Origin of the sequence: Mariniphaga sp. (assembly GCF_041687215.1) — a bacterium.
Classification (GTDB): Bacteria; Bacteroidota; Bacteroidia; order Bacteroidales; family Prolixibacteraceae; genus Mariniphaga.
Genome location: NZ_JAWLCI010000034.1, coordinates 1 through 51,979 on the forward strand (window position 1 = coordinate 1; position 51,979 = coordinate 51,979).

Genomic DNA, 51,979 nt, shown 5'->3' on the forward strand with positions numbered 1-51,979 from the left:
TTTGTTATTTTATGCATCTAATATACTATTATTCAATGGTTTTAACAAAATAAATACACATTAAAATTGAAGATTTTTAATCTGTCAAAGTAGAATTAGGCGTTTATTGATTTTATGAGTTGACTTTGGTTTCCATTTGTAAAGCTTTTTTTATTTTTAACGGAAACTTAAAAAAACAGCAGAATATGTCCGGACACAGTAAATGGTCAACAATAAAACGGAAAAAAGGAGCGCTGGATTCCCGGCGGTCTAAAATATTTTCGAAGCTTTCGAAAGAGATTACTGTTGCTGCAAAAATGGGAGGAGCTGATATTGAGGCCAATCCGCGACTGCGCCTGGCGGTGCAAAACGCCAAAGGGCAGAATATGTCAAAAGATGTGATTGAACGGGCCATCAATAAAGCAGAAAAAGATACCTCCAATTTTGAGGAAATGACTTTCGAAGGTTACGGCCCGGGTGGGGTTGCCATTTTTGTGGAGTGTCTTTCAGATAATAATAACCGCACGGTGGGGAGTGTACGTTCAGCTTTCACCAAACACAACGGGCACCTCGCCACAAATGGTTCAGTGGCTTTTCTTTTCGATACGAAAGGAATTTTTGTGGTGCCTGCGAACGATAAAACTGAAGCCGAAGAATTTGAATTGGAGATGATTGATGCCGGTGCCGAAGAAATGGAAGAAAATGAAGGATTTATTGAAATAACATCGGCCCTGGAAGATTTTGGCAGCATATCAAAAAAGCTTGAGGAACTTGACGTAGAGCCCGAAAGTCAGGGTTTGCAGAGGATTCCAAATACCACAACTGTTTTGGAAATTGAAGATGCGAAAAAAGTGCTCCGGTTGTTGGATCGCCTTGAGGACGATGATGATGTGCAGAATGTTTACCACAACCTTGAAATAACTCCGGAACTGGAGGAAGCAATGGCTTCAGAATGATTTTAGGGTTTCGCAGGAAAATTCAAAGTTGAATGCCGGGCAATGGGAATGGAATTTAATCGTTAAACAATCAATGGATTTTTGAATTATATTTGCAACCTCAATTAATGAGAAACATGAGGGCACTGTTTTTAATTTTATCGGGATTGTTTTTGAGCCACTTATTGGCGGCGCAGGTCACATTTCCTGCTGTGCCCGAAAATCAGCCGGTTGATTCTTTACAAACTGACTCCATTTCGCTTGAAATTCTTGAGGAATTAAATATCAATCAGGATTCAAGGTTGGAAAATATGCTGAAATGGCATCTTCAAAATAACCGGAAACGCGACGGAATGGAAGGTTTTCGCGTGGAAATATTTTTTAGTTCAGCGTTAAATGCCAAAGAACAAGCATTAAAAAGGAAAAAGGAATTTCTATCGAAATATCCTGAATATAACGTACATGTAAAATTCACTGCCCCCAATTTCAGGGTGCGGGTTGGCGATTTCAGAACAAAAAATGAAGCTTTAAAATTGCATAAAAAAATTCAGGCAGATTATCCCGGTGCTTTTATTATTCCGGATATTATTGATTTTCCTTTGTTGAATTCAGAAAATTATGAGCGACCAGATTAAGCACGAATGTGGAATTGCATTAATTCGCTTACTTAAGCCTTTATCGTATTATAAAAAAAAATACGGCACGTGGAGATACGGCCTGAACAAGCTGTATCTGCTCATGGAAAAACAACACAACCGCGGACAGGATGGTGCCGGTATGGTTTGTGTTAAAGACCATCTTTCGCCCGGCAGTACATATATGAACCGGTACAGATCAATCGATCAGAATCCTATTCTGGATGTTTTCGACAAAGTAAATAAACCCCTGAAAAAAGCGCAGCGCAAAGGAATTGATGTGGAAAACTGCGACTGGGCTTATGAAAATTATCCATTTGCAGGCGAACTTTATTTGGGTCATTTGCGCTACGGAACATTCGGAAAAAACAGTATTGATTTTGTGCACCCGGTTATGCGTCAAAACAACTGGAAATCGAGAAACCTGGTGCTGGCCGGAAATTTTAACCTCACCAATACAGACGAACTTTTTAAAGTACTCATCGAATTGGGACAACATCCCAAAGCATACACCGATACCGTAACCGCATTGGAAAAAGTAGGACATTTTCTCGATGAAGAAAATCAATTGCTGTTCAGAAAATATAAAAACGAAGGATACCGGAACAACGAAATTTCGCCGCTAATAGAAAAAAACCTTGATATCCAAAATATTTTGGAAAGGGCTACCAAAGACTGGGACGGCGGTTATGCCATGGCCGGATTAATTGGCCACGGCGATGCCTTTGTAGTGCGCGATCCGTGGGGAATTCGCCCCGCACATTATTATCAGGATGATGAAATTGTGGTGGTGGCTTCTGAAAGGCCGGTCATTCAAACCGTTATGAATGTAAGCTGGGAAAAAGTGCATGAAATTACACCCGGCGAGGCACTCATCATTAAAAAGAAAGGGAATGTCAGTCGCCAGATGATTCGGGTGCCGCATAAAAAAAGTTCCTGCTCTTTTGAACGGATTTATTTCTCAAGAGGCAGCGATCGGAATATTTACCGCGAACGGAAAGAACTCGGACGTTTGCTGAGTCCGGCCATTTTGGAAACGATTAATTACGATTTTGAAAATACCGTTTTTTCATACATTCCAAACACTTCTGAAACAGCATTTTATGGAATGATTGAAGGAATTCGCGAATACCTGACCGACTGGAAGATTGAACGCCTGAAAGAAGGAAATGGAAAGCTGACCAACGATGAAATAAAAAAAATTATTTCGTTTGAACCGCGTGTGGAAAAGATTGCCATAAAAGATGTGAAACTGCGCACCTTTATTGCTGATGATGCTCACCGTGACGACCTGGTGGCTCATGTTTATGATGTAACTTATGGTGTTGTGAAAAACAAGGTAGATACTTTGGTGGTAATTGACGATTCCATTGTTCGCGGAACAACTCTTAAAAACAGCATCCTGAGAATACTCGACAGGTTGCATCCCAAAAAAATAATTGTGGTTTCATCAGCTCCGCAAATCAGGTATCCCGATTGTTACGGAATTGACATGGCCCAACTTGATAAGTTTATTGCGTTTAATGCAACCATCGAATTATTAAAAGACCAGGGTAAAGAGCATATTATTGAAGAGGTTTACCGCAAATGTAAAGACCAGGAAAACCTTCCCAAAGAAGAAATGGTGAACTATGTTCGTGAAATTTACCGCTCGTTCACACCCGAGCAAATTTCAGCAAAAATTGCCGAAGTTTTAAAACCCGAAGATTGTGAAGCAGAAGTGGAAATCGTTTATCAGTCAATAGAAAACCTGCATAAAGCTTGTCCGAACGACACCGGCGACTGGTATTTCACCGGAAATTATCCAACCCCGGGAGGTAACAGAGTGGTAAATGCCTCCTTTATTAATTACATGGAAGGGAAGAACGAGCGCGCCTATTGAATTTTGTTAATAAAAATTAAAACATTTTCAGGCATAACGTGTTTTAGTTAGTGCCTCTGAAAATGGAAGAACAATTTGTCATGGCGTATTATTAATCTTTCCCTCGGGGAAAAAATTATCTTCCTTTTTTCAGGGGCTTTTTTAGTTTGAATTCTAGGTTAAATCCTTGGTACTTAAAAGGTTTTAATTTTTCTTTTAGGGGTTGACAATTAGCGGGTTATAGCTTTTTTGTTTTAAGGTCTGATTTTTAATATTTTAGCCTCCCACATAAACTTCCTATCTTTGCAAAGCAAAAATCAACTAACGTAATGTATTGTAAAATTGAAGGGAAAGATTTATACGATATTGAAACGACCAATATTGTTCAGCAATCTTCGTTTTGGGGAAAAATAAAAAACAGGCAGGGATTTAAACCGGTTGCATTCGAATACCATGTTTCTGACGATTTGTTATTACCGACTTCATCGGGGAAACAGTTGATTCAGGATGATTTGCTGGTGCTTCTCCGTTATGTTGACAGTAAACATTGCATTGCTTATATACCTTATGGTCCTGAAGAAGAACCGGCTGATGAAAATCAGGGTGTATTTCTGGAGGAACTTTCAGAAGTGTTGCGTCCTCACCTTCCCAAAAACTGCATTTTAATACGATACGATTTGCCCTGGGAAAACCAGTGGGCTCACGAAGACGATTATTTCGACAGCAACGGAAACTGGCTCGGGCCACCGTCGCACAAAAACCAGGAATTTAGAGTAAATTTTAATACACAGAATTGGAACCTGCATAAAAGTCCGAGCGACAATCTTCCATCCAATACCATTTTTTTGGATTTGGCAAGTGGAGAAGAAGCATTGTTGCAAAAAATGAAACCAAAAACACGCTACAACATCCGGTTGTCAGCGCGAAAAGGTGTTCAGGTAAAAAGTTACGGAACTAACATGCTGGAAACATGGTACGATTTGTACAAAGAAACTTCAGCCCGGAACAGGATTACTCTCCATCCGAAAGAAAATTTCTACACTTTTATGGAAATGCAGAAAAACGAAGATGTAGATACCCGGCTGTTAATGGCTGATCACGAAGGTGAATTTCTTGCTGCTATGTTTTTGGTACTTTCCAAAAAGCGGGGAACTTACATGTACGGAGCTTCTTCAGGAAATAAGCGGAATTTGATGGCTGCCTATGCAGTTCAGTGGGAGGGAATCCGGCTGGCACAGCAGGCAGGTTGCGAAGAATATGATATGTTTGGGGCAGCGCCAAATCCAAACAGTTCACATCCCATGTACGGTTTGTACCGGTTTAAAAGTGGTTTTGGCGGCCAAATGGTTCACCGTATGGGCTGTTGGGATTATCCGCTTGATGAAGAACAGTATCGGGCTTTCAGGGCACAGGAGGTAAATTTTCAGGGGTATCATAATTAATACCTGACTCCAGCCAGGTAAAATCCAAAATTCAGAAAAATATAGGCTAAAATGGTTAGCGCCAGACCGTAAACGTTTAGTGTAACAAGTAAAACAACAGCAATTGCCAGGAAAATATACCGATACCAATTCTCATTCCATTTCAGGTTTTTAACCTTTAATGAGAACATAGGTAGTGTTATTACCATCATTCCTGAGGTGAACAAGCCGAGTATCAACAAAATGCGGGTGGAAAAGATATGTTGGAAAAGCTCCGGATATTTGGACACTTCCAGCATTAAACCCATGGAGGCCCAAAATATTCCGTTGGCCGGAATGGGTAGCCCCCTGAAAAAAGGTTCGTCAGACTGAACAGCATTGAACCGGGCCAGCCGAACAGCACCAAATACAGGCATGAGTAGGGCCGAAAATAGAATTAACCACTGGTCCCAACGGGCTGCAATCTGGTAAATGGGCTGGTTTATTTCGAACAATGAAAACTCAAGCAGAGTGAACAAAATGGCTGCCGGCGCCAGACCGAATGAAACCAGGTCGGCCAGCGAATCGAGCTGTTTTCCCAACTCAGAATAAGCTTTAAAAATGCGGGCTGCAAAACCGTCGAGAAAATCGAAAACGGCTGCGAGGCAAATAAAAATTCCGGCCCAGATGAGGTGGCCGTCAATGGCAAAAATAACTGCCAGCGAACCTGCTGCCAAATTCAGCGAAGTGATAAAATTGGGTATTTGCTTTATCACCGGGTTCATTCTCATTTATTTTAAGGTGGCAATTACTGTTTTTCCACCCACCGATTTATGGTGCAACTGAACTTGAACTTCTGCATTGGCAGGCAAAAAAAGATCGACCCGCGAACCAAAACGAATAAAACCATATTCTTCGCCTTGTTCTGCCTTGTGTCCTGATTTTTTATAGGTAACTATCCGCTGGGCCACTGTGCCTGCAATCTGGCGGGATAAGATTTCTGTGCCGTCTTTCATTTTAAAAACGGTAGAACAACGCTCGTTCAATTCTGAAGATTTTTTTACAAATGCAGGATAATATGCGCCACGTATATGGTTTTGGTAAATTATTTCTCCGCTAACCGGAGAACGGTTTTGATGTACATTAAAAACCGACATGAAAATACTTACCTGCAGGCGTTCATCTTTAAAATATTCCTTTTCATAAACTTTTATTATCTCCACAATTTTCCCGTCGGCAGGTGCCAGTATATGTTGGTTGTTTTTTTCAATATCGCGTTTTGGTACTCGAAAAAAGAAAACAATTAATGTGGCCAGAAAAAGCGAAACGGCCATCAGAACATAAAAAATGAGATAATCACGCAACAAAAAATAAATGATTACATCGAGCAGGGCCAGAACGAAAAAGGCCACCGGAATTATTTTTTTCCCTTCCTTATGAATTTGCATATCGTACTATAAATTTCCCGACAAAGTTAACCAAACATAAACAACTGGTATAACAAAAAGCAAACTATCGAAACGGTCGAGCAAACCTCCGTGCCCTGGTAAAATGGTACCCGAATCTTTTACTTTTAGCCGCCGCTTGATGGTAGATTCAAAAAGGTCGCCTAAAGTTCCAAAAACAATAACCAGAATCGAAATAAACATCCAGCTTACAGTTGAAATATCTTTGAATAAAAGTGAGTTGATTACTCCCATAATTAATGCGAAAATGGTACCTCCAATGCATCCTTCCCACGATTTATTGGGCGATATTTTTTTATGGATTTTATGTTTTCCGAATTTTGAACCAAACAAATAGGCCATGGAATCATAAATCCAAACAATAAACAGTACTCCAATTAATACGTTGGAATTAAAAACCGGAAAATTTGGATAGCCGGGATGAACCATAAAGTTTAGTAAACTGAAAGGGATAGCTACATAAACAAAACCGGTAAAGGTTACTGCACTGTTTTGTAATATACCCGAGCGCTCACTAAATGCTTCAAACAGAAAAATAAAAATTAGAGCTGGTATAAAAATCAGGTACGATTTTGTGGGCAGAATGTTGTTTACCATTCCGAAACAGATTAGGAAAAACAATACTCCCAGAGTTAGCCCGGTATTTTTTCTTGGCGAATTTCCTGCCTTTTCAACTAACTGGTAAAATTCCAGTTGCGTAAGAAATAAGAACGAGCCAAAAACAACTGCAAACAAAACCGGATGAATAGCAGCTCCGGCCAGCATCAACAAAATATATACAATCCCGGTTAAGGATCGCCTGCTTAAATCTTTCAACGCTTTAATTCTTTTAACAGTTCAAGCGCTTTTTGCTCTTCATTTTCTTCAACATAAACCACATAATCTCCAAACGACTGGTAAGCCGTATCATGTTGATTCATAATAACAACCTTAAGGCCGGCATTCTCAAGTATGTCTTTGGCAATGGTTGCTTTGTATTCATGTGCCGTTAAAAACACATCTTTCCATCCTTTTTCCATAATGAAATTTTATCGGTTTAAGCTGAAACTGTTTTACTTTCTGTGCTTTCATCTTTGCTCTCTGATTTTCCAGGAGCTTCTTCTTTTTTTACTTTACCCTGACCGTTGTCGTTCTCTATCAATTTCTTATCCCAGGGTCGTTTGCCAAAAATATGTTCAAGGTCTTCACTAAAAATTACCTCCCGCTCCAACAATTGTTCAGCCAGCTTTTCGTGCCCTTCGGAATGTTCTTTTAAAACCTTTTTAGCTCGTTGGTATTGACTATCAATTATTATTTTTACTTCCTCGTCAATAAGCTCAGCAGTTTTTTCGCTGTAAGGTTTGGTAAAGGAGTAATCCGATTGGCCTGAAGAGTCATAATAGCTCACATTTCCTACCTTTTCGCTCATTCCAAAATAGCTCACCATAGCATACGCCTGTTTGGTCACTTTTTCCAGGTCGTTTTGAGCGCCGGAAGAAACCCGTCCGAAAATAAGTTGTTCGGCAGCCCTGCCGCCCAGTGCCGAGCACATTTCATCAAGTAGTTGTTCTTTTGTTGTGATGGAGCGTTCTTCGGGTAAATACCATGCTGCGCCCAAAGCTTTTCCGCGGGGTACAATGGTAACTTTTACCAGGGGGTGAGCATGCTCGAGCAGCCAACTTATGGTTGCGTGGCCGGCTTCGTGGTAGGCGATTGTTTTCTTTTCGTCTTTCGAAATAATTTTATTCTTTTTTTCCAGGCCACCTATAATCCGGTCAACCGCATCGAGGAAGTCCTGTTTGGTAACAGCTTCCTTGTTTTTGCGGGCTGCAATAAGTGCGGCTTCGTTGCACACATTGGCGATGTCGGCGCCTGAGAATCCTGGCGTTTGTTTGGCCAAAAATTCCACCTTGGCATCATCACCCAGCTTAAGGGGGCGAAGATGAACTTTAAAAATTTCAGCACGTTCAACCAGGTCGGGAAGTTCCACATGAATCTGTCGGTCGAAACGGCCGGCGCGCATTAAAGCCCGGTCGAGAATATCGGCGCGGTTGGTAGCGGCAAGGATGATTACACCGCTGTTGGTATCGAAACCATCCATTTCTGTAAGTAACTGGTTGAGTGTGTTTTCCCTTTCGTCATTCGATCCGAAATTCGGATTTTTTCCCCGTGCCCGGCCAATGGCATCAATTTCGTCAATAAATATAATACACGGCGCTTTTTCCTTGGCTTGTTTAAACAAATCGCGCACACGAGAAGCTCCAACGCCTACAAACATTTCAACAAAATCGGATCCCGACATAGAAAAGAATGGAACACTGGCCTCGCCGGCCACAGCACGTGCAAGCAAAGTTTTTCCTGTTCCGGGAGGTCCTACCAAAAGGGCTCCTTTGGGAATTTTTCCACCTAACTTGGTAAATTTTGCAGGATTTCTCAGAAACTCTACAATTTCTTCAACTTCCTGTTTGGCTTCTGCCAGTCCGGCTACATCTTTAAACGAGGTAGTAACTTTCTGATCTTTATCGAATATTTTTGCCTGCGATTTACCCACGTTAAAAATTCCGCCTGCGCCTCCGCCTGCACCACGGCTCATCCTTCTGAAAATCCAGAGCCACAGCAGGATAATAAGTACGAATGGGCCAACCGTCCAGAGGAGTTCACCAGCCCAGTTACGTTCTTCCTTGTATTCAGGCAGAATTTCGTCAGCAGTACCTTCCTGTGCTTCCCTCAGGTTACGTTCAAAAGTTTCTACTGAACCAATGGTAAATGTAAAATGCGGACCTTCTTCTGCCGGCTTGGAGTAATTTTCATTAAATTGTGGTTCATATTTTTGAAGGCTGTTCTTTTTAATGTAAATGTTAGCCTTTTTTTCATTAACCACAACAATTCGTTCAATGTCGTTATTGACCAGCATGGTCGATTTAACATCGCTCCAGTTGGTTTCAACCGGACTGCTGCTGGTACTCAGGTAATACTGAACTCCGATAAAAACAACGGCAATAAGCCCGTAAACCCAGTAGGCATTAAATTTCGGGCCTTTGGGATTTTTCTTATCACTTTTTTTGCTGGTCCCCATAAACGGATTATTGGGAGGAGGGGGAGGTGTTTGTTTTTTATTTTTGTCTATCTCTGCCATATTTTGTTTCTAGTTTTCTGAATCTTCTTTTGTAATTTTTGCATCAGACCAAAGCCCTTCAAGGTTGTAAAAATCACGCGCCTGTTCATGAAAAACATGAACTACAATTTCGCCGTAATCAAGCAAAACCCAAATCGAGTTTTTGTAACCTTCAACATGCCATGCATTCTCTTTTGTTTCCAATTTCACAGTTTCTTCTACCGATTGTGCTATGGAACTTACCTGTGTGGTAGAAGTTCCGTGACAAATGATAAAGTAACCACACTCAGTATATTGTATCGTATTTAAATCAATAATGGTTATTTCTTTCCCTTTTACTTTTCTGATTCCTTCGAGGACTGCTTCTTTTATTTTTTCAGTAATTTTTGTGTTTTTATTCATAAATAACTTTTAACCCTGCAAAGATATATTTTTTGCCTTACTTCTAATTTGTATTTTCCATTTACGTTGTTGATTTGCAGTTTGCAATAAAAAAATTACAACTTTGTGCCATAATTAACCAAAACAATGAAGCAAAGTTTCAACATCAAATTAAAATGACAGAAGAAAATTTTAGTTTATTCATATTAAGTGATACCGATTCAACCAACAACTATGCCAACCGGCTTATAACAGAGGGCAAGGCGAAAAATGGCAGTGTTGTGCTGTCACATTATCAGACAAATGGCAGAGGACAGCGTGGAAATACATGGGAAAGTGCCCCGGGAAAAAACCTGCTGGCAAGTATTGTTTTATTTCCGAAGTTTCTTCCACCCGGAAAACAGTTTTATTTATCCAAAATTGCAAGCCTTGCGCTTTATGATTTACTTGTGAAACACACACAGGGAGTTACGGTTAAATGGCCCAACGATATTTATGTGGGGAACAAAAAAATTGCAGGAATTTTAATCGAGACTTCTATTTTGGGAAACCAGTTTCATTCGGCAGTGGTGGGTATTGGTTTGAACCTGAATCAGGAAATTTTTTCCGAGGAACTGCCCAATCCGGTTTCCCTGAAGTTATTGACTGGTAAAGATTACGATATAAAAGAAACGGCGCTTAATTTTAGGGGATTTTTTATGAAGTGGTACCAAAAACTGGAAACCTGGAATATTGCCGAAATTGATGCTGCTTATCATGAATATTTATTCAGAATAAAAGAGTGGTCTGTTTTCCAGAAGAATGACAAACGTTTTGAGGCAAGAATTTTAGGAACAGGCGAATATGGGCAACTGATTTTGGAAGATCGAACAGGAAATCAAACTTTTTACATGTTCAAAGAGATAGAATTTGTTACCTGAAGAGAATCCCTGAGAATTATTTGTAAGGCAGATTTTTCAGGGTTTCAGCCAACTGGTTAATTCCTTCCTGAAGTTTGTCGCCGGCCATCATTTTAATCATCATGTTCATATCGGCATGTAATGTTAAGCGCATTTTGGTTTGAAATGCCGAAACGGGCAACAACTGAATCCAGAAGGTAATGCTTAGAGGCAATCCTCCCGAGCTTTCCACTTTAATGGATTTGTGGGGTTCACGGTTTACTATCCTGATTTTTGCCAGGCCAAAACCGGTAATGTTAAACCGGCACGAATCGCGGTCAGATTCGAAGTCGCTGATTTTTACCTGCGGAATTTGTTTGGTAATTTTTTCAATCAATCCCGAGTTCAGGTATTCCGAAAGGTTTTCGAAATTGGAGAGGTAATCGAAAACAATTTGCTGATTGTGTTCGATGAGTTTAACGTCGCTAATGTATTTATGTACGCTCATGGTTTTATTTCTTTCCCCAGTTTGCCGGATCTTCGCGCCACTCCATTAAGGTTTCAATCTGGTCTTTTGAGATTTCGCCGGCTTCAAGTGCTGTGTCAATCAACACCTGGTAGCGGCTGAGCGGAGTCAGTTCGATGTTTGCTTTTTTGAATTTTTCTTTGGCCACATCGAAGTTGTAAGTAAAAATGGAGAGCATTCCAATTACTTCTCCACCAAAATTATTCACTGCTTCGGCTGCTTTCAGACTGCTTTCGCCGGTGGAAACCAAATCTTCAATAACCACCACTTTTTGTCCCGGTTTCAGGTCGCCTTCAATCAGGTTTTCCAGTCCGTGGCCTTTCGGTTTTGAGCGAATGTAAATAAAAGGCAAACCCAGTTTATCGGCTACCAAAACCCCGTGGGCAATAGCTCCGGTGGCTACTCCGGCAATTACTTCTGCCTGCGGGTATTTTTTTTGAATAATTTCCACAAATTTGTCGCGGATAAACGAACGGGTTTCGGGAAACGACAAAATTTTACGGTTGTCGCAATATATGGGCGATTTCCAGCCCGAGGCCCAAGTAAACGGACTTAAAGGCTGAACTTTGATGGTATCAATTTCGAGCAGTTTTTTTGTAACTTCAATTTGTGTTCGTTCCATAATTTTAGTGTATTTAAAACGATGTAAATTTTTACGATGAAACAAATGTATAAAGTTTTTCTGAATGACCGGTTGATTGAAATTGGCGACTCCGTGAATGACAAAAAAAATAACCTCGTGGTAAAATTTGATGAACAGACCAGTGCAGACGACATTCAAAGTTGGTTGGCTGATTTTATTACCCAAAATTCAGAGAAAGTTACACTGGGTCACCCAAATCCCGACCATTTTCTTCAGCTCTTACGTTCTGCTTTTCTTGAAGTTCCGGCTGCCGGTGGCATGGTAATATCGGAAGACCGCCTGTTGTTTATTTTCCGTAACGGAAAGTGGGATTTGCCCAAAGGAAAAATTGATAAAAACGAAACTTCAGCCGAAGCGGCATTGCGTGAAGTTTCTGAGGAATGTGGCATTTCAGGCCAAAGAATTGAAAAACAACTGCCGTCAACATTTCATATTTATCAATCGCCTTATGCAAAAACAAAAGGGCAATGGATTTTTAAAGAAACATTCTGGTTTGAAATGATTTACAACGGAACGGACGAAATTTCCCCGCAACAGGAAGAAGGAATTACGGAAGTTAGATGGTTTAGAAAAAATGAACTGGATGAAGTGCTGGCAAACACCTATGAAAACCTGAAACAGATTATTTTTCTCTACTGCGACTGATTACGCTGGCGTTCAAATAATTCCTGTCTGAGAAACAAGCCGAACTGCTGCTCAAATCCGTCGAGTGGCGCTTTGGCCTGCTGAAAAATAACTTCATGGTTTTCGTTCAGCAAAAAACAGGTAGGGAACGATTTTACCCTGTACTTTTCAATAAAATCATCATTTTCGTCTATCAAATGAATGCCCGGAATATTTTCTTTATCCAAAAACATTTTCATTTCAATGAGGTCGGTTTTTCGCAAAACAATAATTATTTCAAGGTATTTCTGAAATTGCTCCTGCGTCCGGGTGAGGTATTTCAGGTGCTCGCGGCAAACTATCATTTCAGTATCGGCAAAAATCAGGTATTTAAATTTTTCTTCTCCGGCAGAATCTTCGTTGGTACACACCCGGTGACCGTCGGTGTTTTTCAGGCAAATAACAGGCGCTTTGCTCCCTTTTCGAAGGAATTCCAGTTTTTCAAAAACATTTATAGAAGTTTCACGGATGAATAAATAAGTATGTTGCCGGAATGTGGATGAACTTAACATATTTAAAATATCTTTTTGCGAAAAATCGCCAGAATAAAAGGCATCGTGCAACATTTTTAACAGAGCGAGGTCGGCAACCGTACCTGAAATTTTATACTTTTCATTCAGGAAATTTCTGAAAAAAGCAATATTTTTTGCAGCAACTGCCTGCCTGATTTCCGTTCCGGTTGCAGAACGAACTTCGAAACTGAGTTTATTGGTAAAGGATTTTTCAAACAATTCAATAAATGCCGGATGATTCCAAAATTCATTTTTAGTTGTCGCCAATTCTTCTGTCACTTTTTCGGGTGATAATCTGAATGCATCGGCTTCCAATGCTTTTAATTTTAGTTTTTTATGCTGAATGAAAGTTGGATGGTTTTGTTTTTCAAAATGATTTTCCAGCATGTGGCTGACCGAATCGAATGCACTTTTCGACTGGTTAAAGTAAAGTTGGTCGAAAAACCGGTCTAAAAGTTCGTTTAAACGGGTGTCGAAATTAGAAATGTTATCGTTTAAACGATTTCCTTCTTTTGTTGCAAACCAAAACTCCACCGGTTTAAAATAGGGATTTTTACTGTCGGCAAAAGATTTTTCACGAAACGGTGGCAATAACAGTTCAACGGTTTTTTCGGGCTCCAGAAAAATCATGCCGCGGTAAATACCAAAGTCACTGAAGACAAATGTGGTTTGATTCACTTTTACATCGGCAGAAAAATTTCCCTCCCTGTCTGCCTCGAGCGAGAAAACATGAATTTTTTTCTGAGTTACCGGGTCTGAAAACCGAAAGAAATCAAGCTTTTTGCCGGCATATTCCTTGTTTTTGCCTTCAATTTTGGTGGCAACCGAAAACCCGGAAAAAATTAATATGAAAAAAGCCGAAAGAACCAGTTTTACCATGCAGAATTTATTCGTTTTATTCAGATTTAAATTCACTCATATCGAGTCCTTTGGGAAGGAACATGCTGGCGTCGCCACCGTGGAAAACAATATCGCGAATGATGGTAGCATTAATTGGGGTATGTTCCGGCAAAGTGAGCAGAAATACCGTTTCAATTTCCGGGTGCATTTTTTTATTCACTTGTGCAATGGCCCGCTCGTATTCAAAATCGGCCGAAGTACGCAATCCCCTTAAAATGTACCGGGCGCCAACTTCTTTGCAAAAATCCACAGTCAGACCTTCATGTACGCGAACCTCTACTTTTTCGTCATGCTTGAAAACCTGGTTGATCCATTTTAAACGTTTTTCAAGCGAGAAAAATGATTTTTTATTGGCATTGAACCCAATCATCACAATTATTTTATCGAACATGGGAATGGCGCGCCGAAGGATGGATTCGTGACCTATGGTAAACGGATCGAAAGACCCTGGAAATATGGCTATTTTCATGGTTGTAGATTATTTGGTTATATACGGAGTGCTTTTTTCATAAAGTATATCCGGATCAAAATCCGCTTCATTATCCCACTGAATGGTGTCAAAACTTTTTTTAACTGTATTAAATATTTTTTTATTCTTCAGTTCTCTGTATAATTCAAGTTCCAAATAAGGTTTCATATCAAGTTTTCGCGTTTCTCCATTATTGAATACCAATAAGAGAGTATATTCTGAGGAAGGTTTTACATCCCTTAATTCAATTTTCATAAACTACTATTTTAACGGTTCTATTTTAAAAGGTTTTTCACCATTTTGACAAAGTTGCCAGTCAGCAAAAAGTTCCTCTTTATGAATTTCTAACCATGCCTGAATCAGGCGGAGTTGTTTCGAAGGAAATATGCCATATAATATTTCTCCATTTTCAATATTAATTGACGCCTTTTCATCTTTATAATAAACATGAATATGTGGTGGATTATGTTCTTTTGGTGCATAATACATCCTGATGATAATACCATAAAACATAGAAATTGTTGGCATAACTCATTTTTTTATAGGAGCAAATTTAATGATTAATGCTTAAATCCCTTTATTTTGCCCTTTTAAAAGAAATAACGGTTGAATCGGATTTTATTATATACTTTTTGGACCATAGCATTTTTACTGGTCATCCTGGCCTGGATTTCCGGGTTGTTTATTGACTTAACCGGCGACTCGGGTTTGTATGCCGCCATCTCACGGCAAATGGTGGAGTCGGGCGACTGGCTGAACCTGAAAATCAACGGCGAACCCTACGACCAGAAACCGCACCTGTTTTTCTGGCTGGCGAGTTTGGGAATTCAATTGTTTGGAAACCAGAACTGGGCGTTCAAACTGTTCCCGTTTCTTTTTGGTATTAGCAGCATTTATTTTACTTACAGGCTGGCTCGGCTGATTTACAATGAACTTTCAGGAAAACTGGCCGCGCTGCTTGCCGGAACTTCACAAATGTTTTTTCTCTATTTTTTTGATTTTCATACCGACACGGTTTTACAGGCAGCAGTTACTTTAGCCATTTGGCAGTTAGCCGAATATTTGGAAAATAAGAATTGGTTAAGTTTTATTTTCGGCTTTACAGGAATTGGCCTGGCTATGTTAACCAAAGGCCCGGTTGGCGCGGTTTTGCCCTTCTTTTTTGTGCTCATTTTTTTGTTGTTGAAAAAGGATTTTCGCCAGCTTTTCCATCCCAAATGGATTTTGGGGATTTTGCTGGTTTTAATCATCATTTCACCAACGCTTTACCACTTGTGGCAAAGCTTTGGCGCCGAAGGGCTCCGTTTTTATTTTATCGATAACAATTTGGGACGGGTGACCGGCAAAGTAGCCGGCTCCAGCACCGATCCGTTTTTTTACCTGTATAACCTGCTTTGGGCGTTTTTGCCCTGGACCATCATTTTCCTTTCGGCACTTGGGGGTGAAATCATCAGTTGGTTTTATGCGCCAAAACCCAGCAAAATGGGTATTTCCATTTTTGGAAGTATGTTAATTTTATTTGTGGTTTACAGCATTGCCCGTGGTAAAGCGCCCAATTACCTGATGATGTTTGTTCCGTTGCTTTCGGTTGTAGCCGCAGGAAGAATGAAGTATTATTTGCTTTGGCCATCGTTTTTAACAAACCGTTTGATTTACGGCCAGATTTTTATGCTGCTTTTAATTTGTGTTTTACTCTTTATTTCGGGCTATTATATTCTGGTTTCGGATTTTTTTGTTCCGGTTTTGTTTTTGTCCGGAATAGTGGTTTTGTCGGGTCTGTATATCGCAATCGACCGAAATCGCTGGAACCGGTTGATGCTTTCTTCTATTGTGGTAACCGCTGTGTTTAACCTGTTTTTGAATACACAGGTTATTCCGTTTCTGTTTACTTACCAGGGACATTCGCAGGCGCTGGAAATTTTTGAAGCTCATGAACCCGATAAAAAACAGCTTTATAATTTTGATTTGGAAGAATATGAGCTGTTTTTTAATGCGAAAGATTCTGTGCGGAATATAACTTCATGGGAACAACTTTATGGAGTTATGGAAAAACCGGAAACGTGGATTTACACCGGCGAAGATAAATTCAGATATATTCTGTTTATGGGATTTCCTGTAGATACAGTTTATGAAATAAAACAACGGGGAATGAATCAGATTTCGAGTGAGTTTTTAAATCCGGATTCAAGAGAAAGATCGCTTTCATCAAATTATTTGATAAAATCTAAGGGCCAGGGAGAGGAAGTTGCCATTCATCAAAATGATTCAGTTTCTGTTTCGCAAAAAATGGGATTTCATTCGCCTTTTTTTAGAAAGTTATATCCGGGGCATACAGTATTTTTTATCAACATCGGCAAAGTGGATGAGTATGGTCCACAGGCAGTTATTCCGCTTGAAAGAATTCAGGATAAGAACCAGTTTTTAGCAGAAGTTAAACTGGAATACAGAGGATGGTCTGATTTTGCTGACAGGGAAGTTGTTTTGGTTATGTCAGTAGAAAATGAAAACGAGGTTTTGTTTTACAACGTTTTTCCATTGGAATGGAAACCGGAAGAATTACACTGGAAAACGGTTGCCCTTAAACAACATTTTTCAGTTGATTTACCTCAAACGGCGAAACTCAGAGTTTATATCTGGAACAAGGGACAGGAAGAACTGGACTTAAAATCAATGGAAACCACTGTTTCGGGTTATTGATTGATTTTTTTTATTCACCAATTGGAAAGTTATTAAAAAGACTTAACCCACCCGGTTTTTTGATGTAAACATTCGAATGCAGTGGTTTTAACAAAATATCATCCACCGTAACAAAATGTCTTCTGATGTTCAACGAAATTTGATACTCCGGTTGCAATTCAATCGTTTCGCTTACTCGAATCCATTGCTGATAAACATCGTTTACGCTGCGGGTGTTGAGTTGTTTTTCATGAATTGTTTTTCCTGTTCCATCAGTAACTGTTAAAATGGCTCGTGGCATGTTGTACCGCCGTGTATCTAAATACAACCAAAAGGAAAGTTCATATTCCCCAGGTAAAAAGTTGTGCGGAATGATTTGGTTCAAAAGTTCGGCTTTCCCTCTTTTCATAAAAAATGCACCCTCGCCGCTAAATGTTAGCTGTTCTTTCTGTTCATCAAAATTGAGATATACTACAGAACTTATTTCGGTATCGGTATAAATAGTTTCGTGTTGGTTGAGATTGGGTATGATGGATTCTGTCTTTTTCAGCCAGTTTTCATGGCTTTCATGAAAAACATCAAGTTGAATTTTTGACAGAGTAATTTCTTCATTTTGCCAGAAAACTTCCGCATTGGAAAACAACCAGCGTTCCTGTTCGTTCATTTTCTCGTTTGAACTGACCAGTAAAAGCGGTTTTTCATTCATGTCATCCAGTCTGGTTTTTTGAATGGCCGGGTTTGCCAGCAGTTGAATGCTGCTTAATGCCTGGGTGAAGGACAATCTTGGCGAAAAACTTTGAACCAACGGCAAACCAGTATGGTGAGCGCATTGCATGGCATAACCGAAAGCTTCCATGCCGTTCTCAAATAAAAGTTTGTCGCCGCAGGTACTGGAAAATGGCAGAAACAAGATGGCCTGGAATTCTTCCGGATTTACTCCTGCTTCCTTAAAACGAGTCAGGTATTTTTCGTTCGAAACTTCCAGCCGGTCGTTTGTATTAAAAATCCCGTTTGTGCTCAAGCGGGTGTTTGTACCGGCATCAATTGCCCAGTACGAAAGGGCAAAAATGAGAATGAGCGTTGCCGGGAGCGGCTGTTTTTTCTGCTTCAGAAACCGGAAAAGTCTGTAAATAAACCACGCAGCGTAAACAGTAAATACATAATAAAAAATAAATGCAAACCGTCCCAAAGCCCTGAATTGTTTTACAGGCGGAATGATTTCCAGCAGGAATCCGAAACCGTACTTAAAAGGAATGCACATGGAAAAAAGAAGAATGAGGATGGCGGCATAAAAATAAACTTCCATTTGTTTGGAAGGCCTGTACATTCTGAACCGGACTTTCTTATTTGAAAAAAGGTTGAACCAGGCGGTAATGAAAACAGAAACCGCCAGCAAAGTGGCTGGTAATCCCACATAAGCCCTGCCTTCCCATTCAAAATCCATGTCCACCACATTTCCTATGAGCATTTTCAAGGGTGAAACAAGAGGTAAAAATACGCTTAAAAATTCAGCATGATACACATCGAAACCATACGGATTGTTTGGCCGGTCGGAAACCCAGTCGGTTGCAGAAACAACTCCTTTTACAACCAAAAGCGGGAAAATGGCCAGGATGAATAAACTGAGTCCGGTTTTCCAGTAATTTTTCAGGTTTTTTCTTTGGTTCCACAATTCAACAAACAAAACGCCCAACAACAATATGGCATAAAACGAAGCGTAATAAGCGCTGGTAAATCCGCCAACCAAACCTCCGGCAACAAGCAAAACCGACCAAAGCCAGCGTTTTTTCCCTTCGCGCCAACGGATGAGAAAGTACCAGTACATGGGAATAAAAAAGGCATAAACCATTTCAAAGTGGCCATGAATTCTTAAAAACTGGGGCGAAAGGAACAACAGAGTTACCGCCATCAGCGCAGCATACCACCGAGGCAAGGCAAATTTTCGTAAAATCAGGAATAAAAATGGAATGGCCAGGAGCAATGAAATGACCATCGTCAGGTTCAGAATAAAAACCCCGTAGCTGGAAACCGGGTAAATTTTGGCATCCACAAATTTTACAATCTGCACATAAAGCGGATGCGAATTAATGTATTGCAGGTGATCGCCGTAAGGATAATTTATGCCGTCGTGCCGGATGCCGCCGTCATATTTCAGGTAATACGAAAAGTTGAAATAGTTTTTTAATCCGTCTTCATGTTTTGAAAACAGCACGCTGTCAGGTGTTTGGAATGCCGGTTTAAACAGAAAAAACAAAATCAGTGCTGACACAATCAGGGAAGATGTTAACGCAGATACATTTTTTTTCATTCACCAGATTTTAATAGACACAGTTGATTTCGTCATTTTTTGAAACGATAAAAATAACTATCTGCGGTTAATAACCGAAATAGTTCATCTGAATCTTTCCGTTGATTTTTCCAATTTCTTCATTACTTTTGGGGGCATCTCGAATGAATTATTGCTAATCGAAATTTATAAAAGCCGATGATTTTATCCATTGTAATTCCTGTTTTTAACGAAGAAAAAACAATTCAGGCCATTCTCGATCGTGTTTTGGCGGCAGAACTTCAATACGGGTTCAGTAAGGAAATAATTATTGTAAACGACGCCTCAACCGATAATTCGGTGCAGGTTATAGAAAATTATATTGAAAATCATCCGGTAACAAACATGAAGCTTTTCCTTCAACCGCAAAATATGGGCAAAGGCGCAGCGCTGCACAGGGGAATTGCAGAGGCTACCGGCAATTGCATTATCATCCAGGATGCTGATTTGGAATACGACCCGCGCGAGTATAACCTTTTGCTGAAACCAATTGCCGAAGGGAATGCCGATGTGGTTTACGGTTCGCGGTTTATGGGTGGAAATCCGCACCGTATTTTGTTTTTCTGGCATTCCATCGGGAACAAGTTTCTCACGTTTTTTTCAAATATGTTTACCGACCTGAACCTCACCGACATGGAAACCTGCTACAAACTGTTTCGTTCAGAAATTATTAAAAGCCTCGATTTGAAAGAAAAACGGTTCGGTTTTGAACCCGAAGTGACTGCAAAAGTGGCACGGGTGCCGGGCGTTCGAATTTACGAAGTAGGCATTTCCTACTATGGCCGCACATACGAAGAAGGAAAGAAAATCGGCTGGCGCGACGGTTTTCGGGCATTATGGTGTGTATTGAAGTATAATATTTTTCAGAAATAGAGCCATGTTCCCACCTGAAAAAGAAACCAGGCTGTATCTTTTTTTTACATTTTTCATTTTAATTCAGGTTTTTTTTCTCCTGTTCAGTGAAAGTACTTATGGATATGGAGGTTTGGAAAATATTTTTCAATACCGGAATGCAAAATTTTCGTTTGAACATCCGGAACTGTTTCTTGGCAACAATCCGTTTTACACCCTTCTTTTAGCCCTGTTTTCGCAGTTTGGATACTTAGTTGCAAAAGCGTTTAATTTGCTGCTTGCCGTTTTAACGTTGCTGCTTTCTGCCCGGATTGTGAACAAACTGTTTCCCGGTAGTGAGCTATTTACACTTATTCTCATTGCTTTCTCGCCGGTATTTTTTCAGCTTTCTGCAAGTTGCCTCCCTGTTATTTTGTTTGGTTTTTTGCTGGTTTCGGCTATTTATCTTTTCATATTAAAACGATTTCTTTTCTCGGCATTGGTCATTTCGTTTATCCCTTTTGTTTTACCACAAGGATTTCTAATACTCCTTGTTTTTGCATTTGTGTTTATTTTGAACCGGGCGTTTCGTTTCATCCCTTTTCTGTTAACCGGAACTGTTTTGTATTCTGTTGCAGGATTTATTGTGTTTGGCAATTTCCTGTGGTTTTTGCAAAGTATAAACGAAAACTTTGAGGGAAGCCGGAATTTTCTGCATCCTGCACAAAACATACTGTCAGTTATAGGAATTCCTTTAACCATTTTGGCGGTTGCGGGCCTGATTTACCTGGGATATGAATTTTTCAAAAAAGGTTCGATGCGAAATCAGAATTTCAATCATTTTATACTTATTGCCGGAAGTGGGCTTATCTTTTTTGTTTTTACTTTCTTTTTCAGAGAAAGTTCAGTCAATCCTGGATTTGAAACTGCCACAGGTGCAGTCATTCCATTGTTTGCAATTACGGGCATGAAAATTTTTGATGTACTTGCAAAAACCTTGAAAAACAAAAATTTAGCGATTATCCTTTTTTCTGTGTTTGCGTTGTTTCAGGTTATTCAGTTGTTTGCACAAAACAATTTGTTAATGAAAGCTACTCAGGAAGAACAGCTTATGAAAAAAAGTGCCGCATATCTCCGTTATAACGAACCGGATAGCAAACTGATTTATTTTAATCCGTTACTGGCTCATTTTCTTGAGCTTGATCCGGATAAAAAACCCGCGGCTGAAAAATTGTTTTCTGGTTCGCAGCAGCCATCCGGCAATATGAACTGGGGTGACATTCTGGTTTGGGATTCGTGGAATAGCCCGGATGAGGGAGGATTGCAACTGGCAAATTTGGAAGGCGATCCGTATTTGAAAAGGATTATGTCGTTTAAATCGCCTGAATTAGTCACTGATTCAACCCAAAACGATTACAGTGTGCACATTTTCAAAAAAGTTGAAAATAAAGAAGATTCCGAAGAAATTTCAGACCATTACAGAAGTGTGCTTAGTTTTGAAAAATATATAGACAGAAGAGTAAAAGATATTGATGGGATGAAAGTCTGGGAACTCGACAGCAGCCAGGATTACAGTCCTTCCGTTCGTTTTTCTCCCGAAGTTGTAATCCGGCAGGAATTTTATGAAATAACTGGAACGCTTCATTTTAAAGCGCTTCAACCCATAGAGAAAGGAGAAGTTTTATTTGTATTTTCTGCAGAATCCGGTGGAGAAAACCTGCACTATAAAAAAACCGATTTGATTTCTGACGGAGTTAAATGGGAACAATTGCATCTCAATATTGAAATTCCCTCCGATGTCCCGGAATCAACCCAGTTTTTGATTTATATCTGGAACAAGGATCGAAAAAATGTGCTTGTAGAAAAAATTACAGTTGACGTAAAAAGTTACTGAAATACAGGTAAACATTACTCTCAGTATTTTCTTTGTTTCAACAACCATCTGTCTTCGCTGAATTTATATTCCACTTCAAATCGTGGTTCCAGAAATTCGTAATTTTCAGCGAAGATGTAATAATATTCGGCACGGGTATTAATGTCCGGATTGTAATCGTAGTCATACAATTCTATCCAAGGAATTTTTCCTGAATCGTAGTAAAAATAGAACGACGGATGAAATATCCAGTTGGTTTTTAACGAAACCGGTTTGCCGTTGTATTTTTCCTTCAGGTATTCTGTTACCTGTAGCGTGTTTTGGTCGTAATTCCACTCTTTTACACTTTTCAGATTAACACGGTTTGCAAAATTGGCAAGTAAAATAATTCCCAAAAAAAAGGCAACTGACTTGAATAACCACCCTGGTTTAAAAAGAGGAATCAATCCGATTGCCGTAGTAAAAACCACAGCCAGCAAGGGCAAAAAGAAAAGGGCTGTTCTTCCAAAAAGATTGGGAGTTCCCAGAATTGTTGTCTGAGAAATGTTAACCATAATGGTAAGCAGTAAAATAGTGGTTGCCACAAATTCGGGCCGGTAAAAAACCTGAACAGAAAATCTTGTTTTTTTGAGTTTGAATAAAAGGTAGAACAGATTGGTTAGAATAACCAAACTTATTATACCCACATAAAAATTGCTGTTTATTTTGTAGAGTATTTCAGCATCGTAGCGCCAGAAATGAACCAGGGATTTTACGGTATCCTGATAAAATCCTTTCGATGTCCAGTACTGAAATTCATTTGTGCTGTGCAATTTTTGAATCGGCACCATAATTATTGCCAAAAAAATCAATGAAATTATGCCTGAGATGAAAACAGGGAATAACAGTTTTTTTAAATTTCTCCTGTATTCCAGGAAAAAGTAAAACCAGGCCATTATTGTTACCGCCACCCAATAAACCAAAACGGTAAAATTGGCGTAAGAAGCCAAAATTGCTGAAATTACAGCAATCCAGATGTGTGTTGATTTTTTTTGTGAAAAACCGGACATTAAAAATCCAACGGAGATAATTACAAATGTGCTGGAAATGCCATAACCTCTGCACAATCCGAAAAAGTCGAGCAGGTATGGATTTACAAAGAGTAAAGAAGCCGGCAAAAAGAACCAGGAGTTTTGTTTTATGGTCAGTTTTAAAATTTTAAAAACACCAAAAGCATATATTAAAAACATTAAAAAATTAGGCATTCTGATTGACCATGGTTCTTTGCCGAAAAGTGTAATACAACCCTTGGCTAGTATGGTATTCAGAATATGATTGTTTGGCCAGTTATCCGGAAACATCATAATATCCCAAATACTGAACGTGGAATAAAAGAAAACTGTGGGTACTTCGTCGGTGGTAACCGGCACATAAAAAACTTTATAAATGATTACCAGGAAAAGAATTCCGTATAAAGTAAAAAAGCCGTAGAAGTTAAAATGTCGCACGCGATTACCGATTTTTCTGTAAAAATAAAAATTATAATCAACCGAAATCCTCGGCTAAAGAAATAAAATACCTTAGTAATTCCAATTCTGTTTTATCTTTGAGCGGAGTTTAAATAAACGAAACTAAATTGAGAAACGAAACGGTGAAGCTACCTGAAAAAAAATTATTGTTTGTTCAGAGCACAGGACTTGCAGCCTTTCTGATTGCATTGGTAATTCTTCAAATATACTTTTTATGGAAAAATGAAGTGGTTTACGAAGGCACCGACAACATCACCCATTTTCACATGGCCCGGTATGCCTTCGAATACCCGCATCTGTTTCTTCACCTTTGGGGAAAACCGGTATTTACAACTTTACTGGCCCCGTTCACTTTTTTGGGATTTAAGGGTGCCCAGCTTTTTAATCTTTTAACCGCTGTTTTTACACTCATTTTCACGTTCAAAATATCAAAATCTATTTTTCCGAAAGGGGCCCTGGTCGCAGTGGTTTTAACTGCTTTTGCGCCGGTATATTTTATGCTCATGCTTTCAACACTCACCGAAATCCTGTTCAGTTTTGTACTGGTTGTTTCGGTGTACCTGTTCATGAAAAATAAATTTGTTTTTACAGCCCTTTTGTTGTCTTTTATACCGTTTGTCCGTTCCGAAGGAATTATTCTTTTTCCGGTTTTTGCGGTTACTTTTGCATTAAAAAACAAGTGGGTAACTATTCCTCTTCTTGCAATCGGAACGCTGTTTTATTCGGTGATTGGCTATTTTGTTTTTAACGATTTTTTGTGGTTGATAAACCGGTTTCCCTATCCGACAGGTAGCAGTGTTTACGGGAATGGGGAGTTGCTCCATTTTGTGAATATGCGCAATCAGATTTTTGGATTGCCCCTGGTTATTTTAAGTCTCGTAGGATTAATTTACTGGATGGTTGAAATTTTTCGGAAGTTTTCGTGGAAAAGCGATAACCTCATTCTGTTTATCATCGTTGCAGGTAGCTGGACCGGCTATTTTGCCGCGCACAGCTTTGTGTGGTGGCAGGGGATGGGAGGCTCACTGGGCCTCATTCGGGTAATTGGCGCAGTTATTCCGCTGGCAGCGCTTACCGGAACAAAGGGAATTCAGTTTTTGGCAGAAAAAATTAAAAAACAACATGTTCTGGTTGTTTTGCTGGGTATCATTTCGGTGGCACAGGTTTATTTGTTTTTCAGGCAGAACAGTTTGCCTTTGAAAGCAAGTGCAGTGGATAAACTGATTGTTAAAAGCGCTGCTTTTCTGAAAAATGAAAAGACTGAAGGACGAATTTTTTATTTTAATCCTGACTTTGCATTTCAACTTGGGCTGAATCCTTACGATTCCGGAACAAGTGGCTGGTTTTTCGGCGATAAAATTCAGCCGTCCAACTCGCTGGAGTTTGGCGATATTTTAATCTGGGATGCCCATTTCGGGCCAAACGAAGGCGGAGTATTTTACGAAACTGTGGAAAATGACCCCTGGCTGCAAAAAATAAAAACCTTTCTGCCAAAAGAAAAAATTACGGTGCTGGGTGGCTACAATTATGAAATTCATATTTACAGGAAGGAAAAGCTTAGCGGCGACCGGGAGAGCACAGAAACCTTGATTCGGGAACTGGAAATTCCTGCAAAAGAGGATGGTTCAAAAGTTTTGGAAATTGGAAAAGGTGAGGAATACAGTGCAACTATTGTTATTTATTTGAATGAATTGCAACAAAAGGATATTTTTGATGCTGAATTATCGATACAGTTTAAAAGTGAGGAAAAAATGGACGGGAAGGATGTTTTGCTGGTTTTTTCGGTGGAGAACGGTACCGAAGTACTCCACTACAATGCGTTTCCGTTAGAGTGGCGAAACGAGGATTCAGGTTGGGAGACGACAGCATTCAACACCCGGTTTGCTGCTGAATTGCCACAGTCGGCCCAAATTAAAGTTTATGTCTGGAACAGGGGGCGGAAGCACTTTTTTATCCGAACTTTGCAAGCAAAAATTGAAAGTGAATGAACTGGGAAAAATTAGGCTGAAAATGAAAACGATAAAATCGAGGTACATTTTACTGTTTGTCTTATTTCTTTTTACAAAAAGTATTTTCGGTCAGCCCGACACCGTAAAATATTTTTTTGAAGGGCATACTTACCAGTGGCACACCGCGGGCGACAAAGTGGATGAACGATTGGAAAAAATGGATTTTTCGGAATACGACGGAATCTGGTTGGGCGGGGATGTGTGTTCAGAAGCGTTGCTGGAATATTCAACACTCGAATATATTCACAGCCTCTTTAATTTGCAGCATCCAAACACGCACTGGGCCATGGGAAACCACGACGCCCGCAACGGCAACTGGAACTGGCTGGAAGAACTTACCGGCAGAAAAACGTATTATACGAGCCACTACAAAGGTATTTCCTACATGGTGCTGAACACCACCTTAACACCTTACGATTGCGAGCAGTTAAACGACCAGTACCGCATTATTACAACGTTGTGCGATACCATTCAAAATTCTTCACATCTCATATTTTTAGTGCACCATTGTCTTTGGGAAAATGTTCCGGGACTTCCTTATCATTACGACTATGCGCAAAGCAATCTGAAATATTTCAGTTTCACCTGCTCAGACCATGGTGCGACATTTTTAAACGACATTTATCCGCGCTTGGTTGAAGTGGAAAAACGCGGCGTGGAAGTGATCCTCATAATGGGCGACATGGGATCAAAACGCATCGATATTACCAACGAAGATGGTATCACTTTTATGGGAACTGGGCTGAACCGCAGTAAATATCAGGATCCTGTAGAGCGTGAAAATTCAGATCGCGACTGGTTTATTGAATTTAAACATGTTCCGCAAACAGGATGGCTTGGCTGGAAATTCCACGATTTAGATTCAACCATGCAGGTTCGGGGGCTTTACTGAAAAACCAGTTTACTGCTGTATTTAAACCGGTTGTTTTGAATTTGCAGAATGTAAGCGCCTGGCGGTAAATTCCCTGAAAATCTTTTCAGGACATTGGGCTCAATCGTGTTTTCATAAACCATTTTTCCATTTAAATCAAAAAGTTTCAGTTCAAAACCAGAACTAACTTTGGTTTCAATAATAACCGAAAAACTGTCCTTTGCCGGGTTTGGAAAAATCTGAATTTGTTCAATGGAATCATTTACAGGGTTAAAACAGGACAGAATCTGTGCTTCTCCGTTTTTTGAGATTTTGTAAAACACAATGTCTTCCTTGCCAATGGTGCCGGGATTACTCCAACCTGTAAAAGCGCAGCCTGAATCAGCCGTACAAACCAATGCCGAGCTGTAATCGGAATTTTCACTGCCAAAAATATTCGACCAGATAATTTCACCCTCCAAATCGGTTTTTATAAGCAGGTGCTCGGGTTTGTAATTACCTGAATAACTTGCGCTGGTGGCCAGTAAATATAAATGGTTGTCTTCACTTTTTTGAACGGTTTCGCCATATTCCCAATCCTGGCCTCCGTAAGTTTTAAGCCACAACTGATTGCCGTCTTCATCAATTTTCATCAAAAACATATCAAAACTTCCGGTGCCTTCACTTTGCGTTGAACCACACACAAAATAACCGCCACCGGGAGCCTGAATAATATCTTTAGCCCAGTCGTGGCTTGTTCCACCGTAAGTTTTCTGCCAGATTTCCTGACCCTGGGCATCGGTTTTTATAATGTAAATCTCTGCATCGGGGTTCAGGTAATCGGTGCTGGTGGGATTGTAAAATCCTCCCTTTGTTCCGGCAATGACCAATTCTCCGGCTTCATTTTCCACTACGCTGAAACCGTGATCGATGTAACGTTCTCCGAAATGGTTTTCCCAAATGATTTCACCATTTTTGTCGGTTCGCACAATATACACATCGCCAAAGTCGTCAACCGTCCGGTTAAATCCAACCAAAACAAAATCGCCATTGCGTGTTTTAATAAATTTGTGCCCCAAATCGTTTCTTTCTCCGCCGTAATATTTTTTCCAAAGCCGGTTTCCATTAAAATCGAGTTTTGAAAGTAACATGTCATTGTTGGGGTACCCACCCGTCCAGGTTTTACCCAGAACAAAAATTCCGTCATCATCCACTATAATATCATTGCCATTGTCACTATGAATTTCACCAAATATAAATTCATTCCTCAGACCGCCGTTTTCATTTAATTGTAGAACATAATAATCTGTTGGACTTGTGTTTGTTTTCCTCGTAGTTCCAACTATATAAAAATGCTCCTTGAATTTTGTGAGGGAATGAGCAAAATCTTTTTCTGAAGTGCCATAATTTTTATTTTCCTGAGCAAGTGTATTTAATTGAATACACAGAATAAAAAACAGGATGGAAAAATGTTTTATTATATTTTTCATTTTTAAAAAAAGATGTAATGCAAAACTATAAAGTTTCTGCCTGAATTGTTAATTTTGCTGGTGATTATTAAAGATATAATTCTTTTTGAGGAATAAAATTTGGGATGTTTGGTTTTTATAAAATCATATTTGCGCAGCTATTCATTATAATTATTTGGTCTGGTTGTACTCCTGTAAACAATACCTTTATTCAGGATGAAGGATTTGAAAAGGTTTTTCGATGCAGTGCTGAAGAAATAAATGATTCGAACTACTCTTTTCGTGAATCTTCAAACGCTTCACTTGGTTTTGGAAATGTTGATGCCCGTTCAACGGAAACATCTTATAACGGTGATTTTTCACTTAAATTAAGGCCTGGAAAACCTTATGGTTTTACCACGGAACTTGAAGTGGGCCCGGATGAGTATATTCAGGTAACTGCCTGGCGAAAATCATCCGGCGACAATGGAACAATTGTAATTGACGGAGGCAGTGCTTTTTATCACGCTTCTAAAAAAATTGCAGAAGAATCTGATAACGAATGGCAAAAAGTTTTTATGGAAATTTATACCCCTCCTGACTTTTATTCAGGAACTGTTAAAATTTACGTTTGGAATCCCAGTCTGGATACTGTTTATTTTGATGATATTCAGATTGTTCATCGCAATAAAAAAGTTTATCCTGAATTTGACCCGCTTAATGCTTTGCACATTTATGCCGAACCAGAGCACCTCAGTTTTTTTAATGCAAAACGAATTGAGGCTTTTGATAAAGGTGTACTGGTCAATGAAGACGCTGACTACACCGGGGCAGTTATTTTCGACGGAAATGAATTTTTTAACGGCGGAATCAGGTTGAAGGGTGATTTGACGGATCACATTCAGGGCGATAAATGGTCGTTCAGGATAAAATTAAAAAAAGATTTTGCATGGAACCACGTTCGCACTTTTTCGGTGCAGGACCCGGCAACCCGCAATTTTTTACACGAATGGCTGGCCCATCAGATTTTTGACCGGGAAGACATATTAACCACGCGCTACGGATTTGTACCCTTGTATATCAACAACCAGTCGCGCGGGATTTATGCCTGGGAAGAGCATTTCGAAAAACACCTGGTGGAAAGCCGCAATCGCCGCGAAGGTCCCATTGTGCGTTTTGACGAAACCCTGTTTTGGAACCGCATTATGGAATTCAATCAGACCGAGAAACTTTGGGATGTGGATTATTTTGGCGCCGCAAAAATTACCCCATTTAAAGAAAGTTCGACTACTTCTGACTCCCTGAAAAACAGACAGACCGTGGAAGCCCAGAAACTGCTGTTACAATACAAAAACTGGTCGGTTCCGGTCTCATCCATTTTTGATATCGACAAACTGGCCCGGTATTATGCGCTCATGGATATTACGCAGGCTTATCATGGATTTACCTGGCATAACCAACGGTTTTATTTTAATCCGGTTACCTGCCTGCTGGAACCCATCGCATTTGACGGTTTTATTGAAGGCGGTATTTTCAAACGCATTGATGAGCCGGTGACTTCGCTGCTCGATCCGACTAAAATAGCAGGGTTCAATAAAGAAGAATTGTTGCTTTACCAGGTTTTTACCGACTCGCTTTTTAACCGCAAATATGTCAAATACCTGAAAAAGTATTCCGATGAAAATTATATTACCCGTTTGATTTCACTATATCATACTGAAAGTGATTCACTTGCCTCCATTATCCGGCAGGAATTTCCTTACTACCGGTTCAATTTCAACTTTTTGAAAGAACAGGGACAGGTTATCCGGGAAAATATGGACGCCATTGAAGCCAATATTCCAAAATTGGAAGCAGCTTTTTTGAAGGTGAATCGCGAAAAGTTTAAAAAACAATTTACTACAGAATTTAATTCAAACCTGACTTCGCTGCTGGTTCATGCATATTTTAATAAAGCCAATGGCCAACTGCAGTTGCTCAATTACCATGGTGGGGAGGTTTCGTTAACCGGCGCTTTGATTACCGACAACCTGCCACAAAGTTTTTCGCCCAATGTAGTTTTGCCCCCCTACGATGGATTGAATCCGGGGAAAACATCGGTAACCATTCAGGGTGAACCTTACCGGATACTTTTCAAAACAAACGATGCGGTTTTTGAAACTGAAGTTAAACACTGGGCTTTTGACGATGGTGCCAGCACCCGGCAGATGCTGATTCAACAGGCAGTGAATGAAAATTTACCCTGGCATAACGATTCGCTGATTTTTGATGGTGAATATGTGTTCAGTTCGGATGTTTACATTCCTCCGCATACGCCCCTGGTTTTTAAACCGGGAACACAAATCGATTTGATAAACGGTGCCGGATTTTTCTCGTTTTCAGCCATGATGGCAGAAGGTGAGGAAGGGAATCCCGTTGAATTTTATTCCAGCGATAAAAGTTCGCATGGCGTTCATGTTTTGCAAACATCAAAACGCTCCGAATTAAAACATACCCGTTTTTTTCAGTTGGGAAGCATTAATCGAGGAGGTTGGCAAACTCCTTCAGCGGTAACTTTTTACGAGGCCGATGTGAATTTTTACTATTGTACATTCGAGGCGAATGTGAACTGCGATGATGCACTGAATACCGTTCGCTCCGATTTTTTGGCTGAAAATTGTCACTTTATCAATACATTTGCGGATGCATTTGATTCGGACTTTTGCACGGGGCAGGTGTTGAATAGTAAATTTCGTAATATTGGAAACGATGCCATCGACTTCTCGGGAAGTCAGGTGTTAATTTCGGATTGTACGATGTTTGAAATAAATGATAAAGCGATTTCCGGAGGAGAAAATTCACAGTTGACCGTAAAAAACTGTACTATTGACAAAGCTACTATTGGCGTGGCAGCAAAGGATTTATCGCATTTAGAATTGGATAATACGGAAATAAGAAAAACAGTATATGCTTTTGTAGCGTTTGTAAAAAAACCAGAATACGGTCCGGCAACCATTTCAGCCCAAAATATTGACATGAAGGGAAACCTCACGCTTCACCAGGTTGAAATAGGTTCGGAAATATCGGTAAACGGCGCAGTGGTTCAAGGCAGGGAGAAAAATTTAGCATTAAAATTATATCAATAAACATAAACTTTTAACATGGATAAGTGGAACCTGTTTCAGCGGTTTTTAATTACCGAAAATTCGCAAATTTCCATCTGGGAATTTTTAATTAACGCAGTTATTATTCTGATTTTGTCGTTTATTCTGGAATGGACCTACCGCAGATGTGCCAAAAGCCTTTCGGGACGGAGGGCGTTTGCCGCTAATTTCTTTTTAATTGCATTTACCACCATGCTTATCATTTCTATTGTGAAATCGTCGCTGGCACTTTCGCTGGGTTTGGTGGGCGCTTTGTCCATTGTGCGTTTCCGTTCAGCAATAAAAGAGCCGGAAGAACTGGCCTACCTGTTTTTTACCATTGGTGTGGGGCTGGGATTTGGAGCCAATCAGCGTGTAGTAACCGTGGTTGCAGCCATTATTTTGCTGGCTGTAATTTGGGCCAGACATTTAACATCGAAGAAAACACGAAAACAGAATCTTTATCTTACCGTTAGCGGAACGGGCAGTGCAAAACCCACACTTGAAAAAATTGACGGGCTGGTGCAACAAGTGTTTAAAGCCTCCAAACTGGTGCGGTTCGATGAAACTGCCGATGTAATCGAAGCCGGATTCTGGATTGAAACCAAAAAGTCGGGCGACCTGCAACAATTTAAAAACAGCTTGAACGAAATAAGCTCTGATATCCGGGTTTCATTTGTCGATAACAATTCATTTTAAAAAATGGAAGGCTACACCGAATTAAAAACACAGCGTTACGAACGTAAATTTGTAGCCGAAAAAGTTCCGCGAATGGTGGCCGAAAACATGGTAAAACAAAACAGTGCATTTTTTTACCGGACTTACCCGTCGCGCAGGGTGAACAACATTTATTTCGATACCCCGGGAATGGATTGTTATTTGGATAATCTGTTCGGAATTGGCCACCGCTGGAAAGTGCGCATCAGATGGTATGGTGAAATGTTTGGCCAGATTGAAAATCCCATCCTAGAATTCAAAATTAAAAAAGGATTTACAGGAACGAAAAAGTCGTATAAACTGCCTGATTTTGAAATGTTTTCTAATGGTTTTGACGGCAGTTTATGGAAAAACTATTTTTCATCTGCTAATTTAGCCGATGATGTGCTGGCAAAACTTTCAGGAACACACCCGGTGCTGTTGAATGCTTACGACAGAAGCTATTTTGAATCGAGAAACAAGCGTTTCAGAATAACAGTTGATAATGAGATGGAATACTACAATTTACGTTCAACGTGGAACCACTTTTTGCATGTGCACAAAGAACATGTGAAAACAGTTCTTGAATTAAAATACGATGAAAAATGGGAACAGGAAGCAGAAAATATAACCAACCAGTTTCCATTTCGAATGGATAAAAATTCAAAATATGTTTCGGGGGTGAGCTATTTTCGCACAAACATTCCCCACTAAGTTTAAACCAAAATTTCTATGGATATTTACCAGGAAAAAAAACAGCAACTGAAAGACTATTTCAACCGGGTTGCAGCCACCCGCATCAAATACCGCAAAAGCAAAAGCTATTACTGGGACAGGATTACCAACTATGTGAATTTTTTTGTGCACGATGAATCGTCGGTGCTGGAAATAGGATGCGGAACAGGCGAATTACTCGGAAAAATTAAAGGTAAAGAAAAAACAGGTATTGATTTTAGCGAAAAAATGATTGAGGAAGCCCGCAGCCAATTTCCCGAAATTGAATTTGTTTGTTGCCCGGCAGAAAATATTCAACTGGAAAAAAAATACGATGTTGTTATTCTTTCCAATCTGATTGGATATTTGCCAGATATTCAGCAGGTTTTTGAGGAGTTGCACAAGGTTTGCCACAACGAAACCAAAATTATTGTTACGTATTACAATATTTTCTGGGAGCCGTTTATCAAATTTGCCGAATTTTTAGGAATCAAGAAAAAAGGGCCCAAACAGAGCTGGATTTCGCGGAAGGATTTGGCTAACTTGCTGTATTTATCTGGTTTTGAAACCTACAAGCAAAACGCTTCCATGCTGTTTCCTTTTTATGTGCCATTGCTATCGCAGTTTCTGAACAAGTTCTTGTCGAGACTGCCTGTGTTTAACTGGTTTGCGCTAAATTACTTCACTTTTGCGCTGCCTATTGTGCCATTAAATGAAGAGGAAGCTGCAAAAAAATATTCCACAACGGTATTAATTCCGGCACGCAATGAAAGCGGCAACATCGAAAATGCGATTTTAAGGATGCCCGATTTCGGCAAACACATCGAAATTATTTTTGTGGAAGGAAATTCCACCGACGATACCTGGGAAAAAATTCAGGAAATTCAGCAGAAATACAAGGATACACACGACATAAAAATTCTGCAACAACCCGGCAAAGGAAAAGGCGATGCGGTGCGAGCCGGTTACGCAATTGCAACCTGCGATATTCTAATGATTCTGGATGCCGATTTGACCGTTCCGCCCGAACAATTACCTAAATTTTACAACGCTATTGCCAACAACAAAGGCGGGTTTATTAACGGAACCCGGCTCATTTACCCCATGGAGAAAAATGCCATGCGGTTTTTAAACACGCTGGGAAACAAGTTTTTCAGTATGGCCTTTAGCTGGTTGCTGGAACAACCCATTAAAGACACATTGTGCGGAACCAAGGTAATGTTCCGCAAAGATTACCTGAAGCTGGTGGCCAACCGCCATTATTTTGGCAATTTTGATCCGTTTGGCGATTTCGATTTGCTGTTCGGGGCTTTTAAACTCAACCTGAAAATTATTGACATGCCCATCCGTTACCAGGAGCGGGTTTATGGCGACACCAATATTTCACGGTTTAAACACGGGATTTTATTGCTGAAGATGTGGGGATTCGCGTTGTTCAAAATCAAGTTTAAATAGAGTTGAAATTAAGCTGCCATTCCAGGGCGTTTTTTGAATATATGACATTGTTTACCAAGGCGTTGCCGTTGGGTTGAAATTATTTGTCCCGTCGGGGCGTGTTGCGAAAATGTTCTTTTTGTAATTCATTTTTTGTTTCGAATCCGGGCTGAAAGTCCGGCTTAATTCAACCCAATGGCAACGCCTTGGGATGCCTGAATACGGATGAGGTAGAAAACGCCCTGAAAGGGCAACTTAGTCAATCCTGTCTGCACGTTTCCGAATGACCAAATCGTCAAAGTACCCAACCTGCTTATCCATGTTCCAAAGGTAAACTTTCAGGGTTTCACCTTCCATTTCCGGCGTAGCGGTAAAATTAATCCGTAGCAGTTGCCAGCCGTTTTCGTCGGTTCGCGAATAATCGGTTTGTGCCCTGTAAAACAGTTTTGCATCGGAGGAGGAGACAACAAGTCGTCCGCTGGTGTTTTCCTCATTTCGCCACACTTCCACTTCGTATTCTGCACCCGGTTCCATTTCTGTCAGCAGGTATTCCATTGCAAATTCAACCGATTCGTTCAGTTTTACCGAGTGATTTCCGGAGCGTGATTTTTCCTGTGTTCGTAACCCGGCATTTCCGACTTTTTCCCCATTTATTCCCAGAATAAACTGATTATCGGACGAAACATGTTCCATGTCGCAGTAAAAGATTTCGTCGGTGTTGCTGTCCATATCTTCACTGAACTGGTTTAATCGCAACGTATCCAGCACATAAATGGTTTGAATGCGGCCTTTGTAAATGTTCTTCAGAGGAAATCCATTCCTTGAAATCTCAGCAGCTTCCTGTTCATTTTGCGGACCGCCGGTGAGTAAAATTTTGTTTCCGTAAAGTTCAACCAACTCTGCTGGTTTCATTTCGGCATTCCAGTTTTTAATTCGCTTTTCAAAAGAGTGATAAAAAAACACATTGGGATATAGTTTTTTAATTTGAGGCAAAAACTGCCGCTTGCAATACACATCGCCAAAGTTGATTGCTGAATATGGATTGAGCGAATTGGGATAGTAATAAACGCGGGTGTAACCGGGATAATTGTTTTCCAGCATGCTGTTGGTAGCCTCCATCTCTTCGTTGGTGATGCCGTACCCTTCATTGATGTACTTAATAATTGGAGGCTGTTTCCAGGCTAAAAAAAGAATCAATACCACCGTAACTACCGGGAAGGCAATTTTTTTGGCCATTCTGGGAAGTTTCGATTTCCGAGCAATTTTTAAAATAAAAAAAGCCGAAATTCCTGTGAGTTGAAGTACCGGAATCAGGTAATGATTGGCATGGTAATGTTTGGCCACCATTAAAATTCCCAGTCCGGAGGAAATAACGAGTCCGGTTAAAATCAGCGCTTCGCGGCTCATTGGTTTTTTCTTTTTCAGAAATTGAAATAAAACCGGAATAACAATGAGCGCCCCGATGAATAACACCGCTGCAAAAATGAAGTTGTTTTCAATAATTTTCAGAATATTGGGGAAGTAGGTATTGAAATCAATAAAACCTTTTTCGCCATGCCCGTAAATGCCCGAGTGGCTCGATAAGTTCCTGAACCAGAAGTACATGTTTTTGTATTCGGGAATAATGGGAATGGTGAAAAGCACGAACGACGGCAAAATTCCGGCCAGATAAATAAATTTCTTTTTCAGGGTGGGAAGCACAATAAAAGGGAAAACGACCACGGGCAGAAAAGTTGCTTTTGTAGCCAGTCCTGCGCCGGCTAAAAGGGCAAACACAATCACATATTTCCAGGAGTTGATGTTTTTTTCATAATAAAAATATAAAATGGTTATAACGAAAATGCTGGTCAGGAAAAACAGAAACGGCTCGGGCGAAATTTTAGTCCAGGCATGGTCGAGCGTGTTGGTGGTTATAAATGTAAAGGCCTGTAACAAAAGCGCTACCCAAACCGAACCGGTTTTTTTTATGGCCAGCCAACCTAACAAAAACAAACCAATGGCATTCAGAAATAGTAAAACGTTGCGAATTCCTACAACAAATGTATGTGAATCTTTTAGCACATGTTGAACCAGCGGTTCGTTATCCGGGTTTGAAAAAAGATGTTGCACCGCAATGGTTGCTGCGCCAATCTGAATAACTGTTGTGCCGGGGTGGTCAATGTATCCAACATCCTTGCCGTCGCAAATGGCCAGTGCATTTACCAGGTAAACGTAGTTAGGGTCGTTACCGAATTTGGCCAGGTTGAAGTTTAATCCAATCCAAAGAAAAAGAAAGGGCAAAATCATTACACTGAACCGAATGTATTTTTCAGGTTTCATGATTACTTCTTGGGTTGAAATATTTTATGATTCAGCAGTTTCCACTTTTGAAGGCGGTATTGCAGCGAGGTTTTTAAAACGCCAATTCCGTAAATACTACTGTTTTTGAAATTGATACTCGATGCATCATCGAAATATTTGGTGGGGCAGGTGATTTCGGCAATGTCATAACCGGCATACCATATCTGTGCCAGCATCTGGTTGTCGAAAACAAAATTATCAGAGTTGGCTTCGTAATTCACCGATTCCAAAACTTCACGTGAAAATGCCCTGTAACCGGTGTGGTATTCCGACAGTTTGGCGTTCATCAGTATGTTTTGAACGAAGGTAAGTCCGCGGTTGGCAATGTACTTTACCAGCGGCATTCCGCCTTGCAGCGCACCTTTGCCAAGAATACGTGAACCCAGCACCACGTGGTAAAGTCCGCTGGCAATGAGGTGAGTCATTGCCGGAATAAGTTTGGGTGTGTATTGGTAGTCGGGGTGGAGCATTACCACAATATCGGCCCTAATCTCGAGCGCTTTGTTGTAACACGACTTCTGGTTTCCCCCGTAACCGGTATTTTTTTCGTGAATAATAATGTGCTTAATCCCCAGTTTTTTACCCACTTCCACCGTGTCGTCTTTGCTCAGGTCGTCCACCAGAATAACATCGTCAACAATTGAAAAATCAATTTCATTATATGTTTTTTCAATTGTTTTGGAAGCATTGTATGCCGGGAGAACCACCACTATTTTTTTGCCGTTAATCATTCGTTTTGTTTTATGTGCGGCAAAAATAGCAAGAAATCGGGAGAGGTGGGGGGTGGTTGGAATGGAAAATTGTCTAAGAAAAATACTTTATACGTGGGTACTATTCATTTATTTTTATTTCCGGTTCATTACCACTTTTTATTTTGTTGAAAACCATTCAATTGAATTCTAAGGATTAACTATATAAATGAAACCGGTTTTGTGTGTGATGGTTGACTGATTTCGAATTGTGTTTTAAAAAAATCAACCCGGCAACAATTCCACCTTCTTGCCAACTACCGAAAGGTTTTCATTCACATGTTGTTCATCTCAAAGATTGGAAAAATCATCTTCCTGTTACGAATTTAAATCGTTAATCCGTTCCATTTTATCGTCAACTCCAAACTGCGCAAAAGCACCTGCAAAATACAACGGAAGGAATACAATCTTCACGTCGTTAAGCACATCTGGTTGACCTGCATGAAAAACAACTGACCAGAAAGGTTGGTAAGTATTACGGTAAATATGCAGGCTGCGGAGTTTCCCGGATGGCCCGTCTTTGACTTCCATCGGAAAAACTGTTCTGTTATAGAGATATTGTTTTGTCTGTAAAATGAAATTACATGATTATTGTTTTGAGTATAGAACAAAAATGTATTATTTTTGTGTTGTAAACAGAACAATATTAATTTATGAATAAGGATATACTTAAAGCAGTTATTGCCGATAACCAGACTGAAGTTCCCAAATACAATGTAATTCCCCGGGATTTTACTTTTGAGGAATTTGGTAATTATGTTTTTTCCGGTATCCGGCGGGCAGGGAAATCCTATCTGCTTTATCAACGTATGCAACAATTGATAACCCGGGGGACACAGTGGGATGAGATGCTCTATATTAATTTTGAGGATGAACGCCTTACAGGGATGGGAACAGAGCATTTGAACCTTTTGTTAGAGGTTCATTTGGAAATGTATGGAAAGAAACCTATTCTTTTTCTCGATGAGATACAAAATATTTTAGGCTGGGAAAAATTTGCCCGTCGGATGGCTGACACCAAACACCGGGTGTATCTAACCGGGAGCAATGCCAGGATGTTGAGTCAGGACATTCAGTCAACGCTGGGAGGACGCTATATCCCCGTCGATGTTTATCCTTACGATTTCAAAGAGTTTTTGGCGGCAAACGATATTCTTATAACAAAAAACTCCTTTTTCTCCACAGAAAACAAAGCCGAAGTTCTGAGAAAGTTTAACGACTATTTCTATTTTGGAGGATTTCCGGAAGGTGCGGAGCTTTCATCGAAAAGGGATTATTTGACAAGCGTTTATCAAAAGATTTTTTTGGGAGATATTGCTGCCCGTCATGCAGTGGAAAATACCTTTGCGTTACGTATATTGTTCAAGAAGCTGGCTGAAAGCGTAAAACAACCTATGTCGTTTACCCGGATAGCGAATATTGTATCATCTACCGGGGCAAAGGTTGGCACAAATACAGTTATTAACTATATGGAATATGCCAAAGATGCCTGGCTTATTAATCCCATCCAGAATATTGCAGGTAAACTGGTTGATAAGGAAACGGTTCCGAAATATTATTTTACCGACAACGGCCTGTTGAACCTCTTTCTGCTGGATGGGAATACTTCTTTGCTGGAAAATATGGTGGCCATAAATCTGTTGCGTAAATACGGACGCACTGATGCTGTCTATTTTTACAACAAAGGAATTGAAGTCGATTTCTATGTTCCTGATCCCGCCACGGCTATTCAGGTTTGTTATGATCTTGACAACAGCGCCGGCACTTTTGATAGGGAGGTGAAGGCATTACTGAAAATTACAGAAGTACTGGAGTGTGCTCATTTGTTAATCATTACACGAGATACCGAACGGATATTGGAGATAAGTGGCAAAAAGATTGAAGTCATCCCGGTATGGAAATGGCTGCTAAATTTATAAAATCAACCCGCCTGCAATTCCACCTTTTTACCTGCTACCGAAAGGTTTTCATTCACATATTGTTCATCCCAAAGATTGGAAATTACAGCCGAAATGTTTGGATTTTGCAGTGCCCACAAATAGGCTTTTACGGGAGGTTTCATATCCCCCGGCACAATTCTTTCTACTTTTTGTATGCGCCACTCGGGTATGGGTTGCAGCGGTTTGTGGTGTGTAGCCACTGCCATGGCAGCTTTCATGGCGATAATACCCATACCGCTTTCTTTAGCCAGTTCAATCTCTCTTTCCAAATATCCGCCGTTGATAATATTATATGCGACCATTGCCACCTGATAAAGACCAGTATCACGGGCTGCTCTCAATACGCCGGCTGGGTCGTTGTGGGTGGACACGCCCAGAAAACGAACTTTTCCGTCATTTTTAAGCTGTTCAAAGGTTGTGAAAGTTTCCTCAATTTGTACTTCTTCGTGAGAGCCTGCCCCGTGCGGACACATCAGAATATCGAAATAGTCGGTTCCAACACGCTTCAGACTGTCTTCAACCGACTGCACAATAAATTCCTTAAACTTAGGACTTCCTTCCACCTTATGCGCATAATCAGCAGCCATGGCGTTGCTCAGGTAGGTTCCTTCGAAAGATCGCGGCTGTCCGGGCCAATAGGTAATAAAATAGCCGGGTTTATCCACGTTACGGGCAGCACGCATTTCCGCGGCTTTCTTTTGATAATGTTCCTGTTTGTTGCCTGGCAGGCTGTCATAAATTTCCCGGTACAATCTGTCTCTTACAGAGGTATATCCGCTTACCTTGGTGGTCATAAATACCTTTTCGCGTTTGGCGCTGCTGTCAATAATCTTACCGTAACTTTCTTCACATTCACCACGTCCGTATGCAGGCGCCATATCCAGGTAGTTCAATCCACGCTCCATGGCAATTTCGGTGGTACGCAAGTTATTCAGCCTGACAGGGTCGCCACCGTTGACAACTTCAGAGATCATCAGTCCGGTATTTCCCAGTTGGCGATAAGCCATACCTGACTGCCTGTTGCGCCATTCCGGTTGAATATCAGATTGAAGGAGCGGAGCCGGTGTGTTAATTGCTTTGGCTTTTCCCAGGAAAGGAATGCCCAAACTTAAGGCGGCTCCGGTAGAAATAAATTTTCTGCGATTGATATTGAAGTTATCCGTCATAATTTTCTGAAATTAAATTTTCATAATTATAAAGATAACAATTTTATAAATAATATGTTTTTTGCCACAGGTTCACAGAATTAATCAATTGAATAATTCATAATCTGTGAATCTGTGGCTATTTGTTTAAATTCTTACATGCAAAATAGAGTATCGACGTTTTGGGTTAAAGTTTTAAAACCCACTTACAATCGTCATCAATGGCATAAGAAACCGCCTGAAACCGGTAGCCCGGATAATTCTCTGTGAATTTCTTTTTTGATGTTGATTTTAAATTCCGGCAGTTCTCCAAAATTCGAAGTGCAAAATTAGTAAGTCATTAGATATTTTTGGATTACTATTCCAAAAATATCCGATATTATTGGAATGGCAATCCAAAATTATCCATACTATTCCTGAATATTTTGATAAAAAGCTCGCAGTTTTCAAAGTCCATTGGTAAAATATCGGGTAATATTGTTGTAGTCTGAATATGAGCTATTCTTCTGTTTCTTCCGCTTCCAGTTTTGCCTCGTATTTTTTAGCTGCCCATTTTACGGCATAATACGAAACTAAAATAACAACCGGCCAGCTTAACATCCATAATATTGGTGTGGTGTACATAATACTTAATTTTCAATTTTCAAAAAACAAAATACAAACGAATTCAAAATTCCAAACAATTAAATCTTTGTGATTTGTTAATTGTCTTTTGGAATTTCCTTTAATAAACATGCGACTCTTCATTCATCTCCTCATCGGTAATTTTCTTCCGGTTCATTACTTTCCAGAAATAGTAAATATAGGCAAATACGAATGGAATCATTAGCGAGGCGTAACTCATGGCAACCAGCGTAAAATGGCTCGATGAAGCATTCTGTATGGTGAGCGACGACTGCAAATCTGCCTCCGACGGGTAAAATGCTGTGTTGTTAAATCCGGCAATCAGGAATAATGCAAAAACGGTCAGCACCGTACCCGGGCCGGCAAACAAAAAGCCTTTGCTGCCCTGGAAAAAGAGGGTTGAAATGATTCCCCACAATACGCCAACTACACCAATCAGCATAATAATTAAAACAACCGGCATTTGCAGCAAATTATTCAGGTATTTGTATTTTTCCATGAATACCTCGCCGGAATCGGGATTAACGGCAAAACCGTCTTTCAGCAGCAGCCAAACCAGGAAATACAGAAAAAATACCAGGAATAATACTGTAGTGAAAAACAAGTGTTTTTGCGAACGGGCCACAATCAGGTCGTTATCGATGGTGTAAATAAAGTACAATAACCCTAAAACCCGTGCAAGGAAGAATACAGCAAGTCCAAGTGCCACATTATGAAATGTTAACACGGCCTCCATTCCGCGTGCCGGATTTTGCCATAATACCTGGTTCATATCATTCAATTCAAATTGAGCGCCGTTGAAAAAAGTGCCAACCGCCGTTCCAATCAGAATGGTGCCCAGCAAACCATTCAGCACTAAAAATATTTCGTAGGTTTTTGCTCCCAGAAAATTGGCTGGTTTTTTCCGGAATTCGTACGCCACTGCCTGAATGATAAACGCCGCCAGTATCAGCAACCAAACCCAGTAAGCGCCTCCGAAACTGGTGGCATAAAACAGAGGAAACGAAGCAAAAAATGCCCCTCCAAAAGTAACGAGTGTGGTAAAAGTAAATTCCCATTTCCGGCCAAGGGTATTCAGAATTATAGTTTTTTCTCCCTCGGTTTTCCCAATGGAGTAGAGCAGGGTTTGTCCTCCCTGCACAAACATCAGGAAAACAAAAAGTGCGGCCAGCAACGAAATGAGTACCCACCAATACTGTTGCAATGCCAAATGCGATAAATTTTCAAACATAATTTGGTTCCTCCTTTTTAGTGTTTCGGTCCGATTTTAATTTGTCTGAACATGATTTTCAACTCTGCTATCAGCAAAATGGTAAACAGAACAGCAAACAGCCAGAATGTGGTTTGTACCGAACCGGCGCTGATGCGTGTAACTCCGGCCATAGTGGGCATTAAATCCTGAACCACCCAGGGTTGGCGTCCAACTTCGGCAACTACCCAGCCCGCCTGACTGGCAAGGTAGGCCAACGGAATGGCAAAAATTGCCAGGCGAAGGAACCACCGTTTTTCCGTCAGGTTTCCTTTTAATAAAAATAAAAGCGACAAAATAAACAGCAGCACAAACATAAACCCTAATCCAACCATTATGTGAAAACTGTAAAAAGTAAGAGGCACACTGGGTACCAAATCATTGGGATCTTCAATAAAACCGTATCCGAAGTATTTAAAATAATTTTGTTGAAAATCGTCACTGGTGAGTTCATCTCTTAGTTTTTGGGATAATTCTTCACTTCCGGCTTTTTTCGCGGCTTTAAACTGCCTCAAAGTTATAATGGCTTTTTTCCCTCTTTCAATTTTTTCGGCAGCCGACATGTACCCGTATTTTTCGTTGCCATTTATCAAATCATTAACGCCCGGAACAAATGCGTTCCAGTCTAAAAAAGCCATGTAAGATAGGAAGTTGGGGATTTCAATCTTCATGGTAAAATCCTTCAGGTTTTCGTTGTTGGGGTCGGTTTCCGAAGTGGAAAAAAGACCCAACGCAACCAGACCGGCACCTTCGCTTCCGTTGTACAATCCCTCGATGGCTGCAAATTTCATGGGCTGGTCGTGGGCAATGGTGCGGGTGGAGTTGTCGCCGGTTAGAATGAGGTAAAACGACGAAATAAGTCCGAAAACGCTGGCAATCAGAATACTCTTTTTCGCCAGCAGCAATTCCTGCTTTTTCAGAATATACCAGGCCGAAACGCCAATCACAAAAATGGATGCAAGTACAAACCCCGATGACGTAGCATGCAGCCACTTGTCAACGGCAACCTGCGAAAAAAGTACCTCCCAGAAATTTTGCATTTCGTTACGGGCGGTATCCGGGTTGAAAACCATTCCCACCGGTTTCTGCATCCAGCCGTTGGCCACCAGAATCCAGAGTGCCGAAAGGTTGGCCCCGATAGCCGTAAGCCAGGTGGCCAGCAGGTGCGTTTTTTTACTCACCTTATTCCACCCAAAAAACATGATGGCAATAAATGTGGATTCCATAAAAAAGGCGAGGATACCTTCAATGGCCAGCGGTGCGCCGAAAATGTCGCCCACAAACCAGGAGTAGCTCGACCAGTTGGTGCCAAACTCGAACTCGAGAATGATTCCCGTGGCCACGCCAATGGCAAAGTTTATCCCGAAAAGGGTCATCCAGAATTTGGTAATTCGTTTCCACTCTTCTTTGCCGGTTTTCACATACAGCGTTTCCATAAACGCGATAATAAACGTGATGCCCAGCGTGAGCGGTACAAACAACCAGTGGTACATAGCCGTGAGGGCAAATTGCGCCCTCGACCAGTTCACTAACGCTAAATCTGCATATTCTATCATAATTATTCTTTTGGTTCGGTTAAAATTTCCAACACATAATCACTGCGTTCCTGGTCGGTTTCAAAATTGGTTTTCAGAAAATTGGGAAAGAAAAATACTTTCAAAATGGCAAACATGATAAAAAGCTTGATGAGGATAATCAGCCAAACCTGCCGCCCCCAGCCGCTCATGCTTCTGAAACCGTTTAAGTAAAAACGCCAGATTTGTTGAACGATATTTGGTTTTTTGTTCGTCATTACGGACTAAAAATAACCTTTTTTGAGAAATAACTTTTCGGTTTTAGGTCAAATTGTTCAGAAAAGTTTTTCAGGGGGAAGTTATACATTCAGAGTATTTTATCTGAAATTGAAAAAAAAGAAATCCAAAACAGAAAATTCCGGTATTGACCAGGAATTCTTTTAGTCCTTTTTCTTCAATTGGTTATGAATATTTTTATTGTATGCCAGACCCCGTGGGTGGCACCAGGTATTCGAAAATTACAGTTTTACCTTCAACTTCCACACGCAAAAAAAAAATGCCCTTAAATCACCTATCCGCAGCCTGTAAATATTTTATAGCCTATTAATTTTTCACAGTTTTTCAGTTGTCCGATGTTCTCTACTTTTCTGGTTTCAAGGATAGTATCTTTTACCGAATCATGCACTTTTCCCGACAATTTCATAACTGCCTTTACAAATTTTAAATTATTCGCAAAAATCATTTTATTTAAAGCATTTGTTCTTTAAATTTGAATCGTTATTTTAAACAAAAGTTTAATCAAATTAAAATGGAAAATATAAATTTGAAAACAGATGTACTGGTAATTGGCAGCAGTGCCGCAGGTTTAGTAGCTGCCTTAACCGGTAAGCGGGTTTATCCTGCGAAAAAATTTACAGTTGTAACCCGGTTTCCAAAAACGCTTATTCCCTGTGGAATTCCATACATTTTTGGCTCGGTTGGAAGTTCAGATAATGATATTCTTCCGGCTGATAAAATGTTTGACGCCAACAACATAGAAATGCAGGTGGATGAAGCGGAATCTATTCAGTTGAAGGAGAAAACAGTTCGGTTTCAGTCCGGAAAAGTTATCGGTTATGAAAAACTTGTCATTGGAACAGGTTCTCTGCCCATTCAACCCAAATGGTTAAAAGGCGCTGACCTTGAAAATGTTTTTACCGTGCCTAAAAACAAGGTTTACCTCGATGCAATGCACGAAAAACTGAAATTATTCGACAAAATTACAGTAATTGGGGCAGGATTTATTGGCGTTGAAATTTCTGATGAATTGAAAAAAGCCGGTAAAGAGGTTACACTGATTGAAAAAATACCACGCATTTTAGGCCTGGCTTTCGATGGTGATATTTCGGAAAGAGCTGATGCATTGCTTAGAAGCAGAGGCCTGAATATCATGACAAACACTTCGGTTACTGAAATTTCAGGAAATGGTAAAGTCGATGGTGTTATTCTTGAAAACGGTGAAAAAATGGAGGCCGAAGCGGTCATACTTGCCATGGGATACAGACCAAACTCCAAACTGGCTGCTGATGCCGGTCTTCCTGTAAGCGACCGTGGCTTTATTAAAGTGGACGATTACATGCGAACTAATGACCCCAACGTTTTTGCCGTTGGCGACTGTGCCGAAAAACGCGATTTCATTACCCGGAAACCTTCGCCGGTTATGCTGGCATCAACAGCCTGCGCAGAAGCACGCATTGCCGGGATGAATCTGTTTAAACTTTCAGCTATAAAAGCATTTATTGGTACCATTTCTATTTTTTCAACTGCCATTGGAACAACAGGGTTTGGTGTGGCCGGAATAACCGAAACCCAGGCCGATGCGGAAAATTTCGATTTTGTTACCGGAACATTTGAAGGAATTGACCGGCATCCCGGATCCCTTGTGGATACCCACAAACAATTTGTTAAACTGGTGGTTGGCAAGGAGTCGGGTGTGATTTTGGGAGGTGAAGTTTATGGCGGTCTTTCGGCTGGCGAACTCACCAATACCTTGGGCATTATAGTGCAAAACCGAATGACGCTGAACTCTTTGCTTACTGCACAATTTGGCACGCATCCGCTTCTTACTGCTTCACCGGCAGGTTATCCGCTGGTAAAAGCAGCTGAAAGTGCAGCTTCGAAGATTATGTTTAAATAGCATTTGAATTTAAAAACCGGCAACAGGTACGAAACTGAATACGAACATCGAACTGTTTGTGGTGATGGCAGTTTCAGATGTTGCCGGTTTTCTTATTTAATATACAACCGATTTCGGCCGGTTTTCCATTGCTTTCCCAAACTCCGGGTTCGGCTCACTTCCCATCATAAAAACAAGCTCACCACCGTTTAAAATATCCTTGTGGGTGATGAAGGTTTTATTGTAAGGCTCTCCATTCAGTTTTGCCGATTGGATGTAAATGTTCTCTTTGTTGTTGTTTTCAGCTACTATTTTGAATGTCTTTCCTTCGGGCAACTGAATCTCTGCCTCGTCGAACAGCGGACTGCCAAAAACATAAGCGCCATTGGCCGGGTTTACCGGATAAAATCCGATGGATGAAAAAACGTACCATGCCGACATCTGGCCGCAGTCTTCGTTTCCGCAAAGACCATCGGGCTGGTCGGTGTACATGGTGGTGCAGATTTCGCGCACTTTTTCGGCCGATTTCCATTGCTGCCCGGCCCAGGAATACATGTAGGAAATGTGATGGCTGGGTTCATTGCCGTGCGCATATTGTCCAATCAGTCCGGTAATGTCAGCCGAGGCGCCTTCCACTTTTATGGACGGAATAGTAAACAGGCTGTCGAGTTTGGTAACAAAAGCTTCTTCGTTGCCGAAAAGTTCGATTAATCCTTCCACATCGTGCGGAACCAGCCAGGTGTATTGCCATGCATTGCCTTCACAATAGTCGTCTTCGCGGTGTTGCGAATAAATGGGGTTGAACGGTGTGCGCCACGATTCATCGCTCATTTTTCCACGCATAAAACCGGCGGACTCATCAAAATAATTCTGGTAATATTTCGAACGTTTGGTAAAAAGTTCCGCATCTTCGGTTTTTCCCATAGCGGTGGCCATAGCGGCAATAGCCCAGTCGTCGATGGCATATTCCATGGCCCGTGCCACCGATTCCACCTGTGAGTCGGCCGGAATAAATCCCTGTGATTTTACAAAGTCCTGGCCACGTTCATCGAGCAGGGCAGAGGCCTTCATCGCTTCAAAGGCCAGTTCATCATCAAACCCGCGGAACCCTTTCAGGTAGGCGTCGGCAATTACCGGAACAGCGGAATAACCCACCATAGTGTTGGTTTCGTTGCCATGCAAATGCCAGATGGGCAGTTTGCCCTGTTGCTGGTAAATGGCCAGCATGGAGTTGATGAAATCGTTCACCCGTTCCTGCTGCACCAGCGTAAACAGCGGATGCGCCGCCCGGTAAGTATCCCAAAGTGAAAAAGTGGTGTAGGTTTCGTAACCCGGGTCGGGTTTTACTTCCCTGTCAGCGCCGCGATATTCGCCGGTTACGTCGTTAAACAGTGAAGGGGCAATCATGGTGTGGTAAAGCGCTGTGTAAAACGTGCGCTTATCGGCCGGACTTTCCGTTTCAATTTTAATTTTGGCCAGCTCGTTGTTCCACTTTTCTTTTGCTGCGGTTTTGGCTTCTTCAAAATCCAGATTGCGAGCTTCTGCTTCCAGATTGGCTTTGGCGCCTTCGGTGCTTACCGGCGATATGGCTGTTTTGACCAGCAGTTCACCGGCTCCTGCAAACTCAATCAGTGCGGTAATTGTTCCCTGCCGTTCATTTTTGGCCAATATTTCAAAACGTTCAATTTCTTTGGAAAATTCAGTGTAAAAAAATACCTGCTGGTTGTTGGCCCAGCCGCGCGAAATACGGTGTCCTTTTATGCTTTTGTTATCCATTTGTTTAATCAGGCCGTTGGTAAGCATATCCCAGCCGGTTCCATATTTCAAATCTACTATTACAAACGAATTTTCTCCGGCGTTGTATTGGTATTTATGAAATCCCACACGTTCGGTTGAAGTAAGTTCTGCATCGATGTTGTAACGCTCCACATGCACGTAATAGTAACCGGGTTCAACGCCTTCGCGGTCGTGCGAATAGGTCGATTTCCAGTTAAAGGCCGAATCTTTGTCAGTTTCAGGATTGTAAGCATCTGAAACCGGCATAAAAATGATGTCGCCCAAATCGCCGATTCCTGTTCCACTTAGATGCGTGTGCGCAAAACCAATCAGAATGGAATCGGAATAGTGGTAGCCCGAACACCAGTCCCAGCCCTGGGTTTCGTTGTTCGGGCCAAGTTGAACGGCTCCAAACGGCACACTGGCTCCCACAAAAACATGTCCGTGGTAATCGCTGCCAATATACGGATCCACAAATTGGGTGTAATCCGTTTCCTGAGTTGTTTTATCCTGCTGTCTGCACGATAAAGCAAAAAGAACTGTTGTAATGAAGAAAACTGTTTGAAATACTTTCATTTTTTGTTGTTTTATAAAGCGGATGTCCGTTAAATTATTCATTATTTTCTGAATAAAAAACGGACATCCTGTAACAAAATTTCAATTGTCTTTTGGTAAAACCTGCTACAGCTCGCGGATTTTAATGTTCCTGAACCAAACCGGATAACCGTGGTCCTGCAAACCAATGTAACCTTCTCTGGCAATTCCTTCGGTAAATCCGGGGAAACTTTTAAACTTGCTGTTTTGCACCAACTTGTCCCATTCAGGAGTCCAATGAGTGTAAGTTACCACTTCGGTACCATTCATACTTACAGATGCTTTACCGTCTTTTACTTTAATCACACAAGTGTTCCATTTGCCGGCCGGATTGACGGTTTTCGGGTCGGCGGGCAGCATGTCGTAAAGCGAGCCGGCCAGGTGACTGTCGATTTTATTATCGGTGGCATTTTCGTTGTCAAGCACCTGAATCTCGGGCGCAGCATAGTAAATAGGTTTTCCGGGAACTTCCTTCACATAGTAGAAAATTCCGGAGTTGGCCATTTCACTGGCTTTCCAGTCGATGGAAAGTTCGAAATCCTTGAATTTCTTTTCGCCAAAAAGAATGTCACCACCGGCTCCCTGACCCGGATTTTTTCCTTCTCCAATGAGCACTTTCATGGCATTGTCTTCAATGGTCCAGTTGGCCGGCATGGCATCGCCGTTGCACTGGCGCCAGCCATCGAAGTTTTTACCGTTGAAAAGCAGTTCCCAACCTGCCTTTTTTTCTTCTTTAGTGAGTTTATTCGTTTTTTGTGCAAAAGCAGGTAGGGTTAACAGTGCAGTGGCTAAAACAGCCAGTAAAAAATTTTTCTTCATCATTTTTTAAATTTTAATGCTTTATTAAGCCGTTAATATATGGTTTATTGTAATTCATTATTAATAATTTCTGTTATATGCAAAAAATTTAGAATAACTGCATTATTATTTGCCTTTACGCCATCTTCGGGTAATTGTTTTCACGGGAAATACACCATGACTTACTGATTTCACATCCTCTATGGAATAAAAAGCTTTCGGATTAGTTTCCTTCACCGTATTTTCCACTTTTTGAATTTCATTCCGTTTAATAATGCTGTAAATGATGCTTACATTTTCAGTACTACCTTTGGCCTCGTGGTGGGTGATTCCATACCCTGCATTTTTAAGATTCTGAATCAGTTCGGTGGCATTTCTGCGGGTGATAATCTGAATTTTTACAATGCCCATGGCCAGGCGCTCTTCAATAATTAATCCGATGTAGTTCCCTGTGGCAAACCCTGCCGCATAAGCAAAATAGCACGTCCAGTTGTCCAGGTTTTCAAATATTTTGGATATAGCAACAAGCCAGATAAAAACCTCAAAAAAGCCTAAAAGCGGCGCCCATAATTTTTGTCCTTTTGCGACCATTACAATACGAATGGTGCCAATAGTTACGTCGAGTATTCGCGCAATAAATATTAAAAAGGGTAACAGGAAGTAGGTAAAAAAGCTGGTGTCGAAAAAGTTCTCTGCAAGCATCATCTCATCAAATTTTCAATAAAAATACATTAAAATTCCGATGTAAAGTGGAAGCGGATGTCTTTGAATTCATCCTGTGCCATCTGCAGAATAAACTGCGAATCAGCCATAAAAACATCGCGGCCCAGTTTGTCTTTAGCCATTTTCTGGTGTTTTCGTTTTTTGAATTCCCCGAGCATTTTTGGGTTGTCCGATTCAATCCAGCAGGCCTTGTACATTTGAAGCGGCTCGAAGCGGCATTTGGCGTTGTATTCGTGCTCCAGCCTGAACTGTATAACTTCAAACTGAAGCTGGCCAACTGTTCCAACAATTTTTCGTCCGTTAAACTGGCTGGTAAACAATTGTGCCACACCTTCATCAGTGAGGTGGTCGATGCCCTTGTTCAGTTGTTTCGATTTCATGGGATCGGCGTTTTCAATGTAACGGAACAATTCAGGTGAAAAACTTGGCAGTCCTTTGAAATGAATTTCTTCACCATCTGTAACTGTATCGCCAATAATGAAACTTCCGTTGTCGGGAACGCCGATAATATCTCCCGGAAAAGCTTCCTCAATAATTTCCTTTTGCTCGGCCATAAACGCTGTAGGGCTTGAAATACGCATGGTTTTTCCGGTTCGAATGTGTTTATACATGTTGTTTCGGATAAACTTACCTGAACAGATTTTTACAAAGGCAATCCGGCTACGGTGGTTGGGATCGATGTTAGCGTGGATTTTAAACACAAAACCGGTGAAATTATTTTCGTTGGGAAGAATTTTCCTTTCCTCTGCGTTTGACGGCTGAGGCGATGGTGCAATCTCCAGAAAAGCATGAAGCAGTTCCTGCACACCAAAATTGTATAAAGCACTACCGAAAAACACCGGCGCCAGGTTTCCTGTCAGGTACTCATCACGGTTGAATTCAGGGTAAACTCCTTCCACCAGTTCCAATTCATCGCGCAGGGTTTGAGCATCATCACGAATGTGAATTTCCAATTCAGGGTTGGAAACATCCTCAAAATCAATTCCTTCCTCAATTCCCTGAATGTTCGGATCGAAAAGTTTCAGACTGCGGTTGAAAATATTGTAAACTCCTTTAAATTCCGGACCGCTGTTAATAGGCCAGCTTAACGGGCACACTTTAATTTTTAACTGGTTTTCAATTTCGTCGAGCAGTGAAAAGGAATCCTGTGCGGGGCGGTCCATTTTGTTGATGAATACAATCACCGGCGTGTTTCGCATCCGGCAAACGTTCATCAGTTTTTCTGTTTGGGGCTCCACTCCTTTGGCTGCATCAATTACAATAATTACGCTGTCAACCGCCGTAAGTGTGCGGAAGGTGTCTTCCTGGAAATCCTGGTGGCCGGGGGTGTCCAGAATATTCACCTTGTAGCCGTTGTATTCGAACCCCATAACCGATGTGGCCACCGAAATCCCGCGCTGGCGTTCAATTTCCATAAAGTCGGAAGTAGCCCCTTTTTTTATTTTGTTGCTTTTAACCGCGCCTGCCACGTGAATGGCGCCCCCAAACAGCAGCAGCTTTTCGGTGAGCGTGGTTTTCCCGGCATCGGGGTGGCTCACAATTCCAAATGTCCGGCGGCGGTTTATCTCTTTCTGAAATGTCATTTGTTTCCTGTTGTTTTTGCGGGTGCAAAATTAGCAAAGAAGTTGGGAGTTGAAAGATTAGCGATTAAAGTTTCATTTTTCTAATTTTAAGGCGAGTTTAAAAGTTTGAATGTTTGAATGTTTGAATGTTTGAAAAGTTTGATAAGTTTGAAAGGTTTGAAATTTATTTGTTATTTGGTAATTGATTTTTTGTGATTTGTTATGTACAATTATAAATATCCGCGGCCGGCGTTAACGGTAGATGCTTTGGTTTTCGTAAAAGAAACCAGCACTTTTTCGGTTTTACTTATTCAGCGTGGCATTGAACCGTTTAAAGGAAAATGGGCGCTGCCCGGCGGTTTTGTAAATATGGACGAACTGCTGGAAACCGCCTGCAAACGCGAATTGGAGGAAGAAACCGGCCTTCAGGTGGAGCAAATGATCCAGTTTAAAACCTTCGATGCCATTGACCGCGACCCGCGCCACCGAACCATTTCCGTGGTATTTTCCACCCAACTGTCCGAAAAAGTAAATGTAAGTGGGGGCGACGATGCCGCCCATGCAAAATGGTTTTCAATCAGCGACCTGCCCGAAATGGCTTTCGACCATAGAGAGATTTTGGAGGAGTTTTTTTCAAGCCGAAGCTGAAATTTATAATTTGAAAGTTTTTTTCCCGGAATATAATTTAAGTAAAACTACCTAAAATCCTATGCGTAATTCTACTCTTTTGTGTAAAAAAAGAAGTTTATACATTGCGCCCGAAAATAAAAACAAAAGTTTACAAACCATTTAAACCGGAAAACGGGCGGTGAAAAGATAGCTGTTTATGAGCAAACCTTCAAGGTATTGGAAACCTTGAAGGTTAAAAAAAAACAGAATGTACGCAACAAGGAAAATCACACCAACCTTTTGAACGCCTGAAAAAGACATGACAAAAAACATATTTCTCCACGCAACTATTTTACATATTGGCTCATCTTA

Annotated in this window: 45 protein-coding genes; 18 read left to right on the forward strand and 27 right to left on the reverse strand. The window is 40.7% G+C overall.

Annotated elements, in window-relative coordinates; genetic code table 11:
- The first annotated feature begins 185 nt into the window (after nucleotides 1–185).
- From ACESMA_RS12615 to ACESMA_RS12630, 4 genes are all read left to right on the forward strand, one after another.
- The gene (locus tag ACESMA_RS12615; protein WP_372949190.1) at nucleotides 186–935 is read left to right on the forward strand and encodes a YebC/PmpR family DNA-binding transcriptional regulator; all 750 of its coding nucleotides are present in this window, start codon (nucleotides 186–188) and stop codon (nucleotides 933–935) included.
- A gap of 107 nt (nucleotides 936–1,042) precedes the next feature.
- Nucleotides 1,043–1,549, forward strand: coding sequence for an SPOR domain-containing protein (locus ACESMA_RS12620; protein ID WP_372949191.1), 507 nt, complete (start codon nucleotides 1,043–1,045; stop codon nucleotides 1,547–1,549).
- Complete coding sequence (locus ACESMA_RS12625) at nucleotides 1,533–3,431, forward strand: amidophosphoribosyltransferase (protein ID WP_372949192.1); 1,899 nt, start codon at nucleotides 1,533–1,535, stop codon at nucleotides 3,429–3,431. The genes ACESMA_RS12620 and ACESMA_RS12625 overlap by 17 nt, the downstream gene beginning before the upstream one ends.
- Nucleotides 3,432–3,739: 308 nt before the next feature.
- Nucleotides 3,740–4,852, forward strand: a complete 1,113-nt coding sequence (locus ACESMA_RS12630; protein WP_372949193.1) for a lipid II:glycine glycyltransferase FemX — start codon at nucleotides 3,740–3,742, stop codon at nucleotides 4,850–4,852.
- Here ACESMA_RS12630 and ACESMA_RS12635 read toward each other — a convergent pair.
- Genes ACESMA_RS12635 through rsfS form a run of 6 tightly spaced genes read right to left on the reverse strand, consistent with a single transcriptional unit; the run spans nucleotide 4,849 to nucleotide 9,772 of the window.
- Nucleotides 4,849–5,595: a CDP-alcohol phosphatidyltransferase family protein gene (locus tag ACESMA_RS12635; protein ID WP_372949194.1), complete on the reverse strand. Its 747-nt coding sequence runs from the start codon at nucleotides 5,593–5,595 to the stop codon at nucleotides 4,849–4,851. The genes ACESMA_RS12630 and ACESMA_RS12635 overlap by 4 nt on opposite strands.
- Nucleotides 5,596–5,601: 6 nt before the next feature.
- Entirely contained in the window at nucleotides 5,602–6,258 is a 657-nt protein-coding gene (locus tag ACESMA_RS12640; RefSeq protein WP_372949195.1) for a phosphatidylserine decarboxylase family protein, read from the reverse strand.
- A gap of 6 nt (nucleotides 6,259–6,264) precedes the next feature.
- Nucleotides 6,265–7,092, reverse strand: coding sequence for a phosphatidate cytidylyltransferase (locus ACESMA_RS12645; protein WP_372949196.1), 828 nt, complete (start codon nucleotides 7,090–7,092; stop codon nucleotides 6,265–6,267).
- Nucleotides 7,089–7,295 carry a DUF2007 domain-containing protein gene (locus tag ACESMA_RS12650; RefSeq protein ID WP_372949197.1) on the reverse strand — a complete coding sequence of 69 codons (207 nt, stop codon included), beginning with the start codon at nucleotides 7,293–7,295 and terminating at the stop codon, nucleotides 7,089–7,091. The genes ACESMA_RS12645 and ACESMA_RS12650 overlap by 4 nt, the downstream gene beginning before the upstream one ends.
- A 17-nt stretch (nucleotides 7,296–7,312) precedes the next feature.
- Nucleotides 7,313–9,391: an ATP-dependent zinc metalloprotease FtsH gene (gene ftsH, locus ACESMA_RS12655; RefSeq protein ID WP_372949198.1), complete on the reverse strand. Its 2,079-nt coding sequence runs from the start codon at nucleotides 9,389–9,391 to the stop codon at nucleotides 7,313–7,315.
- Between the two features lie 9 nt (nucleotides 9,392–9,400).
- Nucleotides 9,401–9,772, reverse strand: coding sequence for a ribosome silencing factor (gene rsfS / locus ACESMA_RS12660; RefSeq protein ID WP_372949199.1), 372 nt, complete (start codon nucleotides 9,770–9,772; stop codon nucleotides 9,401–9,403).
- 155 nt (nucleotides 9,773–9,927) lie between these two features.
- On the opposite strand from rsfS, the gene ACESMA_RS12665 reads away from it, so the two are divergent.
- The gene (locus ACESMA_RS12665; RefSeq protein ID WP_372949200.1) at nucleotides 9,928–10,671 is read left to right on the forward strand and encodes a biotin--[acetyl-CoA-carboxylase] ligase; all 744 of its coding nucleotides are present in this window, start codon (nucleotides 9,928–9,930) and stop codon (nucleotides 10,669–10,671) included.
- Between the two features lie 16 nt (nucleotides 10,672–10,687).
- Here the strand turns inward: ACESMA_RS12665 and ACESMA_RS12670 are convergent, their stop codons facing one another.
- Both ACESMA_RS12670 and pyrE read right to left on the reverse strand, forming a co-directional pair.
- The gene (locus tag ACESMA_RS12670) at nucleotides 10,688–11,137 is read right to left on the reverse strand and encodes a hypothetical protein (RefSeq protein WP_372949201.1); all 450 of its coding nucleotides are present in this window, start codon (nucleotides 11,135–11,137) and stop codon (nucleotides 10,688–10,690) included.
- A 4-nt stretch (nucleotides 11,138–11,141) separates the two neighbouring features.
- Nucleotides 11,142–11,777 carry an orotate phosphoribosyltransferase gene (gene pyrE, locus ACESMA_RS12675; RefSeq protein WP_372949202.1) on the reverse strand — a complete coding sequence of 212 codons (636 nt, stop codon included), beginning with the start codon at nucleotides 11,775–11,777 and terminating at the stop codon, nucleotides 11,142–11,144.
- A gap of 36 nt (nucleotides 11,778–11,813) precedes the next feature.
- Here pyrE and ACESMA_RS12680 point away from each other — a divergent pair, with 36 nt between their 5' ends.
- Nucleotides 11,814–12,443: an NUDIX hydrolase gene (locus ACESMA_RS12680; RefSeq protein WP_372949203.1), complete on the forward strand. Its 630-nt coding sequence runs from the start codon at nucleotides 11,814–11,816 to the stop codon at nucleotides 12,441–12,443.
- Here the strand turns inward: ACESMA_RS12680 and ACESMA_RS12685 are convergent.
- The 4 genes from ACESMA_RS12685 to ACESMA_RS12700 are packed head-to-tail and all read right to left on the reverse strand — an operon-like array spanning nucleotide 12,431 to nucleotide 14,870.
- Nucleotides 12,431–13,852 carry a redoxin domain-containing protein gene (locus ACESMA_RS12685; protein WP_372949204.1) on the reverse strand — a complete coding sequence of 474 codons (1,422 nt, stop codon included), beginning with the start codon at nucleotides 13,850–13,852 and terminating at the stop codon, nucleotides 12,431–12,433. The genes ACESMA_RS12680 and ACESMA_RS12685 overlap by 13 nt on opposite strands.
- A 16-nt stretch (nucleotides 13,853–13,868) precedes the next feature.
- The gene (coaD, locus tag ACESMA_RS12690) at nucleotides 13,869–14,342 is read right to left on the reverse strand and encodes a pantetheine-phosphate adenylyltransferase (protein WP_372949205.1); all 474 of its coding nucleotides are present in this window, start codon (nucleotides 14,340–14,342) and stop codon (nucleotides 13,869–13,871) included.
- Between the two features lie 9 nt (nucleotides 14,343–14,351).
- Nucleotides 14,352–14,597 carry a DUF2442 domain-containing protein gene (locus tag ACESMA_RS12695; protein ID WP_372949206.1) on the reverse strand — a complete coding sequence of 82 codons (246 nt, stop codon included), beginning with the start codon at nucleotides 14,595–14,597 and terminating at the stop codon, nucleotides 14,352–14,354.
- A 6-nt stretch (nucleotides 14,598–14,603) separates the two neighbouring features.
- On the reverse strand, nucleotides 14,604–14,870 hold the full coding sequence (locus ACESMA_RS12700) for a DUF4160 domain-containing protein (protein ID WP_372949207.1): 267 nt from the start codon (nucleotides 14,868–14,870) through the stop codon (nucleotides 14,604–14,606).
- Between the two features lie 78 nt (nucleotides 14,871–14,948).
- Here ACESMA_RS12700 and ACESMA_RS12705 point away from each other — a divergent pair, with 78 nt between their 5' ends.
- The gene (locus ACESMA_RS12705; protein WP_372949208.1) at nucleotides 14,949–17,039 is read left to right on the forward strand and encodes an ArnT family glycosyltransferase; all 2,091 of its coding nucleotides are present in this window, start codon (nucleotides 14,949–14,951) and stop codon (nucleotides 17,037–17,039) included.
- Nucleotides 17,040–17,049: 10 nt separating this feature from the next.
- On the opposite strand, the gene ACESMA_RS12710 is transcribed toward ACESMA_RS12705, so the two are convergent.
- The gene (locus tag ACESMA_RS12710) at nucleotides 17,050–19,326 is read right to left on the reverse strand and encodes an ArnT family glycosyltransferase (RefSeq protein ID WP_372949209.1); all 2,277 of its coding nucleotides are present in this window, start codon (nucleotides 19,324–19,326) and stop codon (nucleotides 17,050–17,052) included.
- A 177-nt stretch (nucleotides 19,327–19,503) separates the two neighbouring features.
- Here ACESMA_RS12710 and ACESMA_RS12715 point away from each other — a divergent pair, with 177 nt between their 5' ends.
- Together ACESMA_RS12715 and ACESMA_RS12720 are read left to right on the forward strand one after the other, a co-directional pair.
- A complete protein-coding gene (locus ACESMA_RS12715) occupies nucleotides 19,504–20,217 on the forward strand; it encodes a glycosyltransferase family 2 protein (protein ID WP_372949210.1) in 714 nt (237 codons plus the stop codon).
- Nucleotides 20,218–20,221: 4 nt separating this feature from the next.
- A complete protein-coding gene (locus ACESMA_RS12720; RefSeq protein ID WP_372949211.1) occupies nucleotides 20,222–22,069 on the forward strand; it encodes a hypothetical protein in 1,848 nt (615 codons plus the stop codon).
- Nucleotides 22,070–22,089: 20 nt separating this feature from the next.
- Here the strand turns inward: ACESMA_RS12720 and ACESMA_RS12725 are convergent, their stop codons facing one another.
- The gene (locus ACESMA_RS12725; protein ID WP_372949212.1) at nucleotides 22,090–23,535 is read right to left on the reverse strand and encodes a hypothetical protein; all 1,446 of its coding nucleotides are present in this window, start codon (nucleotides 23,533–23,535) and stop codon (nucleotides 22,090–22,092) included.
- Nucleotides 23,536–23,663: 128 nt separating this feature from the next.
- Between ACESMA_RS12725 and ACESMA_RS12730 the strand changes: the two genes are divergently transcribed.
- Nucleotides 23,664–25,544 carry a hypothetical protein gene (locus ACESMA_RS12730; protein WP_372949213.1) on the forward strand — a complete coding sequence of 627 codons (1,881 nt, stop codon included), beginning with the start codon at nucleotides 23,664–23,666 and terminating at the stop codon, nucleotides 25,542–25,544.
- 22 nt (nucleotides 25,545–25,566) lie between these two features.
- Nucleotides 25,567–26,457, forward strand: a complete 891-nt coding sequence (locus ACESMA_RS12735; RefSeq protein ID WP_372949214.1) for a hypothetical protein — start codon at nucleotides 25,567–25,569, stop codon at nucleotides 26,455–26,457.
- Here ACESMA_RS12735 and ACESMA_RS12740 read toward each other — a convergent pair.
- Complete coding sequence (locus tag ACESMA_RS12740) at nucleotides 26,451–27,905, reverse strand: T9SS type A sorting domain-containing protein (protein WP_372949215.1); 1,455 nt, start codon at nucleotides 27,903–27,905, stop codon at nucleotides 26,451–26,453. The two genes, ACESMA_RS12735 and ACESMA_RS12740, sit on opposite strands and share 7 nt — an antisense overlap.
- Nucleotides 27,906–28,009: 104 nt before the next feature.
- Between ACESMA_RS12740 and ACESMA_RS12745 the strand changes: the two genes are divergently transcribed.
- From ACESMA_RS12745 to ACESMA_RS12760, 4 genes are read left to right on the forward strand one after another with little or no spacing between them, the layout of a single operon-like run.
- The gene (locus ACESMA_RS12745) at nucleotides 28,010–30,988 is read left to right on the forward strand and encodes a CotH kinase family protein (RefSeq protein ID WP_372949216.1); all 2,979 of its coding nucleotides are present in this window, start codon (nucleotides 28,010–28,012) and stop codon (nucleotides 30,986–30,988) included.
- A gap of 15 nt (nucleotides 30,989–31,003) precedes the next feature.
- A complete protein-coding gene (locus ACESMA_RS12750; RefSeq protein ID WP_372949217.1) occupies nucleotides 31,004–31,684 on the forward strand; it encodes a DUF4956 domain-containing protein in 681 nt (226 codons plus the stop codon).
- 3 nt (nucleotides 31,685–31,687) lie between these two features.
- The gene (locus ACESMA_RS12755; protein ID WP_372949218.1) at nucleotides 31,688–32,395 is read left to right on the forward strand and encodes a polyphosphate polymerase domain-containing protein; all 708 of its coding nucleotides are present in this window, start codon (nucleotides 31,688–31,690) and stop codon (nucleotides 32,393–32,395) included.
- A gap of 18 nt (nucleotides 32,396–32,413) precedes the next feature.
- Complete coding sequence (locus ACESMA_RS12760; protein WP_372949219.1) at nucleotides 32,414–33,850, forward strand: glycosyltransferase; 1,437 nt, start codon at nucleotides 32,414–32,416, stop codon at nucleotides 33,848–33,850.
- A 234-nt stretch (nucleotides 33,851–34,084) separates the two neighbouring features.
- Here the strand turns inward: ACESMA_RS12760 and ACESMA_RS12765 are convergent, their stop codons facing one another.
- The 3 genes from ACESMA_RS12765 to ACESMA_RS12775 all read right to left on the reverse strand — a co-directional run bounded on the left by ACESMA_RS12765 (nucleotide 34,085) and on the right by ACESMA_RS12775 (nucleotide 37,449).
- Complete coding sequence (locus ACESMA_RS12765) at nucleotides 34,085–36,148, reverse strand: hypothetical protein (protein ID WP_372949220.1); 2,064 nt, start codon at nucleotides 36,146–36,148, stop codon at nucleotides 34,085–34,087.
- A gap of 2 nt (nucleotides 36,149–36,150) precedes the next feature.
- Entirely contained in the window at nucleotides 36,151–36,900 is a 750-nt protein-coding gene (locus tag ACESMA_RS12770; RefSeq protein WP_372949221.1) for a glycosyltransferase family 2 protein, read from the reverse strand.
- Nucleotides 36,901–37,236: 336 nt separating this feature from the next.
- A complete protein-coding gene (locus ACESMA_RS12775) occupies nucleotides 37,237–37,449 on the reverse strand; it encodes a hypothetical protein (protein ID WP_372949222.1) in 213 nt (70 codons plus the stop codon).
- Nucleotides 37,450–37,571: 122 nt separating this feature from the next.
- Here ACESMA_RS12775 and ACESMA_RS12780 point away from each other — a divergent pair, with 122 nt between their 5' ends.
- Nucleotides 37,572–38,837 (forward strand): ATP-binding protein, encoded by a 1,266-nt coding sequence (locus ACESMA_RS12780; RefSeq protein WP_372949223.1) that lies wholly within the window; start codon nucleotides 37,572–37,574, stop codon nucleotides 38,835–38,837.
- Between the two features lie 2 nt (nucleotides 38,838–38,839).
- Here the strand turns inward: ACESMA_RS12780 and ACESMA_RS12785 are convergent, their stop codons facing one another.
- From ACESMA_RS12785 to ACESMA_RS12805, 5 genes are all read right to left on the reverse strand, one after another.
- Entirely contained in the window at nucleotides 38,840–40,024 is a 1,185-nt protein-coding gene (locus ACESMA_RS12785) for an aldo/keto reductase (protein WP_372949224.1), read from the reverse strand.
- Between the two features lie 477 nt (nucleotides 40,025–40,501).
- A complete protein-coding gene (locus tag ACESMA_RS12790) occupies nucleotides 40,502–40,627 on the reverse strand; it encodes a hypothetical protein (RefSeq protein ID WP_372949225.1) in 126 nt (41 codons plus the stop codon).
- 100 nt (nucleotides 40,628–40,727) lie between these two features.
- On the reverse strand, nucleotides 40,728–41,858 hold the full coding sequence (cydB, locus tag ACESMA_RS12795; protein ID WP_372949226.1) for a cytochrome d ubiquinol oxidase subunit II: 1,131 nt from the start codon (nucleotides 41,856–41,858) through the stop codon (nucleotides 40,728–40,730).
- A gap of 17 nt (nucleotides 41,859–41,875) precedes the next feature.
- On the reverse strand, nucleotides 41,876–43,432 hold the full coding sequence (locus ACESMA_RS12800) for a cytochrome ubiquinol oxidase subunit I (RefSeq protein WP_372949227.1): 1,557 nt from the start codon (nucleotides 43,430–43,432) through the stop codon (nucleotides 41,876–41,878).
- A gap of 2 nt (nucleotides 43,433–43,434) precedes the next feature.
- The gene (locus tag ACESMA_RS12805; protein WP_372949228.1) at nucleotides 43,435–43,668 is read right to left on the reverse strand and encodes a DUF4492 domain-containing protein; all 234 of its coding nucleotides are present in this window, start codon (nucleotides 43,666–43,668) and stop codon (nucleotides 43,435–43,437) included.
- Between the two features lie 530 nt (nucleotides 43,669–44,198).
- Here ACESMA_RS12805 and ACESMA_RS12810 point away from each other — a divergent pair.
- Nucleotides 44,199–45,566 carry an FAD-dependent oxidoreductase gene (locus ACESMA_RS12810; protein WP_372949229.1) on the forward strand — a complete coding sequence of 456 codons (1,368 nt, stop codon included), beginning with the start codon at nucleotides 44,199–44,201 and terminating at the stop codon, nucleotides 45,564–45,566.
- A gap of 96 nt (nucleotides 45,567–45,662) precedes the next feature.
- On the opposite strand, the gene ACESMA_RS12815 is transcribed toward ACESMA_RS12810, so the two are convergent.
- From ACESMA_RS12815 to ACESMA_RS12830, 4 genes are all read right to left on the reverse strand, one after another.
- Entirely contained in the window at nucleotides 45,663–47,897 is a 2,235-nt protein-coding gene (locus ACESMA_RS12815; protein WP_372949230.1) for a GH92 family glycosyl hydrolase, read from the reverse strand.
- A gap of 105 nt (nucleotides 47,898–48,002) precedes the next feature.
- On the reverse strand, nucleotides 48,003–48,737 hold the full coding sequence (locus tag ACESMA_RS12820; RefSeq protein WP_372949231.1) for a DUF1080 domain-containing protein: 735 nt from the start codon (nucleotides 48,735–48,737) through the stop codon (nucleotides 48,003–48,005).
- Nucleotides 48,738–48,839: 102 nt separating this feature from the next.
- Nucleotides 48,840–49,418, reverse strand: a complete 579-nt coding sequence (locus ACESMA_RS12825; RefSeq protein ID WP_372949232.1) for a DUF2179 domain-containing protein — start codon at nucleotides 49,416–49,418, stop codon at nucleotides 48,840–48,842.
- Nucleotides 49,419–49,444: 26 nt separating this feature from the next.
- Entirely contained in the window at nucleotides 49,445–51,019 is a 1,575-nt protein-coding gene (locus tag ACESMA_RS12830; RefSeq protein ID WP_372949233.1) for a peptide chain release factor 3, read from the reverse strand.
- 201 nt (nucleotides 51,020–51,220) lie between these two features.
- On the opposite strand from ACESMA_RS12830, the gene ACESMA_RS12835 reads away from it, so the two are divergent.
- Nucleotides 51,221–51,646, forward strand: a complete 426-nt coding sequence (locus tag ACESMA_RS12835) for an NUDIX domain-containing protein (RefSeq protein ID WP_372949234.1) — start codon at nucleotides 51,221–51,223, stop codon at nucleotides 51,644–51,646.
- Nucleotides 51,647–51,979: the final 333 nt, after the last annotated feature.

Coding starts and splice junctions, on each gene's coding strand:
- ACESMA_RS12720 (WP_372949211.1), top strand. CDS start 20,222: ATGTTCCCACCTGAAAAAGAAACCAGGCTGTATCTTTTTTTTACATTT.
- ACESMA_RS12620 (WP_372949191.1), top strand. CDS start 1,043: ATGAGAAACATGAGGGCACTGTTTTTAATTTTATCGGGATTGTTTTTG.
- ACESMA_RS12800 (WP_372949227.1), bottom strand. CDS start 43,432: ATGATAGAATATGCAGATTTAGCGTTAGTGAACTGGTCGAGGGCGCAA.
- ACESMA_RS12760 (WP_372949219.1), top strand. CDS start 32,414: ATGGATATTTACCAGGAAAAAAAACAGCAACTGAAAGACTATTTCAAC.
- ACESMA_RS12695 (WP_372949206.1), bottom strand. CDS start 14,597: ATGAAAATTGAATTAAGGGATGTAAAACCTTCCTCAGAATATACTCTC.
- ACESMA_RS12735 (WP_372949214.1), top strand. CDS start 25,567: ATGAAAACGATAAAATCGAGGTACATTTTACTGTTTGTCTTATTTCTT.
- pyrE (WP_372949202.1), bottom strand. CDS start 11,777: ATGGAACGAACACAAATTGAAGTTACAAAAAAACTGCTCGAAATTGAT.
- ACESMA_RS12630 (WP_372949193.1), top strand. CDS start 3,740: ATGTATTGTAAAATTGAAGGGAAAGATTTATACGATATTGAAACGACC.
- ACESMA_RS12820 (WP_372949231.1), bottom strand. CDS start 48,737: ATGATGAAGAAAAATTTTTTACTGGCTGTTTTAGCCACTGCACTGTTA.
- ACESMA_RS12810 (WP_372949229.1), top strand. CDS start 44,199: ATGGAAAATATAAATTTGAAAACAGATGTACTGGTAATTGGCAGCAGT.
- ACESMA_RS12680 (WP_372949203.1), top strand. CDS start 11,814: ATGAAACAAATGTATAAAGTTTTTCTGAATGACCGGTTGATTGAAATT.
- ACESMA_RS12700 (WP_372949207.1), bottom strand. CDS start 14,870: ATGCCAACAATTTCTATGTTTTATGGTATTATCATCAGGATGTATTAT.
- ACESMA_RS12635 (WP_372949194.1), bottom strand. CDS start 5,595: ATGAACCCGGTGATAAAGCAAATACCCAATTTTATCACTTCGCTGAAT.
- ACESMA_RS12740 (WP_372949215.1), bottom strand. CDS start 27,905: ATGAAAAATATAATAAAACATTTTTCCATCCTGTTTTTTATTCTGTGT.
- ACESMA_RS12765 (WP_372949220.1), bottom strand. CDS start 36,148: ATGAAACCTGAAAAATACATTCGGTTCAGTGTAATGATTTTGCCCTTT.
- ACESMA_RS12775 (WP_372949222.1), bottom strand. CDS start 37,449: ATGGAAGTCAAAGACGGGCCATCCGGGAAACTCCGCAGCCTGCATATT.
- ACESMA_RS12805 (WP_372949228.1), bottom strand. CDS start 43,668: ATGACGAACAAAAAACCAAATATCGTTCAACAAATCTGGCGTTTTTAC.
- ACESMA_RS12670 (WP_372949201.1), bottom strand. CDS start 11,137: ATGAGCGTACATAAATACATTAGCGACGTTAAACTCATCGAACACAAT.
- ACESMA_RS12770 (WP_372949221.1), bottom strand. CDS start 36,900: ATGATTAACGGCAAAAAAATAGTGGTGGTTCTCCCGGCATACAATGCT.
- ACESMA_RS12665 (WP_372949200.1), top strand. CDS start 9,928: ATGACAGAAGAAAATTTTAGTTTATTCATATTAAGTGATACCGATTCA.
- ACESMA_RS12615 (WP_372949190.1), top strand. CDS start 186: ATGTCCGGACACAGTAAATGGTCAACAATAAAACGGAAAAAAGGAGCG.
- ACESMA_RS12745 (WP_372949216.1), top strand. CDS start 28,010: ATGTTTGGTTTTTATAAAATCATATTTGCGCAGCTATTCATTATAATT.
- ACESMA_RS12815 (WP_372949230.1), bottom strand. CDS start 47,897: ATGAAAGTATTTCAAACAGTTTTCTTCATTACAACAGTTCTTTTTGCT.
- ACESMA_RS12715 (WP_372949210.1), top strand. CDS start 19,504: ATGATTTTATCCATTGTAATTCCTGTTTTTAACGAAGAAAAAACAATT.
- ftsH (WP_372949198.1), bottom strand. CDS start 9,391: ATGGCAGAGATAGACAAAAATAAAAAACAAACACCTCCCCCTCCTCCC.
- ACESMA_RS12785 (WP_372949224.1), bottom strand. CDS start 40,024: ATGACGGATAACTTCAATATCAATCGCAGAAAATTTATTTCTACCGGA.
- ACESMA_RS12650 (WP_372949197.1), bottom strand. CDS start 7,295: ATGGAAAAAGGATGGAAAGATGTGTTTTTAACGGCACATGAATACAAA.
- rsfS (WP_372949199.1), bottom strand. CDS start 9,772: ATGAATAAAAACACAAAAATTACTGAAAAAATAAAAGAAGCAGTCCTC.
- ACESMA_RS12710 (WP_372949209.1), bottom strand. CDS start 19,326: ATGAAAAAAAATGTATCTGCGTTAACATCTTCCCTGATTGTGTCAGCA.
- ACESMA_RS12625 (WP_372949192.1), top strand. CDS start 1,533: ATGAGCGACCAGATTAAGCACGAATGTGGAATTGCATTAATTCGCTTA.
- ACESMA_RS12755 (WP_372949218.1), top strand. CDS start 31,688: ATGGAAGGCTACACCGAATTAAAAACACAGCGTTACGAACGTAAATTT.
- ACESMA_RS12685 (WP_372949204.1), bottom strand. CDS start 13,852: ATGGTAAAACTGGTTCTTTCGGCTTTTTTCATATTAATTTTTTCCGGG.
- ACESMA_RS12750 (WP_372949217.1), top strand. CDS start 31,004: ATGGATAAGTGGAACCTGTTTCAGCGGTTTTTAATTACCGAAAATTCG.
- coaD (WP_372949205.1), bottom strand. CDS start 14,342: ATGAAAATAGCCATATTTCCAGGGTCTTTCGATCCGTTTACCATAGGT.
- ACESMA_RS12835 (WP_372949234.1), top strand. CDS start 51,221: ATGTACAATTATAAATATCCGCGGCCGGCGTTAACGGTAGATGCTTTG.
- ACESMA_RS12790 (WP_372949225.1), bottom strand. CDS start 40,627: ATGTACACCACACCAATATTATGGATGTTAAGCTGGCCGGTTGTTATT.
- cydB (WP_372949226.1), bottom strand. CDS start 41,858: ATGTTTGAAAATTTATCGCATTTGGCATTGCAACAGTATTGGTGGGTA.
- ACESMA_RS12780 (WP_372949223.1), top strand. CDS start 37,572: ATGAATAAGGATATACTTAAAGCAGTTATTGCCGATAACCAGACTGAA.
- ACESMA_RS12640 (WP_372949195.1), bottom strand. CDS start 6,258: ATGCAAATTCATAAGGAAGGGAAAAAAATAATTCCGGTGGCCTTTTTC.
- ACESMA_RS12825 (WP_372949232.1), bottom strand. CDS start 49,418: ATGATGCTTGCAGAGAACTTTTTCGACACCAGCTTTTTTACCTACTTC.
- ACESMA_RS12830 (WP_372949233.1), bottom strand. CDS start 51,019: ATGACATTTCAGAAAGAGATAAACCGCCGCCGGACATTTGGAATTGTG.